The organism is Chondromyces apiculatus DSM 436, from assembly GCF_000601485.1.
Lineage (GTDB): Bacteria > Myxococcota_A > Polyangia > Polyangiales > Polyangiaceae > Chondromyces > Chondromyces apiculatus.
On sequence record NZ_ASRX01000091.1, the window covers coordinates 1 to 50,812 of the forward strand.

The window sequence follows — 50,812 nt, forward strand, 5'->3', positions numbered from 1 at the left end:
CGGCCGTGGCGGCCGTGGCGGCCGTGGCGGCTGTGAGCCGGTCCGTGGTGTTCATGTTCCCGGGCGGTGGCGCGCAGTATCCGCAGATGGCGCGTGGTCTCCACGAAGCCTACCCGGCGTTCCGGGAGGCGTTCGGGGAGTGCGCTGCGCTCCTGCGTGACCTCGCCGGGCTCGACCTTGCCGCGCTGCTCTTCGGGAAAGGGGAGGGGAGCGCCGACGCGCAGCGCATGCGGCGGCCGCTCCTCGGCCTCGCGTGCCTGTTCACGGTGGAGTACGCGCTGGCGAAGCTGCTCCTCGCCTGGGGTGTCCAACCCCAGGCGTTGCTCGGGCACAGCATGGGGGAGTACGTGGCGGCGTGCCTCGCTGGCGTGTTCAGCTTGAAGGACGCGCTGCGGCTCGTGGTGCGGCGCGGCCAGCTCATGGAGTCGCTTCCCGCGGGAGGGGCCTTGCTGTCGGTGCCGCTCGCGGAGAGCGCAGTGCGCCCGCTCCTCGGCGCTGGGCTGGCCATCGCGGCCGTCAACACGCCCTCGACGTGCACGGTCGCCGGGGGTGACGTGGAGCTCGACGCCCTCGCCGCGCGGCTTGAAGGTGAGGGGGTCACCTGCCGGCGTCTCCACCTCGACGTGGCTGCGCACTCTCCGCGCGTCGATCCCATCCTGGAGCCTTTCCGGCAGGTCGTGAGGACCATCGCGCTCGCGCCGCCGCAGGTCCCCGTGCTCTCTGGCCTCACCGGGACGTGGCTGACGGACGCCGAGGCGACGGATCCGGAGACCTGGGTGAAGCACCTGCGTCAGCCGGTGAGGTTCGCCGATGGGCTGGGAGAGCTGCTCGGCGCGGAGCGGGGAGACAGCGCGCACGTCCTCCTGGAGGTCGGTCCCGGCCACACCCTGGCATCGTTCGCGCGGCAGCACCCCGCGCTCCGCGACCAGGTGGTGCTGACGACGCTGCGGCATCCCCTCGGCAACCAGCCGGATGTGGCGTTCCTCCTCGGGGCGCTGGGGGCGCTCTGGTCGTGCGGGGGCCAGGTCGACTGGGCGGGCTTTCACGCGCACGAGGCGCGCCGAAGGGTGCCGCTCCCGAGCTATCCCTTCGAGAGGCAGCACTTCTGGATCGAGGCGCCGACGTTGCCAGCGCCTGGAGAGCGCCCGTCGCCGGCCGCCCTGGAGGCGCCTCGGCGCGCGGAGCTTGCAGACTGGTTCCACGTCCCCGGCTGGAAGCAGTCGGTGCCGGTCGCACCCGGGGGAGGAGAGGCGCTGCGGCTGCTGGTGCTGGGAGAGCGGGAGCCGCTGCTCGATGCCCTGGTCACCGCGCTGCGGCGCGAGGGGCACGAGGTCACCGTGGCGAGGCCAGGCAGCGGGTTCGGGCACGCCGGAGCCGGGGAGCTGACGTTCGATCCGCGCACCCCCGAGGACCACCTGGCGATCTGCCAGACGCTTGGTGGGAGCGCGCGGAGCGGGGAGAGCGTGGGCGCGCCGGACGTCATCGTGCACGGCCTCGGCGTCGGGCCGGTCGAGGGCGACGGGAGGATGACGGCGGCCTCGATCGCGCGGGCGCAGGAGCGTGGGCTGCACAGCCTGCTGTTCCTCACGCAGGCGCTGGATCGGCTGGGGTGGAGCGGCAGGACGCGGGTGACCGCGCTGAGTAGCCACCTGTACCGCATCACCGGAGACGAGGTGCTCTGCCCGGAGAAGGCGACGATGCTCGGCTGGCTGAGGACCGCGCCCTTCGAGCACGCGGGGCTCCGCTGCCGGGCGGTGGAGGTCGCGGTGCCCACCCACCCGGCGGAGCGCGCGGCGCTGTGCGCGCAGCTCTGCGCGGAGCTGGCGGGGAACGGGAGCGAGCCGCTCGTGGCGTACCGCGGCCGGCAGCGGTGGGTGCCGACGCACGATGCCCTCCGTGTGCCCAGGGAGGCAGCGCGAGACGGGGAGGGGGGTCTGCGGGCCCAGGGGGTCACCCTGATCACGGGAGGGCTCGGCGGCGTGGGGCTGGCGATGGCGACGGCGCTGGCCGAGCGAGGTCCGAGCAAGCTGGTGCTGCTCGGGCGCACGGCGCTGCCACCGCGGTCCTCGTGGGAGGCTTGCCTGGCAGATGACGGCGCGGACGATGACGCGGACGCGCTGCTGCGGGAGAGGATCCGGGGGGTGCTCGCGCTGGAGCGGCTCGGGGCAGAGGTGATGGTCGTCGCCGCCGACGTGTGCAGCCGCCCCGAGATGGAGAAGGTGGTCGCCGAGGTGCGGGCCCGGTTCGGGGCCATCCACGGCGTGGTCCACGCGGCGGGGGTGCCCGGGGGCGGGGTGATGCTGCGGCTGACACCGGAGGCCGTGGCGCGGACGCTGGCCCCCAAGGTGGAGGGGACGCGGGTGCTCTGCGAGGTCCTCGCCGATGCGCCGCCCGAGGTGATGGTGCTCTGCTCGGCGCTGGTGACGCTCTGCGGGGCCTTCGGGAGCTTCGACTACACGGCAGCCAACGCCTTTCTCGATGCCTTCGCGCACGCCAGCGCCGGGAAGGAAGGGACGCGCGTGGTGACCATCGGCTGGGATCGCTGGCGGCAGCTCGGCATGGCGCGGGCGGTGGAGGCCCTGCACCGATCGCTGACCGGCGAGGCGCTCTCCGGGATGGAGGAGGCTGAAGGGCGCGAGGCCTTCCTGCGGATCCTGGAGAGCCGCGCGCTCCGGGCAGCAGCGGTGCCGCAGGTGGTGGTGTCGCGCGAGGGCCTGGACATGCTCCTGCAGGCGCGGCCGGAGCACGAGGCGGCACCGCAGGCGGCCCACCTCGCAGCCGAGGGGCAGACGGCGCGGACGCCGCAGCCGGCGCGGACTGCGCGGCATGGCCGGCCAGCGCTCGGCGTCGCGTATGCCTCGCCGAAGACCGGCACGGAGGAGCGGCTCGCGGCGCTGGTCGAGGCGCTGCTCGGGATCGAGGCGGTCGGCGTCGACGACGGCTTCTTCGAGCTGGGCGGCGATTCGCTGGTGGGCACCCGGCTCATCGGCCAGGCGCGTGAGGCGTTCGGGCTGGATCTGTCGCTGCGTGACCTGTTCGAGGCGCCGACCGTCGCCGGGCTCGCGCGGCGCATCGACACGGGGAGCGTCCTCCGGGCGATGCACGCGGCGCCAGATCCTTCCGCGGAGTCCGAGACTGACGTGGAGACGGGGTTGCTATGAGCAGGAACGCTGGCGCCAGGCGCCCGGGTGGTGCACGGCCATGAGCCAGGACGCGCAGTCCCAGTTCAGCTTCTCGGCCCTGGTGCGGTCGTACCGCGATCCGCACCCGATCTACGCGGCGCTGCGTGCCCACGATGGCATCTTCTTCGATGCCTCCAGCCAGTTCTGGCTGGTCACGGGGCACGCGGCGACCACGGCGATCCTCTCGGATCAGCGGTTCTCGTCGGACGTGCGCTTCGAGAGCGGGGCCTCGCCGCAAGCTGACGCGCCGTCGTTCCTGCGGGACGCGATCGAGAAGGGGATCATCTTCACGGACGGCGAGGCGCACCGCCGGGTGCAGAACGTGATCCTGCGGGTGCTCGGGCGGATGGGCAAGGAGGCCCCCGCGAACATCACCGCGATGGTGCGCCAGATCCTGGCAGGGGTGCGGGGAGGCGAGGCCTTCGACCTGGTGAAGGACTTCGCGGAGCCGCTCTCGCTCCTCGTGGTGGCGCAGCTCCTCGGGCTGCCCCTGGAGGACGAGGCGCACCTCCGGAAGCTCGCTGCCTGGTCCGATACGCACGGCGACGCGGTGAGCGGCTACCTGCGCGTGGACCTGCAGGACATCACCCGGCTCGGGGGGCACTTCCGCGAGGTGCTCGCCGCCAAGCGAGAGGCGCCCGGCGACGATCTGTTCGGCGCCTTCATCCAGGAGGACGCCATCTTCGTGGACGACGACGAGCTGATCATCAACTGCATGATGATCTTCGGCGCCGGGAGGGTCACCACCCGCAAGGTGCTCAGCAACGGTATCCCGCTGCTCCTGCCGGAGTGGTCGCGGTGGGGGCGTGCGCACCGGGGAGACCCGACGTTCTGCAAGCGCGCGGCCGAGGAGCTGCTCCGGATGGTGACGCCCACGCGCTATCTCCTGCGCTGCGCCACCGAGGACGTGGAGCTGTCCGAGCAGTTCCCGGGGGATCACCTGATCTACGAGGGGGAGAAGCTGATGCTGTTCCTGGAGGCGGCGAACCGCGATCCGGCGGTGTTCGCGGATCCGGACGTCTTCGATCCCGACCGCACAACGACGCGGCACATGGCCTTCGGCTTCGGCCCCCACTACTGCCCCGGGGCCAAGCTGGCGCGGCTGGAGATCCAGATCGCGCTCGAGCTGCTGCTGGAGACGTTCCCCGCGCTCGGCGCCGATGCGACGTTCGCGCCGCGGTGGAACCCCAACCCGAACCTGGGTGGGATCACCTCGTTCCGGGTGTGTCCCTTCCGGGGAGCGGCGGCTCCGCGGACGGCGGAGGGCGGGCAAGGTGTGGAACTGCCGACCGGTGTCGGCGCAGAGCTTGGAATCAACGTGGAGAGCAGCAGGACATGAGTCACGAATCGGTTGAAGAGAGCTTCGATGTCATCGTTCTCGGGGGTGGGCCGGCAGGGTCGACGGTGTCGACCTTCACCGCCATGGCGGGCCACCGGGTGCTGCTCCTGGAGCGGGAGCACCTGCCGCGGCATCAGATCGGGGAATCCCTGCTGCCGGCGACCATCCACGGGATCTGCCCCATGCTCGGCGTGAAAGAGGAGGTCGAGCGCGCGGGCTTCCCGCGCAAGAATGGCGGGACCTTCCGCTGGGGCAAGAGCCCGACGCCGTGGACCTTCCGGTTCACCAAGCAGCCCAATGACCCTTACGGGTACGCCTACCAGGTCGAGCGGGCGAAGTTCGACGACATGCTGCTCCGCAATGCGCAGCGGAAGGGCGTCGACGTGCGCGAGGGGCACGAGGTGCTTGGGCTCCTGTATGAGGGGGAGCGGGTCGTGGGCGTGCGGTTCCGCGATCCAGGCGGCAAGGAGCGCACGGCGCGGGCGCGCTACGTCGCGGATACCTCGGGCCACAAGAGCCACGTCGCGCCGACCGTGGGGCAGCGGGTGTTCTCGAAGTTCTTCCAGAACGTCGCGCTCTACGGCTACTACGAGCACGGCAAGCGGCTGCCGGCGCCGAACTCCGGCAACATCCTCTGCGCGGCATTCCCGAGCGGCTGGTTCTGGTACATCCCGCTCTCCGACACCCTGACCAGCGTCGGCGCCGTGGTCGCGAAGGAGTCCGCAGGGCGTATCCGCGAGAGCATGGACGACGCGATGCGGTCCTACATCGACGAGTGCCCCATCATCCGCGAATACCTGGCGGGCGCGACCCGGGTCACCGAGGGTATTTACGGGGAGTACCGCATTCGCAAGGACTACTCGTACTGCAACACGCGCTTCTGGGCGCCGGGCGTGGTGCTGGTCGGGGACGCGGCCTGCTTCATCGATCCGGTGTTCTCCTCGGGGGTCCACCTGGCGACGTACTCGGCCATGCTCGCCGCGCGCTCGATCAACACCTGCCTGCGCGGCGACGAGCTGATGGACGAGGAGGAGTGCTTCGAGGAGTACGAGATGCGCTACCGCCGCGAGTTCGGCAAGTTCTACCAGTTCCTGACGGCGTTCTACGACATGAACCAGGACGAGTCCTCGTACTTCTGGTCGGCGCGCAAGATCCTGAACACCGAGGAGCGCGACAACGATGCATTCATCCGCCTCGTGGCCGGCATCAGCGAGGCGGACGAGCCGCTCTTCGAGGGCGGCGCAGAGCGGTTCTTTGCCGACCGGCAGGGCTTCGGCGCGTACTTCGGCGACGTGCTCGCGCGCGAGGCGTCGGATGGCAAGGAAGAGGAAGGCTTGCGGCCTGCCGGCGCGCCGCGGCCCGATCCGGCGAAGTTCGACGCTGACAAGTTCATGCAGGGGTTCACGAGCGAGATCGCGCAGCTCCAGGTGCTGGCACTGATGCGCGAGCGGCGCCCCGCCGAGCGGCCCCTCGTCCCGCACGGGCTCGTGGCCTCCGGCGACGGGCTCCACTGGGCCGTGGCGCCGGCCTGACGAGGGGATGGAGCGACGATGAGCACGCTTCGCGAGTTTCTGTCCGCCCTCGACCAGCATGGTGTCAGGCTCTGGGAGGATGGCGAGCAGCTTCGCTGCAAGGCGCCTCAGGGGGTCCTTACGCCTGCGCTGGTCAAGGAGCTGTCCGCCCGCAAGGCAGAGGTCCTGGCCTTCCTTCGTGAGGCCGGGAGACGGAACGAGGGTGCTCCGGAGGCAGGGACCCTGCTGCCCCGGGCACCCTCACGCGAGAGGATGCCGCTGTCTTTCGCCCAGCAGCGCCTCTGGTTCCTGGATCAGCTCGGGAGCGGCGCGACGTACAACATGCCGGGGCGGCTCAAGCTCCACGGCCCGCTCGACACGGGCGCGCTGGAGAGGGCGCTCCAGGAGATCGTCGCCCGGCACGAGGCGTTGCGCACCACCTTCCAGGCGACGGGGGGAGACGTTTTCCAGGTCGTCGGCGCCGCCGTGCCGGTGCCCCTCAGCGTGATCGCGCTCCAGGGGCTCGCCCCGGAGGCGCAGCGCGACGAGGTGGCGCGCCTGATGCGGGAGGAGGCGCGCCGTCCCTTCGATCTGAGCCGGGACAGCATGCTGCGCGCGTCGCTGCTGCGGCTCGCGGAGGACGAGCACCTCTTGCTCTTCACGGTGCACCACATCGTGTCGGATGCCTGGTCGGTGACCGTCTTCACGCGGGAGCTGCTGGCGCTCCATGACGCGTTCGCGCGCGGTGCCCCCTCGCCCTTGCCGCCGCTGCCGCGCCAGTACGGTGATTTCGCGGCCTGGCAGCGGAGCCTCGATGTCGGCAGCTCGCTCGCGTTCTGGAAGCGCACCCTCCACAGGCCGCTCCCGCTCCTGGAGCTGCCGCTCGATGCGCAGCCGCCAGCCGAGCAAGATCACCGCGGGGGACAGCTCACGGCCCGCCTCTCGACCGAGGTGACCACCGCGCTCCGGGCGCTGGCGCGGCAGGAAGAGAGCACCCCGTTCATGGTCATGCTCGCGGCCTTCCAGGTGCTGTTCCACCTGCTGACCGGGCAGGACGACATCATCCTCGGGACGCCCAGCATCGGGCGCACGCAGCCCGAGACCGAGGGGATGATCGGGCTGTTCATCAACGTCCTGGCGCTGCGCACCGATCTGTCCGGGAATCCTCCGTTCCGCGAGCTCCTGCGGCGGGTGCGCAAGGTGACCCTCGACGCGTTCGCGCACCAGGACGCGCCCTTCGAGAAGGTGGTGGAGCTGATCCAGCCGGAGCGCCGACCGGGGCGAGATCCGGTGTTCGAGGTGATGCTCAACTACGTGAACACGAAGGACGAGGTGACTCCCTCGTCCCAGCTCGCGATCTCCGTGCCGGAGAACGAGGCGCCTGACGCCCTGCGCGCGCTCACGCTCTACGTCTACGAGGGGAAAGACGCGCTGAGCCTGGAGCTGGTCTACCAGCGGGCGCTCTTCCGGGCCGAGCGCATGGAGTGCCTGCTCGACCAGCTCATCGGGCTGCTCGCCCAGGTGGTCGCCTCACCCGAGCAGCGCATCGGCGCGTACTCCCTGGTGACGGAGGCCTCGCGCGCGGTCCTGCCGGACATGGGCGTGGAGCTGGACGCTCCACCGCAGGTGCCCATCGCCGAGCAGCTACGGGAGTGGGCCAGGAAGACACCCGAGCAGACGGCCGTGGAGTGGGCCGGGGAGCGCTACTCGTACGCCGAGCTGTGGCGCGCCGCGACGCAGGTGGCGCGCGGCCTGCTGGGTGAGGGTCTGCGGAAAGGCGATGCCGTCGCCGTGTACGGGGCCCGGAGCTTCGGGATGGTGGCGAGCCTGTTCGGCGTCCTCCTGAGCGGCGGCCTGATGCTCCCGGTCGCCGAGAACCTGCCCCGCCTGCGCCGCGAGGCCATGCTGCGGGTGGGCGAAGCGAAGTTCATCCTCGACGTGGGGACGGGCGCGGCACCCGAGGACAGGTGGTCCAGCGACGGGCGTCGCGTCATCGGTGTGGATGCACGGAGTGGGGCCATCGGCTGCGCTGTCGACGAAGCGCGACCGCTCCCCGAGGTGAGCGCCGACGATCCGGCCTACATCCTGTTCACCTCCGGTACGACGGGAGATCCCAAGGGGATCCTGGGCGTGCACCGGGGGGTCGCGCACTTCCTGGCCTGGCAGCGGGCGACGTTCGGCGTCGGGCCGTCGGATCGCTGCGCCCAGTACGCGGGGCTCTCGTTCGAGCTCGTGCTGCGCGATGTGTTCCTCGCGCCCACCAGCGGCGCGACGCTCTGCCTGCCGGCGCGTGATCTGGAGCTGGATGGCGCCGGGTTCCTGGGCTGGCTCGTGAGGGAGCGCATCACCCTGATGCATCCCGTGCCTTCGCTGGCGCTGGCGTGGCTGCAGCACGCGCCAGAGGGGTACACCTGCCGGACGCTTCGCTGGACGCTGTTTGCGGGCGAGCCGCTGACCGACACCCTGGTGCAGCAGTGGCGCCGGTTCTTTCTGGAGACCTCCGTGGCCAATTTCTACGGTCCCTCGGAGACGACGATGGCGAAGTGCTGGTATCTCGTGCCCGAGCTACCGACGCCCGGCATCCAGCCTGTCGGCCGCCCCATGCCGCAGACCCAGGCGCTGGTGCTGAGCGCCGAAGGGAAGCGCTGCGGCATCGGCGAGTCCGGTCAGATCGTCATCCGCACGCCGTTCCGAACGCTGGGGTACCTGAACCCCTCCCAGAACGAGCGCCGCTTCTTGCCCAACCCCGAGCGCGACGATCCGCGCGATCTCCTCTATTACACCGGCGATCGCGGCCGTTATCGTCCCGATGGCGCGCTGGACATCCTGGGCAGGGTGGACAACGAGATCAAGATCAACGGGGTGCGGGTGCAGCCCGAGGAGATCAAGGCGCTGCTCGATCAGCACCCGGCGGTCAGCGGGAGCGTGGTCGTCGTCGCCTCCCACCAGGCAGAGAAGCGGCTCGTCGCCTACGTCGTCCCCGAGAAGGGTCACGGCATGGACGCGAAGGAGCTGCGTCACTACCTGGCGCAGCGCCTGCCGGCGGCGCTGATCCCAGCCGCCTTCGTGAGCCTGGAGGCGATCCCGGTGACGACCAACGGCAAGGTCGATCACCGGGCGCTCCCCGCGCCGGCGCCGATCCGCGCCGAGGGCTTCGCGGTGCCACGCAATGAGCTCGAACGCCGGATGGTGCAGCTCTGGCAGGAACTCCTGGGCGTGCACGCGGTGGGGATCCGCGACAATTTCTTCGAGATCGGCGGACACTCCCTCATCGCCGTGCACTTGATGGCGCGCATTCAGCAGGCCTATGGCCAGCACCTGCCGCTTTCCGCGCTCTTCGCGCATCCGACGATCGAGACGCTGGCGGCGCGCCTGACGGGCACGGACGAGGGAGCGCCCTGGTCGCCCCTGGTGCCCATCCAGCCGAAGGGAGGGCGGCTCCCGTTCTTCTGCGTGCCGGGCCTCGGGGGCAACGTGCTCTACCTCCACCGCCTGGCGCATGCGCTGGGGCCTGAGCAGCCTTTCTATGGGCTCCAGTCGGTGGGGATGGATGGGCGCGCGACGCCGCATGCGACTCTTGAGGAGATGGCCGCCGCGTACCTCCAGGCCATCAAGCAGGTGCAGCCTTCGGGGCCCTATCACCTGGGAGGGCACTCCTTCGGCGGCCAGGTGGCCTTCGAGATGGCGCAGCAGCTCCGCCGCGCAGGAGAAGAGGTGGCGCTCCTCGCGCTCTTCGATTCGGGGCCGCCGTTCGCCGCGGACGAGGACAAGCCGACGGCGGACCAGGCAGGCGTTCTGGGTGAGATGGCCGCCATCCTGGGCTTCATGGCAGGGAAAGAGATGCGCCTCGCGCCCGAAGCGCTTCGCCCTCTGCCTGCCGAGGAGCGCCTGATTCGCTTCAAGCAGATGATGGAGGCGGCCGGGGTGCTGCCCACGAACACGGACATGCAGCAGGTGCGCGGCTGGCTGTCGGTGTTCGAGAGCAATTACCGGATGACGTACACGCCTCGGGACCCGCTCCCGGTGCGCACCGTGTACTTCTGCGCGCGCGAGCAGCCCGCCGAGGTGCGGGCGCAGCGGTTGCAGGGGTGGCTGCGGCTCCTGCCCATGGACGTCGTGGATCTGGGGGGCTCCCATTCCACGATCATGAACGGGCCTCCCGTCACGAGCCTGGCGGAGCGATTGACGGCGCTGCTCCAGGAGGCGTCGGCGTGACGAGCTCCGACCCCACGCAAGCGCAAGCACGCCGCGGCCCGCCATCCCCCCCGGGGAGCGGTGCTCCTGCGGAGAGCCCAGCGTGGGCGACGACCCGTGACGAGCGGGTCCTCCCGCCGCACACCATGCTCCTCGGAGGGATCGGCGGGGACTCGCATTCGGTCGGCCTGGCCATCCTCCGCCAAGCATTGCAGACGGCGGGGTACAGGGTGCATTACCTGGGCATCCAGAACCGGCTCGAAGCGTTCTTTCGCGCGGCTCCCTTCTGCAGTGCCGTGCTCATCTCCAACATGGATGGGCACGCGAGCCACTACCTGCGCGAATTCCCCGAGCTGATCGCGCAGCACCGCGCGCGGCGCGAGCACGCGCCTCTGTGGTACCTGGGCGGCAACATTCACGTCCACGGGAGCGCGTCTCAGGTCCGAGAGATCCTGAGCATGGGGTTTGCGCGGGTCTTTCCCAGCTTCGTGGACGTGGAGACCGTGCTCCAGCTCCTGGAGAATGATCTGAGCGGCAGGGCGCCGGCCTCCCTCCACCTCGTGGGCGCGGAGATCTTCCCGCAGCCCGCGCACCACCCGGGACAGGTCGTCACGGATGCGCGCGTCGCGCTGACATGCTTCCACGAGGAACGCCTCGGCGTGCTCGAGCAGTGGAAGACGGGCCACGAGGCGAAGGACCTCGTCGACAACGCGCGCTTCCTTCGCGAGCAGCCCTCGTTCTCCAGGGCTCAGGCGCTGGTGAGCACCGGAGAGCGGCCCCTGCTCCTGCAGCCCCGCGCCGGGATCGCGCTCCTCGAAGGCCAGCTCGAGATGTTTCGTCGCTTCAAGCGTCAAGGGCTCCGCGTGCTCTCGTACCAGGTCGACTCGCTGACCCGTCAGGGCGACTACGCTGGCGCGGCCGAGGGGCTGCGCGCCAGTCAGAATGCCGGCGCCTCGACGCTCAATGGCCTCCCGGTGGTGAACTACGGGGTCGGCCCTCTGCGGAGGGTCATCTCGACGATCGGCGTGCCGCTGCAGACGCGACACAGCGCACGAGACCCGCGCTTGCTCGCCGAGATCTCCTATGCGAGCGGTGTCACCTCGTTCGAGGGAGGAGCGATCGGCTACAACATCCCTTACTACCGGGATTACCCGCTCGAAGATGCCATCCATGCGTGGCAGCACGTCGATCGATTGACCGGCCTCTATCACGAGGAGTTCGGGATCGTCCTCGACCGTGAGCTCTTCGGCCCCCTGACCGCGACCTTGATCCCGCCCTGCCTGGCGCTGGTGGCCACCCTCGTCGAAGCGGTGCTGGCCATCCAGCAAGGGGTCAAATGCGTGAGCCTGGGGTATGCCGAGCAGGGCAACCGTGCTCAGGACATCGCGGCGATGCGCACCCTGCGACAGATGGCGCACGAGATGGCGCACCACTTGGGCTACAGGGACGTCCAGATCAACACCGTCTTTCACCAGTACATGGCGGCATTTCCCGGCTCCCACGCGCGGGCCGAGGCGCTGATCGAGCACTCCGCCACGACGGCGGCGCTGGCCGGGGCGACCCGCATCATCACCAAGACGCCCGTCGAGGCCCTGAGAATTCCCTCAGTCGAGGACAACCTTCGCGGGATCGCGCTGGCGACGCGGGGGGTCGCGGCGGCAGCCGGCGTGAGCCCTGACGAGCCGCGGATCGCGCGTGAGGTCAGCATGCTCCGCGCTGAGGTGGACGACCTCCTGGACAGCTTGCTGCGCTGCGGAGGCGGCAGCTTCACCCGGGGTGTCGTCGAGGCTTTCCGGTGCGGCTACCTCGACGTGCCGTTCTCGCCGTCGGTCCACAACCGGGGCCTCGTCGCCACGGCGCGTGACGTGGATGGCGCGGTCCGCTTCCTGAACGCAGGCAACCTTCAGCTCCGGCGCGAGGTGCGCGAGTTTCACCGCGACCGGATGCAGGACCGCATGCACGCCGAGGGGCTGTCGTTCGAGAAGCAGGGTTACCTGCTGGTGGAGCGCGACGTCATGCGCATCCCGCGCAATCAATTCGACCACTGGCCGCTGGCTTGAGGCAGGGTGACGGATGATGGACTTTCGCGTAGCTGACGACGGCGCCTCGCCCGGAATACCCGAGGGATCCCGGCCTCGCAGGGGTGCGTACCCGGCAGGCTCCAGGGAGGGCCAGAGATGACGGTCCTTCAGCTCCTGAGTAAAGAGGCGGCGAACAACCGCCGCCACGTCCTGCTCGCCGCGAGCCTGGCGGGCGGGACGAATGCGCTCGTCCTCGGCCTCGTCAACCTCGCCGCCGAGACGCCAGGTGAGGCGCCCTTCCGCACGTTCGTGTTCTTCTTGCTGGCCGTCGCGCTGTACGGGATCTGCGCGAGGTACACCCACAAGCGGACAGCGGAGATCGTTCAGAGCGCCTTGCTCCGCATCAAGGTGCGGATCGTGGACCAGGTGGAGCGGGCAGAGTTCGAGCAGCTCGAACGCATCGGGGCCTCCGAGATCAACGACCGGATCACGGAGAACATGACCGTCATCTCCGATTCGGCGGCGTTGCTCGCGAACCTGATGCAGTCGCTGTGCATCCTCTTCTTCGCGACGCTCTACCTGGTGTCGCTGTCGCTCCCTGCCTTCGTGATGATGGTCTTCGTGCTGGGGGTCGGGAGCACGGTCTACGCCTCGATGCAGGTGGAGGTCCGCACGCACCTCATGCGCGCGGCGCAGAAGCGCCTGGTCTTCTTCGAGTCCCTCATGGATCTGCTGGGTGGGTTCAAGGAGGTCAAGTTCAGCCGGCGCCGCGGCCGCGAGCTGCGCGCCGAGATCGAGGGGACCGGGGAGGCCCTGCGGGACTCGACGCTGAAGGCGGCCTACCTCTTCGCGGACCACTGGGTCTTCTCGAACCTCATGCTGTTCACGTTGATCGGCGCCCTCGCCTTCGTGCTCCCCATGCACACCAAGGTGGACGCGGTGACGCTCGGGAGCCTCGTCTCGGCAGGGATGTTCGTCTGGGCGCCGGTCGGGGGCGTGATCGGCGGCGTCCCGGCGTACGTCCGGTGCAATGTGGCCCTGACCCAGATCGAGGCGCTCGAGGCCAAGCTGGAGGCGGCGACGCGCGGCGCGGTCAATGGCGCGGGCGGTGAGAATCCGTGGGAAGACGGCATCGCCACCATCGAGGCCAAGGAGATCGTCTACGAGTATCCGTCGGACACGAGCGGTGGCGGGATGTTCCGCATCGGCCCCATGAGCCTGACCATCAAGGCGGGGGAGGTCCTGTTCATCGTCGGCGGCAACGGGAGCGGGAAATCGACGTTCCTCAAGGTGCTCACCGGGCTCTACGCGCCCACGTCCGGGCTCCTCCGCGTCAACGGCATCCCCGTCCAGACCGACGATGCCGCGGCGTACCGCGAGCACATCTCGGCGATCTTCTCGGACTTCCATCTCTTCGCGAAGCTCTACGGGGTCCTCGGCGCGGAGGAGGCCGAGGTGCAGCGCCTGCTCGTGCAGATGCAGCTCGAAGACAAGACCGCGTTCAAGGAAGACCGCTTCACGCGGCGCAACCTGTCCACCGGTCAGAAGAAGCGGCTGGCGATGATCGTGGCGCTCCTCGAAGACCGGCCCATCTACGTGTTCGACGAGTGGCCAGCCGACCAGGATCCCGAGTTCCGCAAGTACTTCTACGAAGAGCTGCTGCCTCTGCTCCAAGGACGCGGGAAGACGGTGATCGCGGTGAGCCACGACGACCGCTACTTCCACTGCGCCGACCGGGTGGTGAAGCTGGCGGAAGGGAAGATTCAATCCGTCGTGGCGGGCGCCGAGAGGCGTGGCGCGCAGACCTCCGCCCCGGCGGCGGACAGGGAGGGGTCTTCGTGAGCTTCAGCCTGCGATCGTTCAGCCTGCGATCGTTCGAAGGGACCGGGGTCGAGGCGTCGTTCCTGGCTTCGTCAGGGGCGCTGCCGCTCGTGCTCGCGCCAGCGGCCGTCGGGATGCAGCTCGTCTCCTGGACAGGGGACCACCGCGCCCTCCTCGACGACGCACTCGACGCCTGCGGGGCCGTCCTCTTCCGGGGGTTTCACGGCGAGGAGGCGCTGGGGGCCGAGAGGTTCGAGCGCATCGCGGAGTCGCTCTGCAGCCCCCTGCTCGCGAGCAACCCGGAGCACGTGACCGTGACGGGCCGCGTCCAGACGCCTGTCGCGTACTCCGCGAAGCACAAGCTGCTCTGGCACAACGAGAACTCGTTCAACCGGGTCTGGCCGCGGAAGCTCCTCTTCGCCTGCGAAGAGCCGGCGGACGCCGGCGGGGAGACGCCGCTCGTCGATAGCCGACGCATGTTCCGGGAGCTGCGGCCGGACATCCGGGACACCTGGCTGCACAGAGGGGTCATGTACGTCCGGAATTTCGGCAGCGCGCTCGGTCTGCCGTGGCAGCAGGTGTTCGGCACGAATGATCGGGCGGAGGTCGAGCGTCGCTGCGCCGACGATCAGGTGGACTTCACGTGGATGCCCGGAGACCTCCTGAGGACGCGCGCGGTCCGGCCCGCGGCGATCCCGCACCCCCGGACCGGGGAGTGGTGCTGGTTCAACCAGATGCAGCACTGGCACGTGGCCTCGCTGGGGGCCGAGACCCGGGCCTCGCTGGCCAGCATCATGCCCGAGGAGGAGTTCCCGCGCGGGTGCACCTTCGGCGATGGCTCGCCGATCCCCGAGGAGCACGTGCACCACATCCTCGCGCTCTACGCGGCGCTGGAGGCGTCTTTCGCCTGGCGCCGCGGTGACGTGCTGCTCGTGGACAACGTGCTCGCGGCGCACGCCCGCAACCCCTACACGGGGCAGCGGCGCCTCCTCGTGGGCCTCGGGGAGCCCACCCCTTACAGCGATGCCTCGGTGATGGACGAGATGGAGGTCGGGGCCCTCTAGGTGCCGCGGGAGCAGTTCAACATGCGTCGACATCAAAAAGCCTATCCCGCCCTGACCATGGACCGCGTCATGATCGAGCTTGGCGCGCACGCGGGCGGGGATCTTGAACCCATCAACTTCTGCCAGGCCAGCTCGTCGTTCAACCCGTTCGAGCACGTGGACGTCAGCCTGTCGCGCGACGACCTGGGCAAGGTCACGCCCTATGCGAGCCTGAACGGGAGCCTCGGCCTGCGCAGGGCCATCTGCCGCCAGTACCGGGAGGACTTCGGGTACGACCTCCAGCCCGAGCGGGTCTGCATCACCGCGGGCGCCACGGAGGCGCTGCTGATCGCCTTCGCCATGCTCACGGAGCCGGGCGGTGAGGTGCTCCTGGCGGCGTCTCATTTCCCGCCGTTCCGCTGCCTCGCCCACATGTTCGGCGTCCAGTGCCGGTTCGCCCCGGTGAACGAGCGCCACGCGCTCGACGTGGAGCAGCTCTCGCGCCTGATCACCCCCCGGACGCAGGCCATCGTCATCAACTCGCCGAGCAACCCGCACGGTACGGCGCTGACCGCCGCCGAGCTGGAGGCCGTCGCCTCCCTGGACGTGCCGGTGATCTTCGACGAGGTCTACCAGGCGCTCGCGCTCTCCGACGAGCGCATCGCGAGCGCCATTGCGTTCTCGGACCGGCATCTCATCGTCAACAGCTTCTCCAAGTCACTCTCGCTGGCAGGCTTCCGGCTGGGATACCTGGTCGTCCCGGAGACGCAGATGGGCCTCGTGGCCGACGTGAAGGCGACCACGAGCTTCAGCAGCAGCGCAGCGGGCCAGGCGGTGTGCGAGGCGCTGCTGGAGCACCGCGTCGCGCTGCTGGGAGAGCACCGGGCCTTGCTGAGGGAGCGGTGGCGGACCTTCTCCGAGGCCGCCGAGGCGCTGGGGCTGTCGCTGTACCCCGCCCCCCAGGCGAGCCTGTACGGGCTCGTCGACCTCGCCCCCTTCCAGCGCGACTCCGCGCGGGTGGCGGTCGACCTGGCGCGCAACTGGGCCGTCGGCGTCGCGCCAGGGAGCGACTTCCAGACGCCCGATCCGAGGTTTCTGCGGCTGAACTATGCCGCCCCATCGTCACAGATCGAGCCTGGGCTGCGAAGAATCGCTTCGTATCTGCAACGCCATTGAGGAAAAGATGAGTGCCACCGAGTCCTTCGAAGCAAGACTGATCGACGCGATCCAGCCTCTGCGCCATTACGTCCTGTCGATCAACCTCTATCACCTCTTCGAGACCGGCCTCTTCGCGAGCCTGAGCGAGAAGGGGAGCCTCTCGCCCGCCCAGATCGCCGAGCTGCACGGCATGGATGCCTCGCGCTTGCGGGTGTTCCTCGGCTACCTGCGCAACGAGGGATACCTGAAGGAGGTGGACGGCAAGTTCAGCCTGAGTGACCAGGGGCGTCGGATCGAGGAGTTCCGGCCCTGGTACACCATGCTCGTGGGCGGCTACAACGAGACCTACATGCAGGTCGGCGAGAAGCTGAAGCAAGGCTCCGGCTGGGCCTCCCGCAACCTGGAGCAGGTGGGCACGGGGAGCTGCGGGATCAGCCGCCACGACGCCATCCCGCTGACGCGGAGCCTGATGGCGAAGGTGCCGGGCAAGTGCACGCGCCTGCTCGACATGGGCTGCGGCAATGGTCGGTACCTCGTCGATTTCTGCGAGGCGCTGCCCGAGATCCAGGCGGCGTGGGGGGTGGAGCCCAGCGCCGAGAGCTGCCGGGAAGCGGCGCAGATGATCGCGCGCCACGGCCTCCAGGATCGGGTGCACATCGTCAACGCGTCGGCAGGCGAGTTCCTGCGCTCGGGCATGGGCATCGAGCCCGACTTCGTGGTGCTCGGCTTCGTGCTCCACGAGATCCTCGGGCAGGAGGGGGCCGCGGGCGTCCGCGCCTTCCTGACGCAGATGGTCGCGCGCTTCCCCGACCTCCACCTGATCATCATCGAGGTGGACCAGCAGATGGACTCGGCCCGGGCGATGCAGCACGGCCTCGGCATTGCCTATTACAATCCCTATTACCTGGCGCATCCCTTCACGCAGCAATGCCTGGAGACGCAGCCGTTCTGGGAGGGGCTGTTCGCTGAGTGTGGGCTGGAGGTGGTGGCCAAGGAGTACACTGATCCGCAGGTGGACTCGACGGGCCTGGAAGTCGGCTACCTGCTGCGCAAGCCGCGGTCCTGAGGAGGCGATCACCATGCAGCAGCTCGGGCAAGTTCGTGCGCTGTCCAATGCACCGATCGAGGATCACGGCATTCGCATCGGCCTGATGGGGGTGCCGTTCGACAATGCCGTCAGCTACCAGGGCGGGCCGCGGCTGGCCCCCCAGCGGATCCGGAGCCTGATGCCGCGGCTGGCCCGGATCACGGAGGAGGGCGTGCCGCTGGTCCTGCCCATCTTCGACCACGGCGACGTGCCCCCCGATCTCGACTGGGCGCGCTACTTCGGCGCCGTCGAAGAGGCGGCGCTCAACGTGCTCAAGGAGAACCAGCTCGGGCTGTTCCTCGGCGGTGATCACAGCGTGGGGATCCCGCTGTTCAAGGCGTTCACCCGGCGCTTCACCGGGCCCGTGGGGTACATCCAGTTCGACGCGCACCCCGACCTCGCGGACGAGTACGACGGTCACCCCTGGAGCCACGCCTGCACGGCGCGGCGGAACCTGGAGCAGAAGAACCTCGACCACCGCCACCTGGCCTTCGTGGGCCTGCGTTCGCACATGGTGGACGAGCTGCAGTACTACGCGGAGCACCCCGAGATCGGCTGGCACACGGCGCGCGACGTCTACCGGAAGGGCATCGAGGCCGTCGCGCGCGAGGTGGCCGCCCAGCTCCAGGGGGTCTCCGCGGTGTACATGAGCATCGACGTGGACGGCATCGACCCCTCGTGCACCCCCGGCACCGGCACCCCGGTGCACGGAGGGCCCTCGATGCGCGAATGCATGGAGTTCTTGCGGATCATCTATGCCGAGCTCCCCGTGCGCGCCATGGACATCGTCGAGGTGAGCCCTCCCCTCGACATCTCCGACGTGACCTCGATGGCGGCCGTGAAGCTGCTCTACGAGGGCTGTGGGTTCTTCCAGGAAAAATCGCTGCGATGACGACGCTCGCCGAGCTGCTCGACAGGCTGAATGGGCTGGGGGTCAAGCTGTGGGAGGAGGGCGGAAAGCTCGCCTACAGCGCTCCGAAGGGCGTGCTGACGGGAGCGCTCCTGCAGGACCTGCGCGCGCACAAGGAGGCCGTGCTCGCGGGGTTGCGCCAGCAGCGGCCGGTGGTCGCACAGCCCGCGCTGTCGCGGCGCCCCGAGGGGTCGCGCGATTCCTTGCCGCTCTCGTACGCCCAGCAATCCCTGTGGTTCGTCGAGCAGATGGGCTCCGGGGCGGTCTACAACCTGCCCGCTGCCTGGAGGATCGTGGGGCCCCTGAACGAGGCCGCGCTCGCGCAGAGCCTCGCCGAGATCGTGCGGCGCCACGAGCCGCTCCGCACCGTCTTCGCCGCGGAGGAGGGCCGCGCCCTGCAGGTCATCGGCGCGCCGAGGCCCGTGCCGGTGCCGGTGCACGACCTGCAAGGGCTGACCCCGGACGCGCAGGAAGCCGCGCTGCGCCGGCTGGCGATGGAGGAGGCGGGGGGCCACGTCGACCTCCAGCGCGACCTGATGGTGCGGGCGGCGCTGGTACGGCTCCGCCGGGACGAGCACGTCCTCCTCGTCACGCTGCACCACATCGCCGCGGATGGCTGGTCGATCGGGATCTTCTACCAGGAGCTGTCCGCGCTCTACGGGGCGTTCTCGGGGGCGCTCTCGGCCGGCAGGGCCGCGAGCTTGCCGCCCCTCTCCGTGCAGTACGCCGACTTCGCCCTGTGGCAGCGGGCAGCCCTCGACGGTGAGCGGGGGGCGAAGCAGAAGGCGTGGTGGAAGCAGCACCTCACCGGCGCGCCGGTGCTCCTCGACCTGCCCACCGATCGCCCGCGCCCGCCGGTGCAGAGCCACCGCGGCGGCAGTACGTCGTTCCGCGTCGAGCCTGCCATCGCGGCGTCGCTGCGCGAGTTCAGCCGCCGGAACGAGGGGACCCTGTTCACGTCCCTGCTCGCTGCCTTCTACGTCCTGCTCGCGCGCCATGCTCGGCAAGAGGACATCGTGGTCGGCGTGCCCGTCGCCGGTCGCGCTGAAGCGGCGCTCGAACCGCTCATCGGCATGTTCAACAACACGCTCGCGGTGCGCGTGGATCTCTCCGGCAACCCGTCCTTCGTCGACTTCTTCGCCCGGGTGCGGGGCGTGCTCCACGAGGCTTACGAGCACCAGGACTTGCCGCTCGACCAGGTGGTCTCGGCGCTGAACGTGGCGCGGAGCCTCGCCCATTCGCCGCTCTACCAGGCGACGCTGGTCCTGCAGAACGGGCCGCCGCCGAGCTTCGTCCTGGAAGGGGCCGAGGTGCGCCCGGAGAGGTTCGACGTCCAGACGACGCGGTTCGACCTGGTGATGGACCTGCACGAGCACGACGGCGGCATCTCGGGCATCTGCACCTACAGCACGGATCTCTTCGATGCGCCCACCATCACCCGCCTCGTCGACCACTTCCAGGTGCTCCTCGCGGGGATTGCCTCGGATCCGAAGCAGCGCATCGACGAGATCCCGATCCTGACCCAGGCCGAGCGCCAGCAGGTCGTGGTGGCCTGGAACGACACGGCAGCGCCCGTGGACGAGCGGTGCGTGCACGAGCTGTTCGCGGTCCAGGCGCGGCGAACACCGGAGGCCACCGCGGTCGTGCTCCTCGGTGCCGGCGCGGCACAGGGTGAGGGGCCCGCGACCCCTCCAGCATCCCTGACATCCCGCACGTACCGCGAGCTGGACGAGCGCGCGAACCAGGTCGCCCACCACCTCCTGGAGTTCGGTCTCCCCCCGGAGGGGCTCGTCGGCGTCTACATGGACCGCTCCCCGGATCTCGTGGTGGCCCTGCTCGGCATCCTCAAGGCGGGCGGGGCCTACGTGCCGCTCGACGTCGGGCATCCCCCGGAGCGCACGGCCTTCATGCTGAACGATTCGGACGCGCGGATCGTGCTCACGCAGGAGCACCTGCGCGCCCGGTTGCCCGCGCGCGGGCCGGTCGTCGCTGCCCTGGACACGGACTGGGCCCTCATGGCCCAGCGCCCGACCTCGGCCCCGGCGCGCAAGGCAGGCCCGTCGAGCCTGGCCTACGTGATCTACACCTCCGGCTCCACCGGACGCCCCAAGGGCGTGATGATCGAGCACCGGGGCCTCTCGAACTACCTGCAGTTCGCCGTCAGGACGTACGAGGCGGCCCAGGGCCGTGGCGCGCTCGTCCACTCCTCGATCGCGTTCGACCTCACCGTGACCAGCCTGTTCGCGCCCTTGCTCGCGGGCAGAGCGCTGTTTGTACTCGCGGGCGGCCTCGCGGGCGGCCTCGCGGGCGGCAACGAGGTGGAGGCGCTCGCCGCCGCCCTGCGCGCGGGTGGCGACTACAGCTTCGTCAAGCTCACGCCCGCCCACCTGGCGCTCCTCGGCCAGCTCGTCTCTCCGGAGCAGGCTGCCGCGGCGGCCAGGGTGTTCGTGCTCGGCGGCGAGGCGCTGCAGTGGGAGTCGCTCTCGGCGCTGCGGTCCCAGGGTACGCCGACGCGCGTCATCAACGAGTACGGTCCCACGGAGGCGGTGGTGGGCTGCTGCGTCCACGAGGCCCGCGCGGACGGCGCGGACGGCGCGGACGAACAAAGCGTCGGCCCCGTGCCGATCGGGCGCCCCATCGCCAACACGAAGCTCTACGTCCTCGATCGGCACATGGCGCCCGTTCCCATCGGTGTCCAGGGCGAGCTGTACATCGGAGGTGTCCAGGTGGCGCGCGGCTACCTCAACCGACCGGAGCTCGACCTGGAGCGGTTCCTGCCGGATCCCTTCGCGCCTTCCGGGAGCCACGCGCGCCTCTACCGGACCGGGGACCTGGCGCGCTTCCGCGCCGACGGGAGCCTCGACTTCCTCGGCCGCATCGACAACCAGGTCAAGCTGCGCGGCTTCCGCATCGAGCTAGGCGAGGTCGAGAGCTGGCTCTGCCAGCACCCCGCGGTCCGCGAGGCCGTCGTCCTGCTGCGCACCGAGGGGCACCCGCGCCTCGTCGCCTACGTCACCCGGAGAGGCGAGGTCCCCGCGGAGCCTGCCGCGCTCCAGGCCCACCTCGCCGAGCGGCTGCCCGAGTACATGATTCCCTCGGCATTCGTGGGCCTCGACAGGCTCCCGCTGACGGCCAACGGCAAGCTCGACCGCGAGGCGCTCTTCGCGCTGGAGGCCGCCGAGAAGCGCGTCCCGGCGCAGGACATGCCGGCGACGCCGAACGAGGCGCTGCTCGCCGGGATCTTCTGCGACGTGCTGAAGATCCCTCGCGTCGGGGTGCACGACAGGTTCTTCAGCATCGGCGGCGACTCCATCGCGAGCGTGCAGGTCGTGGCCAGGGCCATGAAGGCCGGGCTCAACCTGACCCTCCAGCAGATCTTCCAGCACCAGACGGTGCACGCGCTGGCCCGCTGCGCTGGCGGGGCCGAGGCCGCACCCACCGCCACGGCCCCGCTCAGCCTCGTCTCGGCCGAGGATCGCGCGCGCCTGCCCCCCGAGGTCGAAGACGCTTACCCGCCGGGGGCCGTGCAGCTCGCCATGCTGTTCTACGGCGGCCTCGACGCGGACGCGCACGTCTACCACAGCGTGAGCAGCCACCACGTGCAGGCCCGCTTCGACGAGGAGGCGTGGCGCAAGGCCGTCGCGTCCGTCGTCGCGCGTCACCCCATCCTGCGGGGCGCCTTCGACCTGGCGCGCTACAGCGAGCCGCTGCTCCTCGTCCACCGCGAGGTCGCGCTGCCGCTCCACGTCCACGATCTGCGCGCGCTCCCGGAGGCCGAGCGGCGGCCGGCGTTCCTGGCGTGGCAGGCGGCGGAGCAACGGAACCCCTTCGTGCAGTCCACGCCCCCGCTGTTCCGGGTCTACGTGCACCGGACGGGCGACGACACCGCCACCCTGACCCTGTCGCTCCACCACGCCCTGCTGGACGGCTGGAGCCTGGCCGTGGTGACCACCGAGATCCTGGAGCGCTACGCGGCGCTCCTGCGCGACCCGACCGCGCTCGATACGGCAGCGCCGGCCTCGACCTTCCGGGACTTCATCGCCCTCGAGCGGGCCTCCCTCGCCGACGAAGCCTGCCAGCGTTACTGGGACGATCACCTCGACGACGCGCCCGTGATGACGCTGCCGCGGTGGCCGGCCTCCCACGTCGCGCGAGGCGGCCCCGGCTTCGTCAACGTGCCCCTCCCGAAGTCACTCGCGGCGGGGGTCGCGACGGTGGCGCACGCCGCCGCTGTCCCCCCCAAGAGCGTGCTCTTCGCGGCGCACGCCTTCGTCCTCGGGCGGATCACGGGCCAGCCCGAGGTGGTCGCCGGCCTCAGCACCCACGGCCGCCCCGAGGTCGAGGACGCCGACCAGATCGCCGGCAACTTCCTGAACGTGCTCCCGCTGCGCGTCGGCCTCGCCGGCGGGACGTGGATCGAGCTGTGCCAGGGCGCCTTCGGGGCAGAGCAGCGCGCGCTCCCCTTCCGCCGCTACCCCCTCGCCGAGATCCAGCGGCGGGCGAAGCGGCAGCAGCTCGTCGAGACCGCGTTCAACTTCATCCACTTCCACGTCGCGCGCCGCCTCGAAGTCCTCGGTGACCTGGGAGTGATGGAGCACGAAGGGAGCGCCTCCGGCGAGATGACCCTGCAGGCGAACTTCGCGCTCGACCCGAGCACCGGCGACATCAACCTGCAGCTCACCTACGACCCGAGCCTCCTCTGCCACGCGCAGGTCGAGGCCATCGCGGGCTACTACCAGCGCACGCTCGCCGCCATGACCAGCCACCCGGGGGCGCGCCACGAGCAGTTCTCGCCCCTGTCGGACGAGGAACGGCAGAAGCTCCTCGTCGCCTGGAATCCCTCCCCGGCGGAGCCCCGCGATCGGCCCTGCGTGCACCAGCAGATCGCCGCCCGCGCCGTCCTCACGCCCGACGTCATCGCCGTCATGGGCGTGGACGGCACCACCCCGGCGCTGACGTACCGCCAGCTCGACGCGCGCGTGAACCAGCTCGCCCACCACCTCCGCGCGCTCGCCATCGGCCCCGGGAGCGTGGTCGGCATCCACGTCGAGCGCTCCGTGGAGATGATCGTGGGCGTCCTCGGCATCCTCAAGGCCGGCGCCGCGTACACGCCGCTGGACCTGAACCTCCCCCGGGAGCGCCTCGACGTCCTCCTCGCGCAGACCCGGCCTGCGCTGGTGCTGCACAAGGGTCGCAGGCCTGACCTCTCGGGCGCCGACCGCTGGCTCTCCCTCGACATGGACTGGCCCGTCATCGCGGCACACCCTGCGTCGGAGCCGGCGATCCCCGTGTCCCCCACGGACCTCGCCTACATCCTGTTCACCTCCGGCTCCACCGGCACCCCGAAGGGCGTGCAGATGGAGCACCGCGCGTTCGCCGCCTTCGTCGAGGGCGCCTGCGCCCGGTACGGCGTCACCGCAACGGATCGCGTCCTGCAGTTCGCGCCGCTCAGCTTCGACACCGCCATCGAGGAGATCTACCTGACCCTCGTGCAGGGCGGGACCCTGGTCCTGCGGGACGACGACATCGTGAGCTCTCCCGAGCGGTTCCTCGCGGCGTGCCGCCGCCTGGAGCTCACGGTCCTCCACCTGCCCACGGCCTACTGGCACATGCTCGTCGCCGACCTCGTGCAGCGCGACCTCGTCCTGCCGCCGGGCGTGCGGCTGGTCTTCATCGGCGGCGAGGAGGCCCTGACCCACAGCGTCCACGCCTGGTTCAAGCACGTCGGCGACCACCCCGCGCTCGTGAACACCTACGGCCCCATGGAGTGCTCCCCGGTGTCGACGATCTGCAGGCTCCCGGACTGGGACGAGCGGCACGTCGACAGCGCGCCCTTCCCCGTCGGCCGCCCCCTCCCGACGTCGCTCGCCTACATCCTCGACGCCGCGCTCCAGCCGGTGCCGACCGGGACTCCCGGTGAGCTGCTCCTCGGCGGCCCGCAGGTCAGCCGCGGCTACCTGAACCTCCCCGAGCTGACCGCGGCGCGCTTCCTGGACAACCCCTTCGGCCCCGGCCGCGTGTACCGCACCGGAGATCTCGTGCGCTGGTTGCCCACCGGCGAGCTGGAGTTCTGCGGGCGCCGCGACCACCAGGTGAAGATCCGCGGCTTCCGCATCGAGCCCGGCGAGATCGAGAGCGCGCTCCTCGCCCACCCGGACGTGCGCGAGGCCGCCGTCCTCGTGCGCGAGGATCGCCCGGGAGACCGGCGGATCGTCGCTTACCCCGTGCTGCACGGCGAGGCGAAGACCCCGGGCCATGCACAGCCCTCGGCCTCCCAGCTACGCCGCCACCTCCAGCAGAAGCTCCCCGAGTACGCCGTCCCCTCCGAGATCGTCGTGCTGGAGGCGCTCCCCGTGACCCCGGCCGGCAAGATCGACCGCCGCGCCCTGCTGAGCCTCCGCGCCGCTCTTCCCTCCGAGGAGGAGACCGAGGAGGCCGGCGCGGCCCCGCGTGATCCCGTGGAGGAGCAGCTCGTCGCGATCTTCGCCGAGGTGCTGGGGCTGGAACGCCTGGGGATCCACGACAACTTCTTCGATCTCGGGGGCAACTCGCTGGTGGCGATGCAGCTCTCGTCCAGGATCCAGCGCGCGCTCCAGGTGGACCTGCCGTTCCGCCCCATCATCGAGCACCCCACCATCGCCGCGCTGGCCGAGCACATCCAGGACCGCCTCCTTGGCCAGCGCTTGCAGCGCGTCGTCACAGCGTCCGAGGGCGCCGAGGAAGAGCTGGTGCTGTGACGGCCTCGGCAGGGGCGCGGGTCCCTGCCGCCCCGCGCCTGCCGCCCAGCCCCTGACGTTGGCGGGTCCGCGCCTTACACTGGGCGGAGGTCCCCATGAGCAAGGCTTTCACCCGCGAATCCGACGAGGAGCAGGACGACCTCCCCGCGCGCCCGCTCGGCGAGGAGCTGCCGCCTGGCGTGAAGAACTACGTGACCCCCGAGGGCGCCGCGCGGCTGCGGGAGGAGGTCGACCGCCTCACGCGCCTCGATCGCCCGGCCGTGGTGGCCACGGGAGAGGTGAAGGCCCTGCGCGAGCTGGACCGGCGGATCGCGTTCCTCGGGCGGAGGGTGGAGGCGCTGGAGGTGATCGACCCCGCGGGGCAGCCGGAGGGGCAGGTGCTCTTCGGCGCGACTGTGACCGTGTGCGACGAGGAGGGCGACGCGCGTCGCTACCGGCTGGTGGGCGTCGACGAGGCAGACCCAGCGCGCGGGGCGGTGAGCTGGCGCTCGCCCATCGCCAGGGCCTTGCTCGGTGCGCAGGTGGGCGACGTGGTGACCGTGCGCTTCCCTCGGGGAGACGAGGAGCTGACGGTGACGGCAGTGAGCTATGCGGAGCCGCCCGGCGTGGCGCCCCGGGTCATGCCGCGCGTCACGCCGCGTGCGGCGGGGGCGCGCTGAGCGCAGGGGGGGCCTGGGCGGGGGCGCGCGCAAACAGCGCCGCCATGGAGCGGTCGTGGAGGCGGCCGAGGACGAGGAGCGAGACGATGGCGCCGACCATCGCCAGGAACATGTCCCACTGCGCGTCCCAGATGTCGCCCTGGGAGCCCAGGAACGCCTCCCCCACGTCGCCCGCGACGAGGAGCGTCGTCCACCACTCCAGCAGCTCCCAGAACGCGCCGATGGAGAGGGCGATGTTGACCACGATGAACGCGAGCCATCCCCCGCGCTGGAGCGGCGTCCGGCGCAGCAGCACCTCGCGGATGGTGAGCGCCGGGAAGAAGCCCAGTGCGATGTGGCCGATGCGATCGTAGTGGTTGCGGCTGAAGCCGAAGGCCTCCTTGGCCCAGTCGCCGAGGGGCGTCTTGGCATAGGTGTAGAAGCCGCCGTAGACGAGGATGAGCACGTGGAGGAAGACGCACACGTAGACCACGTGTGACATGGGGAACCGCTTGTAGATGGCGAGGAGCACCGCGATCCCGGCGAGCCCCGGCCCGACCTCGAGCAGCCAGTTGAAGCGCCCCGCGGGCGGGGAGATCACCGTGGCGATACAGACGACCGAAAGGACGGCGAGGAGGGTGAGGGGAAGGCGGGCGTTCTGCAGGGTGCCGCGGACGGGCTGGATGTTCAGGGGGATCATCGCCAGCGCAGCATACACGCGGCGCGCTCAGCCGGACATGAGCGCCCCGAACGCGCGGATCTGGTCGACCTTGGCGTGGAAGGCCGACCAGTCGTCGCGCTCGGCGATGCCCTGCCAGATGGACTCGATCTCGTCGATGAGCAGGCTGCACGGGGCGCTTCCCTGGAAGTAGGGGGCTTCCAGCCGCTCGGGGTGGGTGGGCGCGTGGCGTTCGAGGGCGCGCTGGAGCTGCGTGGCGTGGGTGCCCGCATAGGTGCGGGCCTCGGGGCTCTGCCGCGCGCGTGCGGTGCTTGAAAGGCCGCCGTACCAGTCGAAGAAGAAGCGGTCGTAGCCGATCTGGCTCTCCTGCAGGAACGCATCGGCCGCGTCGAGCAGCGCCGCGTCGTCGTCGGCGCCGTTCGAGGCGACGCCGAGGCGCCTCAGGAAGCCCTGGCGCATGGCCTCCAGGAAGGCCGGCTGGAACTCCCGCAGCGCAGGCGCGAGGGCCGTGTCCGGGCAGAGCGGGGTGAGCGCCTCCGCGAGCCGCGCCAGGTTCCACACGAACGTGCGGGGCTGCCTGCCGAAGGCGTAGAGCCCCTCGTGGTCGAAGTAGGCGGCGGTGAAGGTGGGATCGAGGGTGGGCAGGAAGCGGTACGGACCGTAGTCAAAGCACTCGCCGGTGATGTTCATGTTGTCGGTGTTGAGCACCCCGTGCACGAAGCCCGCCGTCATCAGGCTCGCGCACAGCGCCGCGGCCCGGAGGGTGACCTCGTGCAGAAAGGCGAGCGGCAGGGGACCGCTGCGCTCCCGCGCCCCGGGCAGGTAATGCTCCACGGCGAAGTCGAGCAGCGCCCCCAGGCGATCCACATGGCCGAGGTGCGCGTGGCGCTGGAAGCTGCCGAAGCGGATGTGCGAGTGGCTGAGCCGGACGAGCACCGAGGAGCGGGTAGGGGAGGGCTCGTCGCCCCGGTAGAGGGACTCGCCGGTCTCGACGAGGCTGAAGGTCTTCGAGGTGTAGACGCCGAGCGCCTCCAGCATCTCGGTGGCGAGCACCTCGCGCACGCCACCCTTGAGGGTCAGCCGGCCGTCTCCGCCGCGCGACCATGGCGTGCGCCCGCTGCCCTTGGTGCCCAGGTCGAGGAGGCGGTCGCGCTCGGGGTCCTGCGGCGACGCTCCTGCATCGCGGAGCTGCGCGAAGAGGAAGCCGCGCCCGTCGCCGAGGGCGGGGTTGTACACCCCGAACTGGTGGCCGTGGTAGCGCAGCGCGAGCGGCTGTTCGAGGTTGCCCGGGAGGGGCTCGAAGCGGGTGAAGTGCTGCACCCAGGCGTCGTCGGTGAGATCGCCGAGGCCCACCCGCGTCGCCCAGCGCTGGTTCCTGAAGCGGAGGAGGTGCTCCGGGAAGGTGGCGGCCTTCACGGCGTCGAAGAAGCCTTCTTGCAGGGCGCGGATGCGGGGGTCGGGTCGGTAGTCGGGGGGCATGGGCATGGGCATGGGTCGGGGTGGCGCGAAGCCGGCTGCAACCTGGTCACATCCGGAGCAGGTCGCAAGCGACGTGATGGACGCGAGCGCGCGGCGGTGGCGACCGAGAAGGCGCGTGCAGCGTCCCCGGATCCAGACCATAGGGACGCGCATGCTCGACCACCGCGCGCGACGCGCCGTCGCCTCCTCCCTGACGGTCCTGGCCCTCTGCGGGTGCGCTGCACACGGCGAGCGCGCCGAGGTGCCCCCCTGCCTGCCCGCAGCGCCGGGACCTGCGTCCGCGTCCGCGGCGTCCGCCGCCGCCTCGGTGACCTCGGGCCCCTCGGACGCCTTCCTCCTCACCATCTTCCTGCGCCACGACCAGACCAAGACGCTCGACCAGATCAACGAGCACCTCGATCGCTCCGGCTACCGCCAGAGCTTCCCGCCCGAGGGGACGGAGGTGGTGTCCTGGTACGTGATGATGGGCGTCGGTCAGGTGGTGACCCTGCGCGTGCCGCCCGACAAGCTGCGCACCGTGAACGTGGCCATCGAGCGCGGCGCCTGGGGCGCGTTCCGGACCGAGTTCTACCCGACCTACGACTACGTGCCGATCTGGAAGGCCCAGCGCGCCGCCGCGGGGCGCTGAACGCCGGGGCTCCGGAGGGCCTCCACCCGGTGGTGGCGCGCCCCCCAGGGCCCGCCCGCGCTCACTTCTTCGGCTTGCCCCCGCCCCCGATGGCCTTGCGGAAGAGCCCGTAGAGCGCCTGCGACGCCTCCGACGCGGCACACTGGCTGTCCTGGGCTCCGAACACGGAGCAAAGCTCCGTCAGCTCCCCTTCGTCGAGGGTCTGCGCGGGCTCCTTGCCGCTCTGCAGCGCCTTGCACACCCCCTCCGCGAACATCAGGGCGCTCGTCCCGAACGCAGCCCCCACCTCGCCTCGGGCCTCGGCCTCCTTGCACGCCGCGGTGAGACGCGCCGGGAGCGCCGGATCTTCCAGCGGCGGCACGAAGGCGCCGTCCTTGTAGCGCGCCCAGAGCGTCAGGCCGTTGCAGAAGCTGTCGACGTGCATCCGCTCGTCCTCGCCGAAGGGGCACAGCGCGTCCACGTGCTTCGTGACCGCCGACCGCACGAGCACCTCGGGTCCTGCCGCGGTCTGCCGCACCTCACCGAGCATCTCCTCCAGGCGTTCGGCGGCCTTCGACGCGCCGAAGCGGTCAGGGGCCGTCGACACCAGCACGCACCCGTCGGTCGTCGGCGTCGAGGCATCGGTGCGCTCCCCGAGTGCGTGCACGGTGCCGCAGTGGAGCGCCTCGGGCCAGCCGTCCCCATCGACGTCGACCGCGCCCTTGTGCGCCGCGCTCAGCGCCTCGATCGACGTCCCCGTGGGGACCACGTTCCCGTCCGACGAGCGCGTGCGCAGGGTGCTCGGGACGCTGAGCGGCCCGAGGACCATGGGCGCAGCCTGGAAGGGGGCCGCCACGAGTTCCAGCGAGACCATTCCCGAGATGCAGTCATCGCACGTCCGATCGAAGCACCCGAACGTCACCAGGGAGCTCGGGTGAATGTCGTGCCTCGCGCAGATCGGATCGCGCCGCGGCTGCTTCACCGCCTGCAGCGCGTCGACGGTCATCACCAGCGCCGCCTTGCCCACCGGATGGCACGTGCCGAACAGCTTCTTGGCGTGCTCGATCTTCTTCGCGTCGATCCGCTTCGCCTTGAGCGCGTCGAGCGCTGCGTGCTGCTTCTTCCGCATCGCCTCGCAGGCGCGCGTCACGGCTGCCGCGTCCACGTCCGCCATGGCGAAGGCCGAGGTGACTGCCGGAGGTTTAGCCTCCGCCGCCGCAGGCGCTCCAGCCGCTCCCGCCGTCGGGGCGGCAGCGCTGGCCGACGCTCCTCCCGCGGCCGTGGTCGCCGACGGCGCTGCGGCCGTGGCGCTTGCCTCGCTCGGGGGGCTCCCTCGTCCCGAGGTCGAGGGTGGGGGTGCAGCAGCCTGACCAGGCCCTCCCACCGGGGATGCCCCGCACGCCACGAGGAAGACGGCGCTGAGGAGCCCTGCGGCGAGGCCTGCCTGCCCTCGTCTTGCCCTGCTGGATCCGGGAAACGCGCGTGAGACCATCCTGCACCTCACGCCTGCTGGGCCAGCTCCATGAGCGCATGGAAGTAGCGGGCCTCGCCGGTCTTGAAGAGGCCGAACCAGGCGTCCGTCACCTCCTTCGGGTACACGTCGAGCACCGTGAAGATCTCCCGCGCGAACTCCAGCGCCCCGATGGACGAGGCGGTGACGAGGTTCCCGTCCGACACCGCCGGCACCTGCTTGTAGCGCGCCCCGCCCTTGTAGCCCGTCGCCTGCAGGTACTCGGCCGCGTTGCTGGTGTGGTCGCGGTCGTCGAGCAGCCCCTCGCGCGCGAGGCCCGCCGTCGCCCCGCAAATGGCCGCCACCGGCACGCCCGCCGCGAGCAGCGCGCGCGCCTTCTCGACGGCCGCCGGGATGCCCTCCCCGTCCCAGACCGCCCCGCCGGGGAGGATGAGCATGGCGCTGTCCTCGGCGCGCACCTCGTCGAGCGTGAGGTCGGGGGTCATGGTCACCCCGCCCATGCTGCGCACCGGCGCCCGCGTGAGCCCCACGGTGCGCACCTCGTGCGGGACCTTCTGGAACTCCGGCTGGTTGAGCCGGGCGATGGCGTACCCCGCCTCCCAGTCGGCCAGGGTGTCGAAGATGAACAGGTGAACGGTCCGGGTGGTCATGCGCGGCTCCCTCCGGGGCACCGGCGGCGCCCGGAACAGTGAAGCCGCGGACCCTACCCGAACCGCGCCGGCCGCGCCAAGTGCGCGAGCTGTCCCCGCGGAGCCCCCCGCCTACTGCGCCGTGCCGTTGTTGTAGGCGTCGTTGAAGTGGTCGTAGTAGGCGTCGTACAGGTCCTCGCTCTCCAGCCGCACGAACAGCTCGTCGTTCCGGTAGTTCGCCGAGTAGGTCCAGTTGTGCGAGCCGGTGAAGACCAGGTACCGGTTCTCCGTGGAGGCCGCGAACCGCGCGTAGACGAGGACCGTCTTGTCGTGCACGTTGTTGCCGCGCACGCTGATCCCGGCGTTCTTGAGCTTCGCCAGCGACGTGGGCTGGATGCTGCTGCCCACCACCCACACCTTGCAGCCGCCCTTCTTGAGCTTCACCAGCAGATCGATGATCTCCGGCCGCGAGTCGTGGATCATCGCCTGGGCCACCCGCACCCGGCACGAGGCGTCGGCCACGATGTCGTTCAGCCGGTTGACCACCAGATCGCTGTCCTGCTCGGGCGAGGCATAGGCGCGCACCGTCGGCGTCACCCAGTATCCCCGCGACGCGCTCGCGTCGTAGTAATCGTTGCCCGCGTAGTGCTGCTGCTGGAAGAGGTGACCGAAGTAGCCATTGAAGTCGTCGTACAGCGCCTCGTCGCCATAGATGGTCACGGTGTTGTTGAAGGTGTTCGCGCCCGTGGCATTGGTCATGTTCGCCGACCCGAACCACACCACGTCGCTCCGCATCACGCCGGTGGGATCCTTCGTCTGGCTGAAGGTGTAGAGCTTGGTGTGCATGATGCCGCTCGCGTCGCGGGTGACGCACCCGTGCGCCCCGCTGGCCGTCCCGTCGCCGCAGAACACCAGGTTCGCCCCGAGCGCCGCCTTGAGCACCCGCGGAGAGTCGTCCTCGTCGTGCTTGTCGGACCCATCCTCCGCCACCTTGACGATGACGCCGCGGTTCTTCGCGCTGATCAGCGCGTTCTGCACGCCGTTCGCCGTCAGGCTGTGGATGGCCGCGCGGATGGTGGCGCCCTGGGGCGTGTCGTTGATGAGCCGGATGATCTCGTTGAGGATCGTGGGATCGTGCCCGTCCGCGTACGCGCCCGGGTTGGTGAAGTGGGTCCAGACCGGGTGCCCCGCGAGCGTCGTCGAGGTGACGCTGATCCCGAGCTCATCGGTCTGGACCTCGTCTCCCTCCTCGCCGCCCGCATCCTCGGCGGCCACGCACCCCCCGGTGGAGAGCGCCACGAGCGCGGCCAGGGCCAGAACGAGCTTGGAACGAGTCTCGGTTCGCATCGACGTCTCTCCCGGCGAGGGGATCGGCTCCGTCGCCGCTGCACCCCGCGCGGTGACCCATTGCACCCCCCGTGCCGCACCATCCATTCCTGAAATTCGGCCTGAATGCGCGCTGCCAGCTCCGGTTGTGCAGGGCGGTTGTGCAGGTCCTCGCACAACCCTGATCGGGCGGCTGCACAACGGCGGACCCGCGCCTGGCGTGGCAGGGCTTTCCGCCTGCCGGCAAGTCCCCTCAGAGCACGACGGACCGCGATCAGCCCCCCTGGCCCGAGGCGGATCGCGATCCGGCGCGGAGCCACCCCCGGACCCCTGGGTTCCCGCATCTCTGCCCGCTGTTCCTGCTGCACCGCTCCCCGTGCAGCCCGGCATGCCCCCTGCTCTTCAGGCGTTTCACAGAGAGAGGAGACACCGAGCATGAGCACGACCACCCCGAGGATCACGACCCCCGTCGACGAGGCGCCTCACAGTGACCCCACCCGAGACCAGGAGCTGGCCCCACCCCCGCGCCCGCCTTCGCCTCCGCTGCCGCGCTCGGTGAACTACCACCTCTGGAAGCCCTGCAACATGCGGTGCACGTTCTGCTTCGCCACCTTCGACGACATGACTCACGCCGTGCTCCCGCGCGGGCACCTCCCGCGAGAAGCGTCCCTCGCGCTGGTCGCCCTGCTCGCCTCCCGCTTCGAGAAGATCACCTTCGCGGGCGGCGAGCCGACGCTTTGCCCCTGGCTCCTCGATCTGATGGACGAGGCCAAGCGGCGCGGCGCCACGACGATGCTGGTCACCAACGGCAGCCGCCTGACGCCTGACTACCTGCACCGCCTCCAGGGCCGGTTGGACTGGCTCACCTTGAGCATCGACAGCGCGTCGACGGAGACCCACCGCTTGCTCAAGCGCGCGGTGAGCGGCAGGCCCATCGAGGCGCGCCAGTACGTCGCGATGGCGGTGGCCGCCCGCGCCCTCGGGATGCGCCTCAAGGTCAACACGGTCGTCACCACGCTCAACGCGGGTGAGGACATGGCGGTGATGCTCTCCGAGCTGCGCCCCGAGCGCTGGAAGATCCTGCAGGCGCTCCCGGTCGAGGGCCAGAACAGCGGGCGCATCGAGCCGCTCCTGTGCTCCCCCGCAGCGTTCGCTGCCTTCGTGGAGCGCCACCGCGCCCCCCTCGCGGCCCAGGGCATCGTGGTGGTGCCCGAGGATCACGAGGCCATCACCGGCAGCTATGCGATGGTCGACCCTGCTGGCAGGTTCTTCGACGACATCACCGGCACCCATCGCTACAGCGCACCCATCCTGGACACCGGGCTCGACGCCGCATGGTCCCAGGTGGGCTTCCTGCCCGACCGGTTCGCCGCGCGCGGTGGTGATTACGAGTTTCGAGGTTGAGTGCTGCCTGAGCGCCGCGCGCCGCTCAGGGAGCGTTCGGGTCGCCGACGTTCTGGAACGGGTTGAACGTGTACGTCGACGAGAGGCCTGCCGGCGTCTTGAAGTAGTACGTCGTCAGCTTCACCGGGTCGGTCGCGATCTCCCCGCGCAGGATCGAGCCGTCGTTCTGGTCGTCCCATCCCCAGGGCGCGTTGGCCGAGTTCGTCGAGCACAGGCTCGAGGTGATCCCGCACCCGCCGCTCTTGTCGCCCAGGAACGACCCCGACGTGAACAGGGTCGCGAGCTGGCGCCGTGGCCACAGGCCCTCGGGGCCGAAGCCGTCGATGAGCTTGTAGCGCACGTCGTTGTCGTAGATCGACGCCGGCTCCTCGGCGGTGGTCAGGGACGGGAAGTACTTCACCCCGTCGCCGTCGATGTCGTAGCTCGGCCAGGCCTTGAGCCCGTGCCCCTTGGCTTCCTGGGCCGTGATGGGGTGGTTCACCCCCTCGAACGACGCGAACGACAGCGTCCCATCCACCGACTCGTGGTTGCCGGTGAAGGGGCTCCCGCTCGGCAGGAACGAATAGAAATCCTTGTGGGCGACGGTCACCGAGCCGAGGAGCTGGCCATACTCGCTCCCGTCGCGCCCCACCACGAGCAGCACCCCCTCCGCATCGTTCTCGTGCTCGGTGTCGAAGATCGTGTCCGTCCAGTCCCGCGGGTGGAAGAAGGTGTAGATGATGTACCAGTGGGTGCTGGTCTCCACGACCGTGTGGTAGACGTGCGCGAGCAGCGGGTGGGACGGGGTGTTGTCCCAGTTGTTCGTGGAGATCCAGTCGCCGTCGAAGTCGACGCGGGTGAGGTAGTCGCCGCGCCCTTCGAGCCCGTGCGACCCGGTCCTGTCGACGTCCTGGTAATGGATGGGCGCCCAGCGCTTGGCCAGGGCTGCGCGCCCCGCCGCCGACGACGCGCCGAGCGGTTCGCTCACCTCGTCGACCTCCTCGTCCATCTCGTCGCCAATCTCGGCCACGCATGCGGTGAGCAGAGAAAATGACGTGGTGATCGCGACGCGTGCAATGGCGCTACAAACGTGTCGGGCGAGCATGGTGACCCCAGCCTTTCTGCTGGGGACCCATAAACGATCTCCGCGCCCTACTGCGTCCGATTCGTCAGGGTGACAGGCGAGTGCGATCGCGAATCGCGCCGCCAGCTCCCTTTTCCAGCACGGCCGTCTCGTGATCGAGGAGCCACCGCTTCGCCGCGAGCCCGCCCGCATAGCCGGTGAGCGCGCCGCCCCCGCCGATCACCCGGTGGCAGGGGACGACGATCGACACCGGGTTCCCCCCGTTTGCCGCCCCCACCGCGCGCGCCGCCGCAGGCCTGCCGAGGCGCACCGCGAGCTGCCCGTAGGTGACCGTGGTCCCGAGCGGGATCTCCGTGAGCGCCGCCCACACGGCTTGCTGAAACGCCGTACCCTCCATCGCGAGCGGCAGCGTGAACACCCGCCGCTCCCCGGCGAAGTACTGCGCGAGCTGCCGCCGCGCCTCGACGAGCACCGGCACGCCCTCGCCGTCCGCCCCCCGCCACGCCGGAGGTGCCCGGTGCTCCGGCGTGTACAGCGCCGTGATCGCGCCCTCCCGCCCGAGGACCCGCAGCGGTCCGAGCGGACTCTCCACCTCGATCTCGTGCAGCATGCTCAACCTCCTGCCCCTTCCGAAAGCCCCGTCCAGAGGTGCATCACGGCGTACGCCCGCCAGGGCCGCCACGCCTCCGCCCGCACCGTCGCCGCCCGCGCCGTGATCCCGCCGAGCGCCTTCCTGACGGCCAGATCTCCCGCCGGGAAGGCGTCGGGCCACCCGAGCGCGCGCATGGCCACGTAGTGCGCGGTCCAGTCGCCGATGCCCGGGAGCGCGCAGAGCGCCGGCAGCGCAGCTTCGGCGTCGCCCGTACGATCGAGCCGGATCGTGCCGCCCGCGACCGCGCGCGCGATGGCCAGCACCGCCCGCGCCCGCGTCGCCGGCATCCCGAGCGAGGCCACCTCGTCCTCCGTGGCCGCCGCGAGGCGCTCCGGGGTGGGGAACAGGAGCTGGAGCGCCCCTGCCTGCGGCTGCCCTTGCTTCGGCGCCGGCGCGTCCCCCTGCGCCGCGGTCGTCGCGGTCGTCGCGGTCGTCGCAGTCGTCGCGGTCGTCGCAGTCGACTCCAGAGCGCCCGGCAGCGCCACCTGGAGGGGCTCCCCGAAGCGCGCCGCCACCCGCCCCGAGAGCGTGGTCGCCGCCTTCACCGACACCTGCTGGCCGAGCACCGCGCGGATGGTCATCTCGAACCCATCGAAGGCGCCAGGCACGCGCAGCCCCGGGTGCCGGCCGACGAGGTCCGCGAGGAGCGGATCGCGCCCGAGCTGCGCCGCGATGGCCGCCGGGTGAGCGTCCAGATCGAACAGCGCCCGCAGCCGCGCCGCGAGCGGCATCAGCGCCCCCGCCAGGGACAGCGACGCCTCCACCACGAGCGCGTGGCGCCCTTCCTCGTGCCGCGCCGTGATCCACCCGGTCACCTCCCCGAGGCGCACCGTGCGTGCGTAGACCCCGTTCGCCACCCGCTCCACGCCGGGGATGGCCCTCCCTGCCAGGAACCGGAGCAGCACCTCCCAGTCGAGCGGCGGCCGGTAATCGAGCCGCAGCGCGATGGCCTCTTCCTGCTCCCCGTCGCCATTGCCGTCATCGCCGCCATCGCCGCCATCGCCACGGGCGCCGCGCGGAGAGGCCAGGCGCTTGCCGCGGAGCGCCGACGGCGGTCTCCCGAAGCGCTCCTGGAACAGCGCGTTGAACCGCCGCACGCTGGAGAACCCGCTCGCGAAGGCCACCTCGGCGAGCGGCAGCGAGGCGTCTTGCAGGAGCTGCTTCGCCAGCGAGAGCCGCCGCGATTGCGCCAGCTCCACCGGTGAGACGCCGAGCTCCGCCTCCATGGCCCGGCGCAGGTGCCGCCCGCTCACCCCGAGTTCTGCCGCGAGATCGTCGACCGATCCCTCGTTCATGTACCCGGCCTCGATGCGCGCCACGGCGCTCGCCACGAGGCGCGGCAGCGCGTCCACGGGTCCCCGGCCCGGCGCCAGCTCCGGGCGGCAACGGAAGCACGCCCGGTAGCCATCCCGCTCGGCGGCTGCCGCGGTGCGGTAGAACCCGCAGCGGTCCCGCCCCGGCGTGCGCGCGCGGCAGACGGGCCGGCAATAGATGCCCGTCGTGCGCACCGCCACGAAGAACACGCCATCGAAGCGGCCATCCCGCGCGGTCAGCGCGCTGTAACAGGTGTCGTCGTCGAGTTGCACGCCCTGTTCATAGCGGCGGCGAGGGTCCGCGTCTGGCCGCTTTCGGACCCGGTCGCAACTTCCCCGGCGGCTCGCTATGGTGCGCCGCATGTCATTCCGGATGCGTCGCGTGTCTTGCCTGCTCGCCGCAGTTGTCCTGGGGTGCTCTGCCGCCCCGCCTCCCGACCCGTCCTCCACCAGCGCGGGTGGCACCCCGCCGGCGCCGACGCCGGTGCCCATGGAGCTGCCGCCTCCCGCCGGGCCGAAGCCGCCCGTGGCGCGCAAGGTCCCGCACGAGGTGAAGCTCGTGAACGGCAAGACGCTCATCGACGACTATGCATGGCTGAAGAACAAGGACGCGCCCGAGGTGCTCGACCACCTCAAGGCCGAGAACGCCTACACCGACGCGATGACCGCGCACCTCGCGCCGCTCCGGGACAAGCTCCACCAGGAGATGCTCGGCTACTTCGTCGAGGACGACGTGGCGGTCCCCCAGAAGGACGGCGCGTGGACCTACTACAACCGCATCGAGAAGGGGAAGCAGTACCCCATCTTCCTCCGCAAGCCGGTGAAGGGCGGCGACGCCGCGAAGGAGGAGATCATCCTCGACATGAACGAGCTGGCGAAGGACCAGAAGTTCGTCGGCCTCGGCTCCCTGGAGCGCTCCGACGACGGCAACATCCTCGCCTACGGCCTCGACACCACCGGCTTCCGCCAGTTCGTCCTCCACTTCAAGGACCTGCGCACCGGCAAGCTCCTGCCCGAGCGCATCGAGCGCGTCACCTCCGTCGCCTTCGCGAAGGACAACCGCACCGTCTTCTACACGGTCGAGGACCCGACCACCAAGCGCTCCTTCCGCCTCTACCGCCACGCCCTCGGCGCCGATCCCGCCAAGGACACCCTGCTCCACGAGGAGACCGACGCGCGCTTCAGCGTGCGCGTCGACCGCTCCACGAGCCGCGCCCTGATCCTCGCCGATATCCACAGCCAGACGACGAGCGAGGTGCGCTTCGTCCGCGCCGACAAGCCGGCAGGCCCGCTCGTCACCATCGCGCCCCGCGAGCAGGGCTTCGAGTACGCAGTCGACCACCGCGGAAACGAGCTGCTCATCACCACCAGCAGCCCGGCCACGGCCGGCGGCCCCAAGGCCACGAACTTCCGCCTCGTCACCGCCACCCTCGACAAGCCCGACCGCGCCTCCTGGAAGGAGGTCATCCCTCACCGCGAGGGCGTGATGCTCGAAGGCATCCAGGCCTTCAACGGCTTCACCGTCGCCTTCGAGCGCGAGGGCGGCCTGCCCCACCTCCGGTTCTTCCCCGGCAAGTCGCTGGCGATGGACGCCTCCCACCGCGTCGCCCTGCCCGAGGAGGTGTACACCCTCTGGCCCCAGAGCAACCCCGAGCCAGACACCAGGGCCTACCGCTTCGCGTACGAGTCCCCCATCACGCCGCAGACCATCTACGACTACGACCCTGCCGCGAAGAAGCTCAATCTCAAGAAGCGCGTGCAGATCCCCGGCGGCTTCGATTCTGCCCGCTACGAGGTGAAGCGGGTCTTCGCCACGGCGAAGGACGGGGTGAAGGTCCCCCTCTCGCTGGCGATGCGCAAGGGCACCAAGACCGACGGCAAGAACCCCGTGCTCCTCTACGGCTACGGGTCCTACGGCATCCCCGTGTTCCCGAGCTTCTCGTCCGGGCGCGTGACGCTCCTCGATCACGGCGTGATCTTCGCCATGGCCCACATCCGGGGCGGCAACGACATGGGCAAGGCCTGGCACGAGGACGGGCGGATGATGAAGAAGATGAACACCTTCACGGACTTCATCACCTGCGTCGAGGCCCTCTCCGCGCAGGGCTTCGCCGACCCGAAGCGCATCGTCATCCACGGCGGGAGCGCCGGCGGCCTGCTCATGGGCGCCGTGACCAACATGCGCCCAGACCTGTTCGCCGGTGTCGTCTCCGAGGTGCCCTTCGTCGACGTCATCAACACCATGCTCGACGAGACCCTCCCGCTCACCGTCCAGGAGTTCGAGGAGTGGGGCAACCCGAAGAAGGCCGACGAGCTTTCGTACATCCTCCAGTACAGCCCCTACGAGAACATCGCCGCGAAGGCCTACCCGCCGGTGCTGGTGCGCACCTCGTACAACGACAGCCAGGTCATGTACTGGGAGCCCGCCAAGTACGTGGCGAAGCTGCGCGCCACCAGGACCGACCCGAACCCGGTGCTGCTCAAGATCCACCTGGAGCCCGCCGGCCATGGCGGCATGTCGGGGCGCTACGACAGGATCCGCGACCAGGCCTTCACCTACGCCTGGGCGCTCGACCGCCTCGGGGTGAAGTAGGCGCCCTCGCCACCTCGCCACCTCGCCACCTCGCCACCTCGCCACCTCGCCACCTCGCCACCTCGCCACCTCGCCACCTCTCCGCCGCCCCGCTATCGTGCCCCGGTGTCGTCCCGGACCTCGCGCCTTGCTTCCCTGACCAGCGCCGTTCTGCTGGGGTGCTCCGCCGCCCCGCCGCCCGAGCCCTCCTCCACCGGCGCCGCGGCTGCGCCCGCGCCGACGCCAGCACCCCTCACGCCCTCACCTCCCGCGGGCCTGAAGGCGCCTGCCGCCCGCAAGGTCCCGCACGAGGTGAAGCTCGTGAATGGCAAGACGCTCATCGACGACTACGCGTGGCTGAAGAACAAGGGCGCGCCCGAGGTGCTCGACCACCTCAAGGCCGAGAACGCCTACACCGACGCGATGACCGCGCACCTCGCGCCGCTCCGCGACAAGCTCTACCAGGAGATGCTCGGCTACGTCGTCGAGGACGACGTGGACGTGCCCTTCCGGGACGGCGCCTGGCTCTATTACAGCCGCGTCGAGAAGGGGAAGCAGTACCCCATCCACTTCCGCAAGCCGGTGAAGGGCGGCGACGCTGCGAAGGAAGAGACCCTCCTCGACCTCAACGATCTCGCGAAGGACCAGCAGTACGTCGGCATCGGGCTCTTCGAGACGTCCGACGACGGCAACGTGCTCGCCTACGGCCTCGACACCACCGGCTTCCGCCAGTACGTCCTCCAGTTCAAGGACCTGCGCACCGGCAAGCTCCTGCCCGAGCGCATCGAGCGCGTCACCTCGGCCGTCTTTGCGAAGGACAACCGCACCGTCTTCTACGTGGTCGAGGACCCCACCACCAAGCGCGCTCACCGGCTCTACCGCCACGCCCTCGGCACCGACCCCGCCAAGGACACCTTGCTCCACGAGGAGGCGGACGCGCGGTTCGGCGTGTACCTCACCCGCTCCATGAGCCGCGCCCTGATCTTCGTCAGCATCTCTAGCTGGATGACGAGCGAGGTGCGCTTCCTCCGCGCCGACAAACCAGCAGGCCCGATGGTCACCATCGCGCCCCGCGAGCAGGGCCACGACTACTCCGCCGACCACCGGGGCCAGGAGCTGCTCATCGTCACCGACAGCCCGGCGACGCCGGGTGGGCCGAAATCCATGAACTCCCGCCTCGTCACCGCCCCGCTCGACAGGCCCGACCGCGCCTCCTGGAAAGAGGTCATCCCCCCCCGCGAGGGCGTGATGCTCGAAAAGGTCGAGGCCTTCGCGGGCTTCACCGTCGCCACCGAGCGCGAAGCCGGCGTGCGCCACCTGCGCTTCTTCCCTGGCAAGTCGCTCGCCATGGCCGCGTCCCACCGCGTCGCCTTGCCGGAGGCCGCCTATTCCCTCTGGAACAGGCCGGACTTCGCGTTCGACACCCGGACCTACCGCTTCGGGTACGAGTCCCCCGTCACCCCGCAGACCATCTACGAGTATGACCCTGCCGCGAAGAAGCTCGACATCAACAAGCGCGAGCAGATCCCGGGCGGCTTCGATCCGGCCCGCTACGAGGTGAAGCGCGTCTTCGCCACGGCGAAGGACGGGGTGAAGGTCCCCATCACGCTCGCCGCCCGCAAGGGGGTCACGGCCGACGGCAAGAACCCGGTGCTCCTCTGGGGCTACGGCTCCTACGGCCACCCGCTGTTCCCGAGCTTCTCGTCCATGCGCCTGACGCTCCTCGATCGCGGCGTGATCTTCGCCATCGCCCACCTCCGCGGCGGCGGCGACCTCGGCGAGGCCTGGCACGAGGACGGGCGGATGATGAAGAAGATGAACACCTTCACGGACTTCATCGCCGCTGCCGAGGCCCTCACCGCCCAGGGCTGGGCCGACCCGAAGCGCCTGGTCATCGAGGGCCGGAGCGCTGGCGGCCTGCTCATGGGCGCCGTGATCAACATGCGCCCCGACCTGTTCGCCGGCGTCGTCTCCGAGGTGCCCTTCGTCGACGTCATCAACACCATGCTCGACGAGACCCTGCCGGCCACTGTCTCGGAGTTCGAGGAGTGGGGCAACCCGAAGAAGCCCGACGAGCTTTCGTACATCCTCCGGTACAGCCCTTACGAGAACATCACCGCCAAGGCCTACCCGCCGGTGCTGGTGCGCACCTCGTACAACGACAGCCAGGTCATGTACTGGGAGCCTGCCAAGTACGTGGCGAAGCTGCGCGCGATGAGGACCGACCCGAACCCGGTGCTGCTCAAGATCCTCCTCGATCCTGCCGGCCACGGCGGCATGTCGGGGCGGTACGACCGGCTCCGTGACACCGCCTTCACCTACGCCTGGGCGCTTGAGCGCCTCGGCGTGAAGTGAGCCTCGACGACCGCGAAGCCAGGAGGACCCCGCGATGGAGCTGCGACGCACGAGACCCGTGAGCCCCGAGGGCAGCCTGATCGACGCGCTCGCCTCGGTCACCGAAGCCGAGTTGCGCGAAGCGGTCGCCACCCTCGCGAAGCCCCGGCACATGCTCCACCAGCCCGCCGAGAACCGCCGCGCCGCGCAGTACGTCGCCGACGCCCTCGCGGACCTGGGGTACGCCGTCTCCCTGGAGGGCGACCTCCGGAACGTGGTGGCGATGCCCCGCGGCCCCGTCGACCTACCGCTGGTCCTGGTCGGCGCCCACTACGACAGCGTGCCCAGCACCCCGGGCGCCGACGACAACGCCAGCGGGATCGCCGCGATGCTCGCCTGCGCGCGGGCCCTCGCGCACCTCGATCCCGCGCTGCCCGTGGGCTTCGTCGCCTGGAACGGCGAGGAGGACGGCCTGCTCGGCAGCATCGACTTCGTGGCCCGCCGCGCCTCTCCGGGCGGCGCGGCCATCGCCGCCGTGCACGTGCTGGAGATGGTCGGCTACGCGCGCCACGAGCCCGGCTCGCAGCGCATGCCCCTCCCGGTCCCCGGCGCGCCCGACGTCGGCGACTTCATCGGCCTGATCTCGAACCAGCGCTCCAACCACCTCGTGGAACTCGCGGTGAAGCAGGCGGAGGCCATGGTCCCCGAGCTGCCGGTCGTGGGGCTCAAGGTCTACCTCGGCCTCGAAGGCTGGCTCCCCGTCCTGCACCGGAGCGACCACTCGCCGTTCTGGAAGGCGAAGCTCCCGGCCATGCTCTGGACCGACACCGCGGAGTTCCGGAACCCCAACTACCACCGCCCGACCGACACCCCCGCCACGCTCGATTACACCTTCATGCGCCGCGTGACCCAGCTCGTTCTCGCCTGCGTGGCGCGGCAGGTGCGCACCGGCTGACCCGCAGCGCGACGAGGGCACGGCTCAGGCGCTGCTCTTCTTCGCGAGGACGGCCTTCCTGGTACTGGCGGCCTTCTTCGCAGGGGCAGCCTTCTTCGCCCCCTTCTTCGCCTCCGCGTGCTCGGTGACCTCCTTCGCTCGGAACTTCGCGATGCGCTCGATCAGCTTCACGGGGACCGTCTCCGAGAGCGGGAACCGGATCGTGCCCTTGTTGATCACGTACCCTTCGAGGTCGTCTGCGAACGCCGCGACGAGCGCCTCGCTGGCGGGGTAGAGCGAGACGTGCTGCTTCCACCCGGCGAAGTACAGCACCGGCCCTCCGGGCAGCTTGTACGTCGGGATCTGGTACGAGATCCCCTCCTCGGCGCCTGGCACCGCCTTGCGGATGGTGCTGCGCACGCGCTCCAGCGCCACCCGCACCTCCTCGGGCTGCGCGGCGAGGTACTCCTCCACGGACGTCGCATCGGTCTTGGCCATCGTTCCCCTTGCTCCAGGCCTGCGACCGTAGCGCATCGCCGCGCCCCGGACCCCTGCCCACGTGCGCTCCGGCGTGGACCGGCGTGGACCGGCGTGGTCCGGCGTGGACCGGCGTGGTCCGGCGCGGGAGCGCACGCCTGGATCCGCACACTTCCTGCGATTAAGAAGACCCCATGCCCGGATCCCACGAGACTCACGCCACGGTCGACGCGTGGATCACCCGCGAGGCCACGCCGTTCTCGCTCGACGCTGCCGAGAGCTTCAACGCCGCCGTGGACAGGATGATCTCCTCCCTCGGCCGCGAGGTCTCCCTCCTCGGCCTCGGTGAGCCGCTCCACGGCGGCGACGAGTTCCTGGTCCTCCGCAACCGCCTCTTCGAGCGCCTCGTCGAGGCGCACGGGTATCGCGCCATCGCCGTCGAGAGCAGCTTCCCCCGCGGCCTCCGCGTCAATGACCACATCACCGGCCGTGGCCCTGACACCTACGAGGCGGTGCAGGACAGCGGCTTCAGCCACGACTTCGGCAAGCTCGACGCCAACCGGGAGCTGGTCGCCTCCATGCGGCACTACAATGCCGACCCTGCCCATGCCGTGAAGCTCCACTTCTATGGCATCGATGCCCCGACCGAGGCCCATGCCACGGAGAGCCCCCGGCAAACGATCCAGGTCACCCTGACGTACCTCGCCTCCCTCGACGCAGACGCGGCGCAGAGACACCGCGACCTCATCGAGCCCCTGCTCGGCGCCGACGCCGACTGGGAGAACCCCGCGGCGATGCGGGACCCGAGCAAGGCCATCGGCCGCTCTCCCGCCGCGAATGCGCTCCGCCTCGCCGTCGAGGACCTCACCACGGAGCTGCGCGTCCGGCGCCCCGAGCTGTCGGCGCAGGGCGGCCGGGACCGCTACCTGGAAGCGCTCCACCATGCCTCCATCGCCCGGCAACTCCTCGGTTACCACGCCGCGCTGGCCGGCCAGCATCCCCCCGGCACGCTCCTCGGCACGCTCCTCAGCATGCGCGACGCCATGATGGCCGAGAACCTCGCGTACATCGCCGCCCGCGAGCAGGGCCGCGGCAAGGTGCTGATCTTCGCGCACAATGGCCACCTGCAACGGAGCAAGGTGATCCGGTCCTGGGGCCAGTTCTGGCCGGTGGGCGCGCACCTCGACGACATGTTCGGCCCCCGGTATGCCGTGCTCGGCGCGGCCCTGGGCACCTCGGAGCCCAACGGCCTCGGCGAGCCGGAAGCAGGCTCCCTGGAGGCGCACCTCATGGCCCTCCCCGGCTCCGGCTGTTTCATCCCCACCCACCGGGGCCAGGGCCTCCCGTCCGCGGAGATCGCCGCGCTTCCGCTGCGCTCGGGGGGCAAGAAGAACCCGAGCTACTCCCCGCTCAGCCCCCGGAGCCTCGCCGACTTCGACGGCCTGGCCGTGCTACAAACGGCCACGTACACCCGGGGCGCCTCGCCCTTGCCAGAGCGCCCTGGCGCTTCCTGAGCGTCGCCGCTGCGGCGCTTGGCGACGTGGGCGCGTGGGCACATGCTGGCGCGCCCGTCACCGGGGACAGCCCCCGGGCAGGTGCACGAACCCAGGACCGAGGAGGACAGATGACCGTACTCGTCACAGGAGCAACCGGGAGTGTGGGTCGCCATGTGGTCGACCAGCTCCTGCAACGTGGCCAGCGGGTGCGCGCGATGACCCGGAAGCCCGACAAGGCAGGCCTCCCCGCCGGCGTCGAGCTCGTCTCCGGCGATCTCGCCCAGCCGGAGACCTTGCCGGCCGTTTTGGCGGGCGTGGACAGGGTGTACCTGTTCCCCGTCGTCGAGAACACCGAGGCCTCCCTCGCCCGGATGCGCGAGGCCGGCGTGTCGCGCGTCGTCGTCCTCTCCTCCCTCTCGGTCGAGCACAGCGCGCCGGGGCAGAGCGCCCTCGGCGACTACCACCTCGCCATCGAGCGCGCCGTCGAGGCTTCCGGCATCCCCTGGACCCACCTCCGGCCGGGCGCTTTCGCGGGCAACACCCTGGAGTGGGCGCGCTCCATCCGCGCCGAGGGCGTGGTCCGCGCGCCTTATGGCGAGGCCCAGCAGACCCCCATCCACGAGGCCGACATCGCCGCCGTGGCCGTCGCCGCCTTGCTCGATGAGGGCCACGCGGGCGCGAAGTACCCCCTCTCCGGCCCTGCGGCCATCTCCCGCGTCGCGCAGGTCCGCGCCATCGGCGAGGCCATCGGCCGCGACCTCCGCTTCGAGGAGATCTCCCCGGAAGCCTGGCGCGCCCAGGTGAGCGCCTTCATGCCTGCCGGCATCATCGACACCCTGCTCGCCTACTGGGCCGCTTCCGTCGAGACCCCGGACCCCGTGTACCCCGACGTCGAGAAGGTCCTCGGCCGCCCCCCGCGCACCTTCGCGCAGTGGGCCGCCGACAACGCCAAAGCCTTCGCCGCCCCCTGACTCACGCCATCCCGACCTCGGCGCGCGAGGTCGAGGGGCGCCCGCACCAGCAACGCGGCGGGCCGCATGGGCCCACGACCCTCCACGCCCGCGCGGGGTCTCGCGCGCGTGGAGGGTGGGCTCGCGCCCCATCGTGGGCCCCGCGGGGACGTGATCAGCGCTGGGTGGGCGCGGCGGTGGCCTCCGTCGCGGCGAGCTGGGCCCGCGTGAACTCCAGCACGGCCGTGTTGTTCGTGCGCAGGGCCCACTCCGCGCCCAGCACCGGGAAAGCCGCCCAGCGCTCGGCGGCGTGCTCGGCGAGGCGCGGCCACGTCTTCCCGCCGGCCCTCTCGAACCGGGTGAGGAGCGCGTCGAGCGCTTCCCTCCCGAAGCAACCGGCGAACATCGCGAAGTCCAGGGAGGGATCGGTCACCTGGGCCTCCGTCCAGTCGAGCACCCCCTGCATCCGCCCGTCGGCGCCGAGGAGCAGGTGGCCGGGGTGCAGATCGCCGTGCACGAGCGCGAGGTGCTGCGGCCAGAGGGCGTCGTCCTCCAGCCACCGGTGCCAGCGCGTCCACATGACCTCCGAGGGCGCCAGCACGCCCCGCGTCGCCTCCATGGCCTTCGCCAGGGCCTGCCGCGCCTCGGCGATGGTCTTCGTCGGGACGCCTGCGTCTGCCGCCTCCTCCGGGGGGATGGCCTGCAGCGCCGCGAGCGTGTCCGCGAACGAGTCGAGGAACGCCTCGGGGAGCGCCCCGGGCGCGATGATGTTCCACGAATACCCGCTCGACGGATCGACGGTGATGGCAGGCGTGCCGTCGAGCCGCGGGTAGGCGATCACCTCGCGCGCATGGACGCGCCAGTCGGGCACCGCGACGGGCAGCCGAGGACGCACGAGCCGCAGCGCCCGCGCCTCCACGCAGCTCGACGCGAACACCTCGGGCCGGCGCGGCGTGCGCACGATCCAGGGCACCCCCTCCTCGTCGCGGGCGTGGACGACGAGGAAGTCGAGCCCGGTCCGATCGAAGTCCCCCGCGACCGTCGTGAGCTGGAGGCCGTGACGGCGCGCCGCCTCCACCAGGTCTGCGACGGCCTCGATCGGGGGGCCTTCCGGCAGCGCGCGCTTCCACCGCCCGATGGCCTCGGGCAGCGCGCGAACCGAGAGCACCACCCCCTCGTCGGTGTACGTCTCCGTGACGACCCGCGCCTCGGCGCGGATCTCGCCGAGGAGCCGCCCGTCGCCGAACGGCACCACGAAGGTCTCCTCGGTCATGCGCTGCGCGAAGAACGCCACCAGCGCGTCGCGAAGGCCCCGGATATCGTCGGGATCGTGGGCGCAGACCTGGACCGCGTCCGGCAGCTCCGCGGCCAGCGCGGCGCGCGTGGAGGCGTCGACGCGATCGATCTTGGTGAGGAGCACCCGTGACGGCACCCCCGACGCGCCGACGGCGTCGAGGGTCTCGCGGGTGACCCGGAGCTGATCGCGGAAGGCGGGATCGGACGCATCGGCGACGAAGAGCAGGAGCCCCGCATCGCGCGCCTCCTCCAGCGTGGAGTGGAATGACGCGACCAGCTCGTGAGGGAGATCGCGGATGAACCCCACCGTGTCCGACAGGAGAATCCGCGGCGCCGTCTCGGGCGAGAGGGCGCGCACGGTGGTCCCGAGCGTGGCGAAGAGCTTGTCCTCGACGAGCACGTCGCTGCCGGTCAGCGCCCGCATCAGGGACGATTTCCCGGCGTTCGTGTAGCCCACGAGCGCCACCCGCAGCGCGTCCCTGCGGCGCGCCCGCTGCTTCTCCTCGACGGCGCGCTGCTCGTCGAGCGCGCGGCGCAGGCTGGCCACGCGCTCGCGGATGCGCTGCTTCTTCAGCTCGACGTTGCTGTGCCCGCGGCCGCCGCGCCCGCCGCCGCCCTCCCGATCGCCGAGCGACGCATCCTCGCGAACGCGAGGCGCCTCGTACGTCAACCGGGCCATCTCGACCTCGAGCTGCGCCACCTGGGTGCGGGCGCGCTGCTCGAAGACGCGGAGGATGACCCCCGTGCGATCGATGACCTCGACCTCGAGCGCGTTCTCCAGGGTGCGCAGCTTCCCTGGGCTCAGCGCCTCGTCGACGACGACCAGCACGCTCTCCTCGCCGTGCTCGCGCCTCGCCTCGGCGAGGAGCGCCGCGACTTCCGCCTGCTTGCCCTCGCCGAGCACGGTGCTCGACGCGGCGGCAGCGCGCCTCTGCACGACCGTATGGGCGACGCGGATCCCGAGCCCGGCCAGCAGGTTCTGGAGCTCGTCCAGCGACACCTGCACCTGCGTGTCGCTCCGTTCGGGATGCTGCCGCGCCAGGAGAATCGCGCACGCTGGAGAATGAGAAGCATGGAATGAAATGGAACGCTTGGAACCCTTCGACATACACACGGTCTCCTCCGCTCGGGGCCGCGTTGGCCCGGACGAGCGCAAGGGAAGACCCCGCTGCGCGATGGCTGCATGCGCTCGACGTGGCGCCGCGCCAGACATGGGCGACGCCATCCCTCCGGATGGGTTCGAGGGCTCCTCGGGCGCATGGAGCACCGCGCCCGGGCCTTCCGTCACCAGGTAACAGGAAAGCGGGCACGGAGCGGCAGCAACGCACGCTCGCGACGCGGGCATCGTCCGATGCCGGACGACAGGCTCAGCGACTCAGCGGGTGGATGCTGCCGAACTCAGCGCAACCGAATGGACTTCACCATGACGAGCGCAATCCTGCCACCGCCCGTCACGAGCGTCAATGCCGCGCGCCCCGCGCTCATGCCGCGCCCGCGCCCGCGCGCTTCCGGTACGCCGCGACTGCCCGGGCGAGCCGCTCGACGCCCTCGGTGATCTTCGTCGCTGGCTCCGTCGCGAACGAGATCCGCATGGCGATCGGCGCCGCCTGCTTGTCGAACCGGAACGAGCGGCCCGGATCGAAGCACACCCCGTGCGCATGCGCCGTTTCGAGCAGCTCTCTGTCGTCGCCGGCCAGATCCGTCTCTGCCCAGAGGGTGAATCCCCCCTCGGGCATCACGAACCGCAGCTCGGGCATCCGCCGCTTCAGCGCGCGCGCGAGGTGACGGGCGCGCCGCCCATAGAAACGGCTCGCCCGCTCCACGAGCACGCCGTAATCGTTGTGCGCCAGGAAGTCTTCGAGCAGCACCTGCGCCAGGCTGTTCGACTGTAGATCCTCCGTCTGCTTCGCATCCAGCACCTGCTGCCGGTAGCGGGGCGGCACCACCAGCCAGCCGACACGCATCCCCGGGCACAGCGTCTTCGAGATCGTCCCCACGTGGAAGACGTGCTCCCGGTCGTCCGCGAGCAGCGACCGCGGTGGCGCGCTGTGGAAACGGATCTCCGCGTAGGCATCGTCCTCGACGATCGCCGCACCCGTGGCGCGCGCCCGCGCGAGCAGCTTCCCGCGCGCCTCTTCGGACATGCTCCCGCCGTGGGGGTTGGACACCGCGGGCATCACGTAGAAGCCGTCGACGTCCTTCTCCGCGGCCACCGGCGTGAGCCCCCGAGCCTCGAAGAGGTCGAGCGCCCCCGGATACGTCTCCGCATCGCAGCCGATCCGCGCCCCCCGCTTGAACAGGACCTGGGCGGCGAGCGCGAGCGCTTGCTGCGCACCGCTCGTGATGAGGACGTCCTCCGCGTTCACCTCTGCCCCGCGCTTGCGGAGCCGCTCGGTCACCCAGGTGCGCAGCCCCTCCCGCCCCTCGGCCCAGCCGTATTGCAGCGCATCGGCCCGCGGGTCCGAGATCACCCGCAAGAACGACGAGGACAGTGCCCGCCGCGGGAACAGCTCCCCCGCCGGGAGCCCCCCACCGAGCGTGATCATCCCGTCCACCGCGGCACCTTTGCGCACGAGCTGATCGATCCTGCCGTCCACGCCGTGCCCCGTTGCAAAGGTCGGGCTCAGCGCTCCGTGCACCCGGGCATCCGCAAGAGCGGATGCGACACGCTCCCGGGCGGATCATCACGGCGCCCCGGCGCGCGGGGGGGCGCGGCGCGCGGTGCGTGTGGGTGAGTGACTACTGCCTCACCGCGTACAGGAACCGCGCGTAGCCGATCTCGGAGGCGTTCTTGGTCAGCTCCACGTTGGCCCAGGCGACGATGTCCCCGAAGGGGCGCTCCTGGAGCGGCCAGCGCGTCCGCTCCGTCGCGCGCAGGTCGTCGTCGGTGAGCGGCTCGATGGCCGCCCGCCACTGCCCGTGCAGCCGCCCGACCCCCGCGCGCACCGCGTCGGCGTCACCCGGCCAGAAGACGTCCTCGCGCGCGAGCTTCGCTTCCCCGAACGAGTGATCGAGCACCATCGCCCACCAGAAGCCGAGGTGCCACGTCAGCCACCCGAGGCTCGGCGGACCGAGGTCGTAACCCTCGTGATCCGGCCAGTCGGCCTGCCACCTGCCATCCGGGAGCTGCTGCACGTGCAGCCCCACGTGCGCGGGCCGCCACAGGCACTCCTCGGTGGCGAGCGTCTCCAGGTGGTAGCTGGTGAGCGCCCACGCGATGTCGAGCTGTCGGAGCAGGGTGTCACGTACGTCGCTGGCCATCGGTGATCGTCCCGGGGAAGGAGGGAGGGACGTCTTACCAGCATGCCGAGAGGGTGGGGAAGGACTCCGGCGCACGCCGCTCCGGAGCCCCTCCCGGGTCACGCCAGGCGTCGCGCGATCAGGTGCTGACCGTCATCGCCACCCAGGACGTGTAGTCGGTCTGCCCGTTGGGCAGGTCGGGATCGAGGGCCAGCACCCGGCAGTACACCGTGGTCCCGGGCCTCTGCCCGGCCAGATCGAACTTCCCGCGCGCGCTCATCAAGGGCGCAGAGAAGGTGGCCGGATCCTCCGGGTTCGTCGCGTGCTGCACGAGGAAGCCGTGGTGACCCCGGCGCGTGGCCCACACCGCGCTCGCCACCCCGGGGGTGGTGCTGCGCTTGGCCCGCAGGTCTTCCGGAGTCACGGCGGTCGGCGCCGCGGTGCGCGTGGCCACCCCCATCCCGAAGCGCTGCACCTTGTCCTTCGACCCATCACACGCCGTCTCCACGGCGCTGAGCACCGCGCGCTTGTGCGCATCCCACCGCCGGAGCTGGGTGCGCTGCGTGGCCCGCGCTATCGCGAGCTGGTTCTCCAGGTCGGCGATCGTGCTGGTGACCGTGGCCAGGCTCTCGTTCTCGGCGAGCCAGGCGCTGGTGGCGGCTTGCACCTCGGGGGACGCAGCCCAGTCCGGGCTGCCCTGGAGGGCGGTGATGTGAACGGCGCCGGCCGCGATCCTCGCGGCGGCAGTGTCGCTGGGCTCCGTGAGGACGGGGACCGCGCGATCGATGACTTTCTTCGACATGACAGACCTACCTTCGGCTTCGCTCCTCACCGATCCGCCGACCATCGGCAGCTCCCGGGAGCGAGTGCGTGTTCGTCAGGGCAACGCCACCGCGACCGACACCCCATCCGGCACAGCACGATCTCGACGGTGCGCCCTCCCCGCGGTCGGAAGAGGGGCGCGCCGGGTCCGAGAGGCAGGGCAGAGGGTCGGAAAGGAGGGGCGGGAGCTGCGAAGGGCAGGGAAGAGGGTCGAAGGGGGAGAAGTGGGGGAGCGAGGGGCAGGGCAACGCCTCGGAGGGGTGGGGGGAGCGCGGCGAGGAGCAGAGCGACGCGTCGGAGGGGAGGGGCGGACATGCCGAAGGGCAGGGAAGGGCGTCGGAGCGGGAGGGTGGCCCATCGGAGCGGTGGGCTGAGCGGTCGGAGCGGCGGCGTGGCTGAGCGGAGCGGCAGGAGGACTGGTCGGAGC

32 protein-coding genes and 2 pseudogenes are annotated in these 50,812 nt (G+C 70.7%); 21 read left to right on the top strand and 13 right to left on the bottom strand.

What is annotated here, in order from left to right:
* From CAP_RS37955 to CAP_RS38010, 13 genes and pseudogenes are all read left to right on the top strand, one after another.
* The coding region (locus CAP_RS37955; protein ID WP_156041504.1) for an SDR family NAD(P)-dependent oxidoreductase at positions 1 to 3,161 on the top strand (3,161 nt) is incomplete at its 5' end.
* 40 nt (positions 3,162 to 3,201) lie between these two features.
* Positions 3,202 to 4,521 (top strand): cytochrome P450, encoded by a 1,320-nt coding sequence (locus CAP_RS37960; protein WP_044250062.1) that lies wholly within the window; start codon positions 3,202 to 3,204, stop codon positions 4,519 to 4,521.
* Entirely contained in the window at positions 4,518 to 6,053 is a 1,536-nt protein-coding gene (locus CAP_RS37965; protein ID WP_044250064.1) for a tryptophan 7-halogenase, read from the top strand. Before CAP_RS37960 ends, CAP_RS37965 begins: the two co-directional genes overlap by 4 nt.
* 18 nt (positions 6,054 to 6,071) lie before the next feature.
* Positions 6,072 to 9,395, top strand: a pseudogene (locus CAP_RS37970) (non-ribosomal peptide synthetase); the annotation flags it as partial.
* A gap of 93 nt (positions 9,396 to 9,488) precedes the next feature.
* Positions 9,489 to 10,247: pseudogene (locus CAP_RS55910) on the top strand (thioesterase domain-containing protein); the annotation flags it as partial.
* Positions 10,244 to 12,286 (top strand): methylaspartate mutase subunit E, encoded by a 2,043-nt coding sequence (locus tag CAP_RS37975; protein ID WP_156041505.1) that lies wholly within the window; start codon positions 10,244 to 10,246, stop codon positions 12,284 to 12,286. The pseudogene CAP_RS55910 and the gene CAP_RS37975, both read left to right, overlap by 4 nt.
* 117 nt (positions 12,287 to 12,403) lie before the next feature.
* The gene (locus CAP_RS37980) at positions 12,404 to 14,089 is read left to right on the top strand and encodes a cyclic peptide export ABC transporter (protein WP_044250065.1); all 1,686 of its coding nucleotides are present in this window, start codon (positions 12,404 to 12,406) and stop codon (positions 14,087 to 14,089) included.
* Complete coding sequence (locus CAP_RS37985; protein WP_052376704.1) at positions 14,086 to 15,132, top strand: TauD/TfdA family dioxygenase; 1,047 nt, start codon at positions 14,086 to 14,088, stop codon at positions 15,130 to 15,132. The genes CAP_RS37980 and CAP_RS37985 overlap by 4 nt, the downstream gene beginning before the upstream one ends.
* Before the next feature lie 21 nt (positions 15,133 to 15,153).
* The gene (locus CAP_RS37990) at positions 15,154 to 16,287 is read left to right on the top strand and encodes a pyridoxal phosphate-dependent aminotransferase (protein ID WP_156041506.1); all 1,134 of its coding nucleotides are present in this window, start codon (positions 15,154 to 15,156) and stop codon (positions 16,285 to 16,287) included.
* 7 nt (positions 16,288 to 16,294) lie between these two features.
* Positions 16,295 to 17,335, top strand: coding sequence for a 2-ketoarginine methyltransferase (locus tag CAP_RS37995; RefSeq protein WP_044250068.1), 1,041 nt, complete (start codon positions 16,295 to 16,297; stop codon positions 17,333 to 17,335).
* 13 nt (positions 17,336 to 17,348) lie between these two features.
* Positions 17,349 to 18,248, top strand: a complete 900-nt coding sequence (locus CAP_RS38000; protein WP_044250071.1) for an arginase family protein — start codon at positions 17,349 to 17,351, stop codon at positions 18,246 to 18,248.
* Positions 18,245 to 25,003 carry a non-ribosomal peptide synthetase gene (locus CAP_RS38005; RefSeq protein WP_052376705.1) on the top strand — a complete coding sequence of 2,253 codons (6,759 nt, stop codon included), beginning with the start codon at positions 18,245 to 18,247 and terminating at the stop codon, positions 25,001 to 25,003. The genes CAP_RS38000 and CAP_RS38005 overlap by 4 nt, the downstream gene beginning before the upstream one ends.
* Before the next feature lie 95 nt (positions 25,004 to 25,098).
* On the top strand, positions 25,099 to 25,662 hold the full coding sequence (locus CAP_RS38010) for a GreA/GreB family elongation factor (RefSeq protein ID WP_044250073.1): 564 nt from the start codon (positions 25,099 to 25,101) through the stop codon (positions 25,660 to 25,662).
* Here the strand turns inward: CAP_RS38010 and CAP_RS38015 are convergent.
* Both CAP_RS38015 and CAP_RS38020 read right to left on the bottom strand, forming a co-directional pair.
* On the bottom strand, positions 25,634 to 26,341 hold the full coding sequence (locus tag CAP_RS38015; RefSeq protein ID WP_044250075.1) for a DUF2238 domain-containing protein: 708 nt from the start codon (positions 26,339 to 26,341) through the stop codon (positions 25,634 to 25,636). The genes CAP_RS38010 and CAP_RS38015 overlap by 29 nt on opposite strands.
* Before the next feature lie 27 nt (positions 26,342 to 26,368).
* Positions 26,369 to 27,805 carry a protein adenylyltransferase SelO family protein gene (locus CAP_RS38020; RefSeq protein WP_044250095.1) on the bottom strand — a complete coding sequence of 479 codons (1,437 nt, stop codon included), beginning with the start codon at positions 27,803 to 27,805 and terminating at the stop codon, positions 26,369 to 26,371.
* A 145-nt stretch (positions 27,806 to 27,950) separates the two neighbouring features.
* On the opposite strand from CAP_RS38020, the gene CAP_RS38025 reads away from it, so the two are divergent.
* Positions 27,951 to 28,427, top strand: coding sequence for a hypothetical protein (locus tag CAP_RS38025; RefSeq protein ID WP_156041507.1), 477 nt, complete (start codon positions 27,951 to 27,953; stop codon positions 28,425 to 28,427).
* A gap of 61 nt (positions 28,428 to 28,488) precedes the next feature.
* Here the strand turns inward: CAP_RS38025 and CAP_RS46495 are convergent, their stop codons facing one another.
* Positions 28,489 to 29,580 carry a hypothetical protein gene (locus CAP_RS46495; protein WP_052376706.1) on the bottom strand — a complete coding sequence of 364 codons (1,092 nt, stop codon included), beginning with the start codon at positions 29,578 to 29,580 and terminating at the stop codon, positions 28,489 to 28,491.
* Between CAP_RS46495 and CAP_RS51435 the strand changes: the two genes are divergently transcribed.
* The gene (locus tag CAP_RS51435) at positions 29,579 to 29,776 is read left to right on the top strand and encodes a hypothetical protein (RefSeq protein WP_156041508.1); all 198 of its coding nucleotides are present in this window, start codon (positions 29,579 to 29,581) and stop codon (positions 29,774 to 29,776) included. The genes CAP_RS46495 and CAP_RS51435 overlap by 2 nt on opposite strands.
* 130 nt (positions 29,777 to 29,906) lie before the next feature.
* Here CAP_RS51435 and CAP_RS38035 read toward each other — a convergent pair whose 3' ends face one another.
* Together CAP_RS38035 and CAP_RS38040 are read right to left on the bottom strand one after the other, a co-directional pair.
* Positions 29,907 to 30,527, bottom strand: coding sequence for a type 1 glutamine amidotransferase family protein (locus CAP_RS38035; protein WP_044250077.1), 621 nt, complete (start codon positions 30,525 to 30,527; stop codon positions 29,907 to 29,909).
* A 111-nt stretch (positions 30,528 to 30,638) separates the two neighbouring features.
* A complete protein-coding gene (locus tag CAP_RS38040) occupies positions 30,639 to 31,853 on the bottom strand; it encodes a phospholipase D-like domain-containing protein (RefSeq protein ID WP_063748818.1) in 1,215 nt (404 codons plus the stop codon).
* A gap of 414 nt (positions 31,854 to 32,267) precedes the next feature.
* Here CAP_RS38040 and CAP_RS38045 point away from each other — a divergent pair, with 414 nt between their 5' ends.
* Complete coding sequence (locus CAP_RS38045) at positions 32,268 to 33,236, top strand: viperin family antiviral radical SAM protein (RefSeq protein ID WP_231511940.1); 969 nt, start codon at positions 32,268 to 32,270, stop codon at positions 33,234 to 33,236.
* Positions 33,237 to 33,261: 25 nt separating this feature from the next.
* On the opposite strand, the gene CAP_RS38050 is transcribed toward CAP_RS38045, so the two are convergent.
* From CAP_RS38050 to CAP_RS38060, 3 genes are all read right to left on the bottom strand, one after another.
* On the bottom strand, positions 33,262 to 34,320 hold the full coding sequence (locus CAP_RS38050) for a hypothetical protein (RefSeq protein ID WP_044250078.1): 1,059 nt from the start codon (positions 34,318 to 34,320) through the stop codon (positions 33,262 to 33,264).
* 64 nt (positions 34,321 to 34,384) lie between these two features.
* Complete coding sequence (locus CAP_RS38055; protein ID WP_044250079.1) at positions 34,385 to 34,909, bottom strand: methylated-DNA--[protein]-cysteine S-methyltransferase; 525 nt, start codon at positions 34,907 to 34,909, stop codon at positions 34,385 to 34,387.
* A gap of 2 nt (positions 34,910 to 34,911) precedes the next feature.
* On the bottom strand, positions 34,912 to 36,537 hold the full coding sequence (locus tag CAP_RS38060; protein WP_044250080.1) for a DNA-3-methyladenine glycosylase 2 family protein: 1,626 nt from the start codon (positions 36,535 to 36,537) through the stop codon (positions 34,912 to 34,914).
* Between the two features lie 88 nt (positions 36,538 to 36,625).
* Between CAP_RS38060 and CAP_RS38065 the strand changes: the two genes are divergently transcribed.
* The 3 genes from CAP_RS38065 (at position 36,626) to CAP_RS38075 (ending at position 42,125) form a co-directional block, all read left to right on the top strand.
* Positions 36,626 to 38,857: a S9 family peptidase gene (locus tag CAP_RS38065; RefSeq protein ID WP_197041532.1), complete on the top strand. Its 2,232-nt coding sequence runs from the start codon at positions 36,626 to 36,628 to the stop codon at positions 38,855 to 38,857.
* A 105-nt stretch (positions 38,858 to 38,962) separates the two neighbouring features.
* A complete protein-coding gene (locus tag CAP_RS38070) occupies positions 38,963 to 41,191 on the top strand; it encodes a S9 family peptidase (RefSeq protein ID WP_052376708.1) in 2,229 nt (742 codons plus the stop codon).
* A gap of 34 nt (positions 41,192 to 41,225) precedes the next feature.
* Positions 41,226 to 42,125 carry a M20/M25/M40 family metallo-hydrolase gene (locus CAP_RS38075; RefSeq protein WP_044250082.1) on the top strand — a complete coding sequence of 300 codons (900 nt, stop codon included), beginning with the start codon at positions 41,226 to 41,228 and terminating at the stop codon, positions 42,123 to 42,125.
* A 24-nt stretch (positions 42,126 to 42,149) separates the two neighbouring features.
* Here CAP_RS38075 and CAP_RS38080 read toward each other — a convergent pair whose 3' ends face one another.
* Positions 42,150 to 42,602, bottom strand: a complete 453-nt coding sequence (locus CAP_RS38080; protein ID WP_044250083.1) for an iron chaperone — start codon at positions 42,600 to 42,602, stop codon at positions 42,150 to 42,152.
* Positions 42,603 to 42,775: 173 nt separating this feature from the next.
* Here CAP_RS38080 and CAP_RS38085 point away from each other — a divergent pair, with 173 nt between their 5' ends.
* Together CAP_RS38085 and CAP_RS38090 are read left to right on the top strand one after the other, a co-directional pair.
* On the top strand, positions 42,776 to 44,095 hold the full coding sequence (locus CAP_RS38085; protein ID WP_044250084.1) for an erythromycin esterase family protein: 1,320 nt from the start codon (positions 42,776 to 42,778) through the stop codon (positions 44,093 to 44,095).
* A 110-nt stretch (positions 44,096 to 44,205) separates the two neighbouring features.
* Positions 44,206 to 45,048 carry an NAD(P)H-binding protein gene (locus CAP_RS38090; RefSeq protein WP_044250085.1) on the top strand — a complete coding sequence of 281 codons (843 nt, stop codon included), beginning with the start codon at positions 44,206 to 44,208 and terminating at the stop codon, positions 45,046 to 45,048.
* Between the two features lie 154 nt (positions 45,049 to 45,202).
* Here the strand turns inward: CAP_RS38090 and hflX are convergent, their stop codons facing one another.
* The 4 genes from hflX to CAP_RS38115 form a co-directional block, all read right to left on the bottom strand.
* Entirely contained in the window at positions 45,203 to 47,668 is a 2,466-nt protein-coding gene (gene hflX, locus CAP_RS54520; protein ID WP_306413938.1) for a GTPase HflX, read from the bottom strand.
* 136 nt (positions 47,669 to 47,804) lie between these two features.
* The gene (locus CAP_RS38105; RefSeq protein ID WP_156041509.1) at positions 47,805 to 48,962 is read right to left on the bottom strand and encodes an aminotransferase-like domain-containing protein; all 1,158 of its coding nucleotides are present in this window, start codon (positions 48,960 to 48,962) and stop codon (positions 47,805 to 47,807) included.
* Between the two features lie 100 nt (positions 48,963 to 49,062).
* On the bottom strand, positions 49,063 to 49,584 hold the full coding sequence (locus tag CAP_RS38110; protein WP_044250086.1) for a DinB family protein: 522 nt from the start codon (positions 49,582 to 49,584) through the stop codon (positions 49,063 to 49,065).
* A gap of 118 nt (positions 49,585 to 49,702) precedes the next feature.
* Complete coding sequence (locus CAP_RS38115) at positions 49,703 to 50,365, bottom strand: hypothetical protein (RefSeq protein WP_044250087.1); 663 nt, start codon at positions 50,363 to 50,365, stop codon at positions 49,703 to 49,705.
* Positions 50,366 to 50,812: the final 447 nt, after the last annotated feature.

Excerpts from the sequence above, each read along its gene's own strand:
- CAP_RS37960 (WP_044250062.1), top strand. The coding sequence starts at position 3,202 with ATGAGCCAGGACGCGCAGTCCCAGTTCAGCTTCTCGGCCCTGGTGCGG.
- CAP_RS37965 (WP_044250064.1), top strand. The coding sequence starts at position 4,518 with ATGAGTCACGAATCGGTTGAAGAGAGCTTCGATGTCATCGTTCTCGGG.
- CAP_RS37980 (WP_044250065.1), top strand. The coding sequence starts at position 12,404 with ATGACGGTCCTTCAGCTCCTGAGTAAAGAGGCGGCGAACAACCGCCGC.
- CAP_RS37990 (WP_156041506.1), top strand. The coding sequence starts at position 15,154 with ATGCGTCGACATCAAAAAGCCTATCCCGCCCTGACCATGGACCGCGTC.
- CAP_RS37995 (WP_044250068.1), top strand. The coding sequence starts at position 16,295 with ATGAGTGCCACCGAGTCCTTCGAAGCAAGACTGATCGACGCGATCCAG.
- CAP_RS38000 (WP_044250071.1), top strand. The coding sequence starts at position 17,349 with ATGCAGCAGCTCGGGCAAGTTCGTGCGCTGTCCAATGCACCGATCGAG.
- CAP_RS38005 (WP_052376705.1), top strand. The coding sequence starts at position 18,245 with ATGACGACGCTCGCCGAGCTGCTCGACAGGCTGAATGGGCTGGGGGTC.
- CAP_RS38010 (WP_044250073.1), top strand. The coding sequence starts at position 25,099 with ATGAGCAAGGCTTTCACCCGCGAATCCGACGAGGAGCAGGACGACCTC.
- CAP_RS38015 (WP_044250075.1), bottom strand. The coding sequence starts at position 26,341 with ATGATCCCCCTGAACATCCAGCCCGTCCGCGGCACCCTGCAGAACGCC.
- CAP_RS38020 (WP_044250095.1), bottom strand. The coding sequence starts at position 27,805 with ATGCCCATGCCCCCCGACTACCGACCCGACCCCCGCATCCGCGCCCTG.
- CAP_RS38025 (WP_156041507.1), top strand. The coding sequence starts at position 27,951 with ATGCTCGACCACCGCGCGCGACGCGCCGTCGCCTCCTCCCTGACGGTC.
- CAP_RS51435 (WP_156041508.1), top strand. The coding sequence starts at position 29,579 with ATGGCGAAGGCCGAGGTGACTGCCGGAGGTTTAGCCTCCGCCGCCGCA.
- CAP_RS46495 (WP_052376706.1), bottom strand. The coding sequence starts at position 29,580 with ATGGCGGACGTGGACGCGGCAGCCGTGACGCGCGCCTGCGAGGCGATG.
- CAP_RS38035 (WP_044250077.1), bottom strand. The coding sequence starts at position 30,527 with ATGACCACCCGGACCGTTCACCTGTTCATCTTCGACACCCTGGCCGAC.
- CAP_RS38040 (WP_063748818.1), bottom strand. The coding sequence starts at position 31,853 with ATGCGAACCGAGACTCGTTCCAAGCTCGTTCTGGCCCTGGCCGCGCTC.
- CAP_RS38045 (WP_231511940.1), top strand. The coding sequence starts at position 32,268 with ATGAGCACGACCACCCCGAGGATCACGACCCCCGTCGACGAGGCGCCT.
- CAP_RS38050 (WP_044250078.1), bottom strand. The coding sequence starts at position 34,320 with ATGCTCGCCCGACACGTTTGTAGCGCCATTGCACGCGTCGCGATCACC.
- CAP_RS38055 (WP_044250079.1), bottom strand. The coding sequence starts at position 34,909 with ATGCTGCACGAGATCGAGGTGGAGAGTCCGCTCGGACCGCTGCGGGTC.
- CAP_RS38065 (WP_197041532.1), top strand. The coding sequence starts at position 36,626 with ATGTCATTCCGGATGCGTCGCGTGTCTTGCCTGCTCGCCGCAGTTGTC.
- CAP_RS38075 (WP_044250082.1), top strand. The coding sequence starts at position 41,226 with ATGGAGCTGCGACGCACGAGACCCGTGAGCCCCGAGGGCAGCCTGATC.
- CAP_RS38080 (WP_044250083.1), bottom strand. The coding sequence starts at position 42,602 with ATGGCCAAGACCGATGCGACGTCCGTGGAGGAGTACCTCGCCGCGCAG.
- CAP_RS38085 (WP_044250084.1), top strand. The coding sequence starts at position 42,776 with ATGCCCGGATCCCACGAGACTCACGCCACGGTCGACGCGTGGATCACC.
- CAP_RS38090 (WP_044250085.1), top strand. The coding sequence starts at position 44,206 with ATGACCGTACTCGTCACAGGAGCAACCGGGAGTGTGGGTCGCCATGTG.
- hflX (WP_306413938.1), bottom strand. The coding sequence starts at position 47,668 with ATGCCCGCGTCGCGAGCGTGCGTTGCTGCCGCTCCGTGCCCGCTTTCC.
- CAP_RS38110 (WP_044250086.1), bottom strand. The coding sequence starts at position 49,584 with ATGGCCAGCGACGTACGTGACACCCTGCTCCGACAGCTCGACATCGCG.
- CAP_RS38115 (WP_044250087.1), bottom strand. The coding sequence starts at position 50,365 with ATGTCGAAGAAAGTCATCGATCGCGCGGTCCCCGTCCTCACGGAGCCC.